The sequence below is a fragment of the Glycomyces niveus genome (assembly GCF_017592475.1).
GTDB classification, from domain to species: Bacteria; Actinomycetota; Actinomycetes; order Mycobacteriales; family Micromonosporaceae; genus Glycomyces; species Glycomyces niveus.
On record NZ_JAGFNP010000014.1, the window covers coordinates 114,748 to 168,564 of the forward strand.

At 69.5% G+C, this 53,817-nt stretch carries 49 protein-coding genes and 2 tRNA genes (1 of these 51 only partly in view); 25 read left to right on the top strand and 26 right to left on the bottom strand.

Going from position 1 to position 53,817, the window contains the following annotated elements:
* Positions 1 to 307 carry the 5' end (the start) of a copper chaperone PCu(A)C gene (locus J5V16_RS21120; RefSeq protein WP_208498961.1) on the bottom strand. Its footprint begins 410 nt before the window's first position, so 307 of the gene's 717 nt are visible here — the first part of the coding sequence; it begins with the start codon at positions 305 to 307; the stop codon falls past the left edge of the window.
* A gap of 428 nt (positions 308 to 735) precedes the next feature.
* On the opposite strand from J5V16_RS21120, the gene J5V16_RS21125 reads away from it, so the two are divergent.
* From J5V16_RS21125 to J5V16_RS21140, 4 genes are all read left to right on the top strand, one after another.
* Positions 736 to 1,233, top strand: a complete 498-nt coding sequence (locus J5V16_RS21125) for a CarD family transcriptional regulator (protein ID WP_205325932.1) — start codon at positions 736 to 738, stop codon at positions 1,231 to 1,233.
* Between the two features lie 106 nt (positions 1,234 to 1,339).
* Positions 1,340 to 1,798: a 2-C-methyl-D-erythritol 2,4-cyclodiphosphate synthase gene (gene ispF, locus J5V16_RS21130; protein ID WP_208499012.1), complete on the top strand. Its 459-nt coding sequence runs from the start codon at positions 1,340 to 1,342 to the stop codon at positions 1,796 to 1,798.
* A gap of 21 nt (positions 1,799 to 1,819) precedes the next feature.
* Entirely contained in the window at positions 1,820 to 2,689 is an 870-nt protein-coding gene (locus tag J5V16_RS21135) for a tetratricopeptide repeat protein (RefSeq protein ID WP_208498962.1), read from the top strand.
* A gap of 55 nt (positions 2,690 to 2,744) precedes the next feature.
* Positions 2,745 to 3,839: a fumarylacetoacetate hydrolase family protein gene (locus tag J5V16_RS21140; RefSeq protein ID WP_208498963.1), complete on the top strand. Its 1,095-nt coding sequence runs from the start codon at positions 2,745 to 2,747 to the stop codon at positions 3,837 to 3,839.
* Positions 3,840 to 3,911: 72 nt separating this feature from the next.
* Here the strand turns inward: J5V16_RS21140 and J5V16_RS21145 are convergent, their stop codons facing one another.
* Entirely contained in the window at positions 3,912 to 4,394 is a 483-nt protein-coding gene (locus J5V16_RS21145) for a RidA family protein (RefSeq protein ID WP_208498964.1), read from the bottom strand.
* Between the two features lie 2 nt (positions 4,395 to 4,396).
* A complete protein-coding gene (locus tag J5V16_RS21150) occupies positions 4,397 to 4,555 on the bottom strand; it encodes a hypothetical protein (RefSeq protein WP_208498965.1) in 159 nt (52 codons plus the stop codon).
* Between the two features lie 124 nt (positions 4,556 to 4,679).
* Between J5V16_RS21150 and J5V16_RS21155 the strand changes: the two genes are divergently transcribed.
* The 3 genes from J5V16_RS21155 to J5V16_RS21165 are packed head-to-tail and all read left to right on the top strand — an operon-like array spanning position 4,680 to position 7,370.
* Positions 4,680 to 5,270: an Rv0361 family membrane protein gene (locus tag J5V16_RS21155; protein WP_208498966.1), complete on the top strand. Its 591-nt coding sequence runs from the start codon at positions 4,680 to 4,682 to the stop codon at positions 5,268 to 5,270.
* 14 nt (positions 5,271 to 5,284) lie between these two features.
* Positions 5,285 to 6,253, top strand: coding sequence for an ArsA-related P-loop ATPase (locus J5V16_RS21160; protein WP_208498967.1), 969 nt, complete (start codon positions 5,285 to 5,287; stop codon positions 6,251 to 6,253).
* Positions 6,246 to 7,370 carry an ArsA family ATPase gene (locus J5V16_RS21165; RefSeq protein ID WP_208498968.1) on the top strand — a complete coding sequence of 375 codons (1,125 nt, stop codon included), beginning with the start codon at positions 6,246 to 6,248 and terminating at the stop codon, positions 7,368 to 7,370. Before J5V16_RS21160 ends, J5V16_RS21165 begins: the two co-directional genes overlap by 8 nt.
* A gap of 90 nt (positions 7,371 to 7,460) precedes the next feature.
* Here J5V16_RS21165 and J5V16_RS21170 read toward each other — a convergent pair whose 3' ends face one another.
* A complete protein-coding gene (locus tag J5V16_RS21170; RefSeq protein WP_208498969.1) occupies positions 7,461 to 7,787 on the bottom strand; it encodes a WhiB family transcriptional regulator in 327 nt (108 codons plus the stop codon).
* Between the two features lie 344 nt (positions 7,788 to 8,131).
* Here J5V16_RS21170 and J5V16_RS21175 point away from each other — a divergent pair, with 344 nt between their 5' ends.
* Entirely contained in the window at positions 8,132 to 10,591 is a 2,460-nt protein-coding gene (locus J5V16_RS21175) for a transglycosylase domain-containing protein (protein ID WP_208498970.1), read from the top strand.
* Between the two features lie 68 nt (positions 10,592 to 10,659).
* Here J5V16_RS21175 and J5V16_RS21180 read toward each other — a convergent pair whose 3' ends face one another.
* The 3 genes from J5V16_RS21180 to J5V16_RS21190 form a co-directional block, all read right to left on the bottom strand.
* Complete coding sequence (locus J5V16_RS21180; protein WP_307793037.1) at positions 10,660 to 11,511, bottom strand: ABC transporter ATP-binding protein; 852 nt, start codon at positions 11,509 to 11,511, stop codon at positions 10,660 to 10,662.
* Between the two features lie 53 nt (positions 11,512 to 11,564).
* The gene (locus tag J5V16_RS21185; RefSeq protein WP_307793038.1) at positions 11,565 to 12,503 is read right to left on the bottom strand and encodes an endonuclease/exonuclease/phosphatase family protein; all 939 of its coding nucleotides are present in this window, start codon (positions 12,501 to 12,503) and stop codon (positions 11,565 to 11,567) included.
* A 169-nt stretch (positions 12,504 to 12,672) separates the two neighbouring features.
* The gene (locus tag J5V16_RS21190) at positions 12,673 to 13,083 is read right to left on the bottom strand and encodes a RidA family protein (protein WP_208498972.1); all 411 of its coding nucleotides are present in this window, start codon (positions 13,081 to 13,083) and stop codon (positions 12,673 to 12,675) included.
* 81 nt (positions 13,084 to 13,164) lie between these two features.
* Between J5V16_RS21190 and J5V16_RS21195 the strand changes: the two genes are divergently transcribed.
* Entirely contained in the window at positions 13,165 to 13,542 is a 378-nt protein-coding gene (locus J5V16_RS21195) for a winged helix-turn-helix transcriptional regulator (protein WP_208498973.1), read from the top strand.
* 812 nt (positions 13,543 to 14,354) lie between these two features.
* Here J5V16_RS21195 and J5V16_RS21200 read toward each other — a convergent pair.
* A tRNA-Ser gene (locus tag J5V16_RS21200) sits at positions 14,355 to 14,445 on the bottom strand.
* A gap of 107 nt (positions 14,446 to 14,552) precedes the next feature.
* On the opposite strand from J5V16_RS21200, the gene deoD reads away from it, so the two are divergent.
* Positions 14,553 to 15,260 carry a purine-nucleoside phosphorylase gene (gene deoD, locus J5V16_RS21205; protein ID WP_208498974.1) on the top strand — a complete coding sequence of 236 codons (708 nt, stop codon included), beginning with the start codon at positions 14,553 to 14,555 and terminating at the stop codon, positions 15,258 to 15,260.
* Between the two features lie 41 nt (positions 15,261 to 15,301).
* Here the strand turns inward: deoD and J5V16_RS21210 are convergent, their stop codons facing one another.
* Positions 15,302 to 17,380 carry an acyltransferase family protein gene (locus J5V16_RS21210; RefSeq protein ID WP_208498975.1) on the bottom strand — a complete coding sequence of 693 codons (2,079 nt, stop codon included), beginning with the start codon at positions 17,378 to 17,380 and terminating at the stop codon, positions 15,302 to 15,304.
* A gap of 311 nt (positions 17,381 to 17,691) precedes the next feature.
* Between J5V16_RS21210 and J5V16_RS21215 the strand changes: the two genes are divergently transcribed.
* The 3 genes from J5V16_RS21215 (at position 17,692) to J5V16_RS21225 (ending at position 21,052) form a co-directional block, all read left to right on the top strand.
* Positions 17,692 to 19,212, top strand: coding sequence for an acyl-CoA carboxylase subunit beta (locus tag J5V16_RS21215; RefSeq protein ID WP_307793039.1), 1,521 nt, complete (start codon positions 17,692 to 17,694; stop codon positions 19,210 to 19,212).
* A gap of 10 nt (positions 19,213 to 19,222) precedes the next feature.
* Entirely contained in the window at positions 19,223 to 20,350 is a 1,128-nt protein-coding gene (locus J5V16_RS21220; RefSeq protein WP_208498976.1) for an acyl-CoA dehydrogenase family protein, read from the top strand.
* A gap of 210 nt (positions 20,351 to 20,560) precedes the next feature.
* On the top strand, positions 20,561 to 21,052 hold the full coding sequence (locus J5V16_RS21225; RefSeq protein WP_208498977.1) for a Rieske (2Fe-2S) protein: 492 nt from the start codon (positions 20,561 to 20,563) through the stop codon (positions 21,050 to 21,052).
* 56 nt (positions 21,053 to 21,108) lie between these two features.
* On the opposite strand, the gene J5V16_RS21230 is transcribed toward J5V16_RS21225, so the two are convergent.
* The 3 genes from J5V16_RS21230 to J5V16_RS21240 form a co-directional block, all read right to left on the bottom strand.
* Positions 21,109 to 21,498, bottom strand: coding sequence for a DUF3151 domain-containing protein (locus J5V16_RS21230; RefSeq protein WP_208498978.1), 390 nt, complete (start codon positions 21,496 to 21,498; stop codon positions 21,109 to 21,111).
* 44 nt (positions 21,499 to 21,542) lie between these two features.
* Entirely contained in the window at positions 21,543 to 22,991 is a 1,449-nt protein-coding gene (gene nhaA / locus J5V16_RS21235; protein WP_208498979.1) for a Na+/H+ antiporter NhaA, read from the bottom strand.
* Positions 22,992 to 23,544: 553 nt separating this feature from the next.
* Positions 23,545 to 23,967, bottom strand: a complete 423-nt coding sequence (locus J5V16_RS21240; protein WP_208498980.1) for a Fur family transcriptional regulator — start codon at positions 23,965 to 23,967, stop codon at positions 23,545 to 23,547.
* 176 nt (positions 23,968 to 24,143) lie between these two features.
* On the opposite strand from J5V16_RS21240, the gene J5V16_RS21245 reads away from it, so the two are divergent.
* Complete coding sequence (locus J5V16_RS21245) at positions 24,144 to 25,613, top strand: catalase (protein ID WP_208498981.1); 1,470 nt, start codon at positions 24,144 to 24,146, stop codon at positions 25,611 to 25,613.
* Between the two features lie 216 nt (positions 25,614 to 25,829).
* On the opposite strand, the gene J5V16_RS21250 is transcribed toward J5V16_RS21245, so the two are convergent.
* On the bottom strand, positions 25,830 to 26,429 hold the full coding sequence (locus J5V16_RS21250) for a helix-turn-helix domain-containing protein (protein WP_208498982.1): 600 nt from the start codon (positions 26,427 to 26,429) through the stop codon (positions 25,830 to 25,832).
* Positions 26,430 to 26,530: 101 nt separating this feature from the next.
* Here J5V16_RS21250 and J5V16_RS21255 point away from each other — a divergent pair, with 101 nt between their 5' ends.
* A complete protein-coding gene (locus tag J5V16_RS21255; RefSeq protein ID WP_408612508.1) occupies positions 26,531 to 27,304 on the top strand; it encodes a TSUP family transporter in 774 nt (257 codons plus the stop codon).
* Here J5V16_RS21255 and J5V16_RS21260 read toward each other — a convergent pair.
* A complete protein-coding gene (locus tag J5V16_RS21260) occupies positions 27,301 to 28,398 on the bottom strand; it encodes a calcium:proton antiporter (RefSeq protein WP_208498984.1) in 1,098 nt (365 codons plus the stop codon). The genes J5V16_RS21255 and J5V16_RS21260 overlap by 4 nt on opposite strands.
* 162 nt (positions 28,399 to 28,560) lie before the next feature.
* Here J5V16_RS21260 and J5V16_RS21265 point away from each other — a divergent pair, with 162 nt between their 5' ends.
* Positions 28,561 to 29,940, top strand: coding sequence for an aldehyde dehydrogenase family protein (locus J5V16_RS21265; protein WP_208498985.1), 1,380 nt, complete (start codon positions 28,561 to 28,563; stop codon positions 29,938 to 29,940).
* 6 nt (positions 29,941 to 29,946) lie between these two features.
* Here J5V16_RS21265 and J5V16_RS21270 read toward each other — a convergent pair whose 3' ends face one another.
* The 4 genes from J5V16_RS21270 to J5V16_RS21285 form a co-directional block, all read right to left on the bottom strand.
* Positions 29,947 to 30,414: a MarR family winged helix-turn-helix transcriptional regulator gene (locus J5V16_RS21270; RefSeq protein ID WP_208498986.1), complete on the bottom strand. Its 468-nt coding sequence runs from the start codon at positions 30,412 to 30,414 to the stop codon at positions 29,947 to 29,949.
* Positions 30,415 to 30,651: 237 nt separating this feature from the next.
* Complete coding sequence (locus tag J5V16_RS21275; RefSeq protein WP_208498987.1) at positions 30,652 to 32,676, bottom strand: serine/threonine protein kinase; 2,025 nt, start codon at positions 32,674 to 32,676, stop codon at positions 30,652 to 30,654.
* Positions 32,677 to 32,823: 147 nt separating this feature from the next.
* Positions 32,824 to 33,576 carry an SAM-dependent methyltransferase gene (locus J5V16_RS21280; protein WP_208498988.1) on the bottom strand — a complete coding sequence of 251 codons (753 nt, stop codon included), beginning with the start codon at positions 33,574 to 33,576 and terminating at the stop codon, positions 32,824 to 32,826.
* A gap of 440 nt (positions 33,577 to 34,016) precedes the next feature.
* Positions 34,017 to 34,093: transfer RNA gene (locus tag J5V16_RS21285), tRNA-Phe, on the bottom strand.
* Positions 34,094 to 34,329: 236 nt separating this feature from the next.
* Between J5V16_RS21285 and J5V16_RS21290 the strand changes: the two genes are divergently transcribed.
* Positions 34,330 to 35,577, top strand: coding sequence for a glycoside hydrolase family 27 protein (locus J5V16_RS21290; protein ID WP_208498989.1), 1,248 nt, complete (start codon positions 34,330 to 34,332; stop codon positions 35,575 to 35,577).
* Between the two features lie 451 nt (positions 35,578 to 36,028).
* Here J5V16_RS21290 and J5V16_RS21295 read toward each other — a convergent pair whose 3' ends face one another.
* The gene (locus J5V16_RS21295) at positions 36,029 to 36,430 is read right to left on the bottom strand and encodes a VOC family protein (RefSeq protein ID WP_208498990.1); all 402 of its coding nucleotides are present in this window, start codon (positions 36,428 to 36,430) and stop codon (positions 36,029 to 36,031) included.
* Positions 36,431 to 36,511: 81 nt separating this feature from the next.
* Here J5V16_RS21295 and J5V16_RS21300 point away from each other — a divergent pair, with 81 nt between their 5' ends.
* Positions 36,512 to 37,258 carry a TetR/AcrR family transcriptional regulator gene (locus J5V16_RS21300; RefSeq protein WP_208498991.1) on the top strand — a complete coding sequence of 249 codons (747 nt, stop codon included), beginning with the start codon at positions 36,512 to 36,514 and terminating at the stop codon, positions 37,256 to 37,258.
* Between the two features lie 61 nt (positions 37,259 to 37,319).
* On the opposite strand, the gene J5V16_RS21305 is transcribed toward J5V16_RS21300, so the two are convergent.
* On the bottom strand, positions 37,320 to 39,176 hold the full coding sequence (locus J5V16_RS21305) for a YhgE/Pip family protein (RefSeq protein WP_208498992.1): 1,857 nt from the start codon (positions 39,174 to 39,176) through the stop codon (positions 37,320 to 37,322).
* Complete coding sequence (locus J5V16_RS21310; RefSeq protein ID WP_208498993.1) at positions 39,173 to 40,168, bottom strand: ATP-binding cassette domain-containing protein; 996 nt, start codon at positions 40,166 to 40,168, stop codon at positions 39,173 to 39,175. Before J5V16_RS21310 ends, J5V16_RS21305 begins: the two co-directional genes overlap by 4 nt.
* Before the next feature lie 150 nt (positions 40,169 to 40,318).
* Between J5V16_RS21310 and J5V16_RS21315 the strand changes: the two genes are divergently transcribed.
* Positions 40,319 to 42,406: a S9 family peptidase gene (locus tag J5V16_RS21315; RefSeq protein WP_208498994.1), complete on the top strand. Its 2,088-nt coding sequence runs from the start codon at positions 40,319 to 40,321 to the stop codon at positions 42,404 to 42,406.
* Positions 42,407 to 42,596: 190 nt separating this feature from the next.
* Here J5V16_RS21315 and J5V16_RS21320 read toward each other — a convergent pair whose 3' ends face one another.
* Complete coding sequence (locus J5V16_RS21320; protein WP_208498995.1) at positions 42,597 to 42,800, bottom strand: hypothetical protein; 204 nt, start codon at positions 42,798 to 42,800, stop codon at positions 42,597 to 42,599.
* Between the two features lie 186 nt (positions 42,801 to 42,986).
* On the opposite strand from J5V16_RS21320, the gene fbaA reads away from it, so the two are divergent.
* Positions 42,987 to 44,009, top strand: a complete 1,023-nt coding sequence (gene fbaA, locus J5V16_RS21325; protein ID WP_208498996.1) for a class II fructose-bisphosphate aldolase — start codon at positions 42,987 to 42,989, stop codon at positions 44,007 to 44,009.
* A gap of 93 nt (positions 44,010 to 44,102) precedes the next feature.
* On the opposite strand, the gene J5V16_RS21330 is transcribed toward fbaA, so the two are convergent.
* The 4 genes from J5V16_RS21330 to J5V16_RS21345 form a co-directional block, all read right to left on the bottom strand.
* Positions 44,103 to 44,522 carry a type II toxin-antitoxin system VapC family toxin gene (locus tag J5V16_RS21330; RefSeq protein ID WP_208498997.1) on the bottom strand — a complete coding sequence of 140 codons (420 nt, stop codon included), beginning with the start codon at positions 44,520 to 44,522 and terminating at the stop codon, positions 44,103 to 44,105.
* A complete protein-coding gene (locus J5V16_RS21335; RefSeq protein ID WP_208498998.1) occupies positions 44,519 to 44,779 on the bottom strand; it encodes a FitA-like ribbon-helix-helix domain-containing protein in 261 nt (86 codons plus the stop codon). Before J5V16_RS21335 ends, J5V16_RS21330 begins: the two co-directional genes overlap by 4 nt.
* Positions 44,780 to 44,920: 141 nt before the next feature.
* Entirely contained in the window at positions 44,921 to 46,480 is a 1,560-nt protein-coding gene (locus J5V16_RS21340) for a glycoside hydrolase family 13 protein (RefSeq protein WP_208498999.1), read from the bottom strand.
* Between the two features lie 13 nt (positions 46,481 to 46,493).
* The gene (locus J5V16_RS21345; RefSeq protein ID WP_208499000.1) at positions 46,494 to 47,495 is read right to left on the bottom strand and encodes a LacI family DNA-binding transcriptional regulator; all 1,002 of its coding nucleotides are present in this window, start codon (positions 47,493 to 47,495) and stop codon (positions 46,494 to 46,496) included.
* Between the two features lie 153 nt (positions 47,496 to 47,648).
* On the opposite strand from J5V16_RS21345, the gene J5V16_RS21350 reads away from it, so the two are divergent.
* The 5 genes from J5V16_RS21350 to J5V16_RS21370 all read left to right on the top strand — a co-directional run bounded on the left by J5V16_RS21350 (position 47,649) and on the right by J5V16_RS21370 (position 53,298).
* On the top strand, positions 47,649 to 48,884 hold the full coding sequence (locus J5V16_RS21350; protein WP_208499001.1) for a sugar ABC transporter substrate-binding protein: 1,236 nt from the start codon (positions 47,649 to 47,651) through the stop codon (positions 48,882 to 48,884).
* Positions 48,885 to 48,926: 42 nt separating this feature from the next.
* Positions 48,927 to 50,474 (top strand): ABC transporter permease subunit, encoded by a 1,548-nt coding sequence (locus J5V16_RS21355; protein WP_208499002.1) that lies wholly within the window; start codon positions 48,927 to 48,929, stop codon positions 50,472 to 50,474.
* Entirely contained in the window at positions 50,471 to 51,400 is a 930-nt protein-coding gene (locus tag J5V16_RS21360) for a sugar ABC transporter permease (RefSeq protein ID WP_208499003.1), read from the top strand. Before J5V16_RS21355 ends, J5V16_RS21360 begins: the two co-directional genes overlap by 4 nt.
* A gap of 291 nt (positions 51,401 to 51,691) precedes the next feature.
* Positions 51,692 to 53,035, top strand: a complete 1,344-nt coding sequence (locus J5V16_RS21365; protein ID WP_208499004.1) for a hypothetical protein — start codon at positions 51,692 to 51,694, stop codon at positions 53,033 to 53,035.
* Positions 53,032 to 53,298, top strand: a complete 267-nt coding sequence (locus J5V16_RS21370) for a hypothetical protein (protein WP_208499005.1) — start codon at positions 53,032 to 53,034, stop codon at positions 53,296 to 53,298. The genes J5V16_RS21365 and J5V16_RS21370 overlap by 4 nt, the downstream gene beginning before the upstream one ends.
* Positions 53,299 to 53,817 lie beyond the last annotated feature (519 nt).

The window sequence follows — 53,817 nt, forward strand, 5'->3', positions numbered from 1 at the left end:
ACGTCACCGTGCCGGCGGTGGTCTCGATGCTCTCGAGGCTGATCTCGGTCTCGCCCTCGTTGCCGATCCACAGCCGCAGGGCCGCGTCGTCGCCGGCCGCGTAGCCCTCGGCGGAGGTGAACTCGACCTGGAGGTCGCGCAGCGCGATGTCGCCGTCGTCGATGTTGACCCCGGCGATCGCGCTCTGCTTGACCTCGGTCTGAGACCCCAGACTCGCGCCGCACGCGGACAGAGCGGTCGCAGCGGCCCCCGCGATAGCGATGGCGGCCGCGCGGCGAACCGTCGCCGTGCTGATTCCCCTGACCACTGCTGGTCCTCCCTGAGTTCCGACAGGCATGCTGACGACAGCGTAGACGACGAGCCCTCATCGTTTCCCTTGGCCGGGCGGCAGGCGAGCCCTGGATCTCACCCGGAGCTTCCCGTCCGCCTTTTTCCTTGCGCCGCAACGCAACTCACCTCGAAAACGATCATCGCGGCAGGTAGTCGCGACGCGAGATCGGACGCGGGGGCGCGGCCGGGCACCACTGAGGAGCCGCCCGGCGGGCCGCCGGGAGGGGCCGGACACGAAAGAGGGACGCAGGCCTCATTTGTCTCCTCTGCTCGCCGCCCGAGAGCCCAAGGTGCCGTAGAGTAATCAGTCACATACCAATTGACCAGGGAATTCGCGGCGATCCGCTGTCGGGGAAACCCCCGATCCCGTGTTAAGCTGGACACAGCGAAAGGGGTTTCGATCCTATGGGTTTTAGTGTCGGCGAGACCGTTGTCTACCCCCACCACGGGGCCGCACTCGTTGAAGCTGTAGAGACTCGCACCATCGGCGGTATCGAACAGGAATACCTCGTGCTGCGTGTCGAGCAGGGTGACCTCACGGTCAAGGTTCCAGCAAAGAACGTCGAGCTCGTCGGCGTCCGGGAAGTCGTCGGCGCCGAGGGCCTCGAAGAGGTCTTCGAGGTGCTGCGCGCCCCCCACACCGAGGAGCCCACCAACTGGTCGCGGCGTTACAAGGCCAATGTCGAGAAGCTCGCGTCCGGTTCTCCGCTGAAGATAGCAGAGGTCGTCCGCGACCTGTGGCGGCGCGACCGCGAGCGCGGACTCTCCGCCGGGGAGAAGCGCATGCTCTCCAAGGCCCGCGAGATCCTCACCGGCGAGATCGCCCTCGCCGAGGACTGCGTGAAGGACGAGGCCGACAACATCCTCGACAAGGTCCTGCTCTCGGAGGCCCCGGTCAAGTAGCCGGCCCCCGCAGCACCGCTTCAACGTGAGCAACGACAGCTTCGAGCACACCACGGACTCCCGCGACCGCGCCAGCGCGACCCCGAGTCCCCATACGCCCTTCGTCATCGGGCACGGCAGCGACGTGCACCGCTTCGACGAGGGCCAGCCATGCCGCCTCGCCTGCCTCTCCTGGCCCGGCGAGGCGGGTCTGGCCGGGCACTCCGACGGTGACGTGGCCGCACACGCGGCCTGCGACGCCTTGCTCTCCGCCGCCGGTCTCGGCGATCTCGGCGCGAACTTCGGCACTTCCCGTCCCGAATGGGCCGGCGCCTCCGGTGCCGCGCTCCTGGGCGAGTCCGCGCGCCGCGTGCGCGCCGCCGGATGGGCGATCGGGAACGTGTCCGTGCAGGTCATCGGCAACCGGCCCAAGATCGGCCCGCGCCGGGCCGAGGCCGAGTCCGCGATGGGCGAGGCGATCGGCGCGCCGGTGCGCCTCTCCGCGACCACCACTGACGGCCTGGGCTTCACCGGACGAGGCGAGGGTCTCGCCGCGACCGCGGTAGCGTTGCTGTACCAGCAGTGACCGCCGTTCGGAAGTTATCCCATGGACGCAGACCCCACCCGCCGCTCCGTCGCGGAGTACGTGCAGCGCGCCGAGATGCTGTACGAGCTCGGCCAAGTCGAGGACGCCCGCGCCGAAGTCGACGCCGCCCTGCGGGTCGACCCCCTCGACCCCGACGCGAACGCCATGGCCGCCGCCTGCGCGCTCGCCGTGCACGACCCCGACGAGGCCCTGACGTACGCGGGCGCGGCGCTCGCGCACAAGCCCGAGCATTCGCGGGCGATGATCACCCGCGGGTACGCGCTCGCCGACACCGGGCGGCGCGACGAAGCCCTGCAGGCCGCCGCGAGCATGCTCGACCTCGACCGGGCGTCGTGGCGGCACCACGTGCACTACGCGCTCATCACCCGCCGGGCGGGCGCGGCCCAGCCCGCGCTCGACGCCGCGTGGAACGCGGTGAACCTCGCTCCCGACCAGCCGCGCACGCATCTGGTGCTCGCGGCGATCGCCGAGAGCCTGGAGATGAACGACCTCGCGAAGCGGTCCCGGCAGGCCGCCGAGGACCTCGAGCCCGAACGCGCCGCCGAGACCGAACGCGCCGTGGGAGCCGACGAGCTCCTGCAGCGCCTCGACCCGGGCGGCCGCGTGCCCCCGGAGGCCCGCCGCATGCCGCGCAAATGGGTCGACGCCGACCCGGCCGACCCCGCGTGGCGCGGCAAGATCTACGGCCCCGGGCTCTTCCGCGGCGCGCTCGGCCGCTCCATCCTGCTCGGCCTCGCCGTCGTCTTCGCGGTCCCGGCCGTGCTCGGGTCTGAGATCGACGCCGGGGCGCGGCTGTTCTTCGCGGTCGTCGCGGTCGCGGCGTGGGTGGGATGGTTCACAGTTCTGCGTAGGCACCGCAACCCCGAGTGACCTTTCGCGCGGGGCGCTCGTTAGTCCTTCACCACGATCTTTGGAGGACGAGCTAGTGACGACCTGCTGGGTTCCCGGGGCCGACGAGAGCCCCTACAACATCCACAATCTCCCGTTCGGGGTCTTCTCGACCGCGGAGGAGACGCTGCCGCGGATCGGCGTGCGCATCGGCGACCAGATCCTCGACATGCACAAGGCCGTGCTCTCGGGCGACTGCCAGACCTGCGCGGCGTGCACCGCGCTGCGCGACCCCGCGCTCAACCGGCTCCTCTCGCTCGGCAAGTCCGCGTGGAAGCAGATCCGGACCCAGGCGCAGGAGGCGCTCACCGAGGCGAGCATCCAGGAGATCGCGAGCAACTGGCTGACCCCGCTCAGCGAGGCGGTGATGCACGCGCCGCTGCTGGTGACCGACTACGTCGACTTCACGATGCGCGCGCCCGAAGCCGCCCGCCTCCACCCGCGCGCCTCCAACGGCCGGGCCTCGACGATCATTCCCTCCGGAATGGACTTGGTGCGGCCCGCGGGGCACCGCCGGGGCGAGGACGGGCAGCCCGTGTTCGGGCCGACCCGGGCGCTCGACATCGAGGCCGAGGTCGGGTTCCTCGTCGGCGGGGAGACCGAGCTGGGGCGGCCGGTGTCGCCGGACGCGTTCGAGGACCACGTGTTCGGCGCGGTCCTGCTCAACGACTGGACCGCCCGCGACTTCGCGGAGCTCGAGACCGACGGGCTCGGCCCGTTCGCGTCGAAGTCGTTCGCGACCTCGATGAGCGCGTGGGTGACCCCGATCGAGGCGCTCAACGCCGCCCGCACCGCCGCGCCGGAGCCGCGCTCGGACATGGCGTCCTACCTGAAGGAGTCGGACCGGTACGGGTTCGACCTGCACTTGAACATCGAGGTGAACGGCGTGGCGGTCGCCGGGGCGGACTTCGCGGAGTCGTACTGGACGCCCGCGCAGCAGCTGGCGCAGCTCACCTCGGGCGGCGCGCTCCTGCGCGCGGGCCTGCTGTACGGCTCGGGCGAGGCCGTCACCGGCCGGTTCAACCTGGAGAACGGCGACACGGTGAAGGTCACCGCGACCGCGCCGGGCCCGCGCGGCACCACGATCGCGCTCGGCGAGGTCGAGGCCCGCGTCCTGCCGTCCATCACCTGACCGGCCCCGCGTTCGGCCCGGAACGCGAACCGGCCGGTACCGCGCGGTGCGGTACCGGCCGGGGAAGCCTGGTCAGACGAGGACGGTCTTGGCGCTCGGGGCGAGCTCCGCGATGAGCTCGACCTCGACGGGGGCGCCCAGCGGCAGTTCGGCCACGCCGACCGCGCTGCGCGCGTGCGTCCCGGCCTCGCCGAAGACCTCGCCGAGGAGTTCGGACGCGCCGTTGAGCACCTTCGGCTGGCCGGTGAACCCGGGGGCCGAGGCGACGAAGCCGACGACCTTCACGATCCGCACGACCTCGTCGAGCGGCGCGATCGACGCGACCGCGGCCAGCGCGTTCAAAGCGCAGATCCGGGCCAGGTCGTAGCCCTGCTCGGGGTCGATCTCGGCGCCGACCTTCCCGGCGGCGACGAGCGCGCCGTCGACCATCGGCAGCTGCCCCGAGGTGTACACGTAGTCCCCCGAGCGCACGGCGGGCCGGTAGGCGGCGAGCGGCGGCACGACCGTCGGCAGCGTCAGCCCCAGGCGCGCGAGCGCCTTGTCCACATCGGTCACCGCTACTGCTCCTTCTTGCGCTTGAAGTACGCCACGAGCTGCTCCGAGTTCTGTCCGGGCACGACGGCGACCAGTTCCCAGCCCTCGTCGCCGAAGTTGTCGAGGATCATCTTCGTGTTGTGGATCAGCAGCGGCGCGGTGAGGTACTCCCATTTCTCCATGCGCCCACAGTACGGCGTCTTGATCCGGCGGCGTCGCACCGCTACGCTCAGAGTGCGTCGCCTCCCCCGAAGTCCTTACGGTGCGCCGTCTCGGGCCGCACCAGTCGAACCAGGGAGTGTTCCCGTGTCGTCTGACACCAGTGCGCCGTCCTCCGAAACCGCGCCCCATGACGATCAGTCCGGCAGTGCCGCCGAGCGGTCCGGTGCCGCGGCGCCGCCTGAGATCCCCGAGCAGCGGGCCGCCAGGGCCGGGCACGGCCGGCACGCGCCGCCGCGCGACAAGTCCGGCCGGTGGTGGCCGTGGCTCATCGCGGCCGCCGTCGCGGCGTTCTGCGTCGCGCTCGTCCTCGGCGCGATGCGCCTGTTCGTGGACGTCGGCGACGTCACCGACTCGCCCGAGCACACCGTGGACGCGTTCCTGGAGGCGCTGCTGCACGAGCGCGACGCCGAGGCGGCCGCCGCGTGGCTGTGCGCGGACAAGGCCGACCGGGACCTGAGCGAGGCGGTCGCGGCCCTGTCCTTCACGGACCGGCCGGGCGAGTTCGCGTGGGACGGCGTCGCCGAGACCGGCCGGTCGGTCGGGGCGGCCACGGTCGAGGCGGAGATCCGCGTCGGCGAGGCCGGGGCGATCGCAGAGCCCGCGACATGGGTGTTCTCGCTCGTCGCCGAAGAGGGCGAGCCGCAATGGCTCATATGCGGGATCACCGCGGCCTGACTAGACTCCGATGAATGACTGCCTCAGCGCTCCCGGTGCCGCGACTGCACATCGTGACCGGGAAGGGCGGCACGGGGAAGACCTCGGTCGCGGCCGCGCTGGCGCTGGCCCTGGCCGGCGCCGGGCGGCGGGTGCTCCTGGTGGAGGTCGAAGGGCGGCAGGGGATCGCGCCGCTGTTCGACGCGCCGTCGCTGGGTTACGAGGAGCGGCATCTGGCCGCGGGCCTGGACGGCGGGGAGGTGTTCGGGCAGTCGGTGGACGCCGACGAGGCGCTGCTGGACTACCTGACGATGTTCTACCGGCTGGGTTCGGCGGGGAAGGCGCTGCAGAAGTTCGGGGCGATCGACTTCGCGACGACGATCGCGCCGGGCCTGCGGGACATCCTGCTCACGGGCAAGCTCAAGGAGGCGGTGTCGCGCACCGAGTCGGGCCGGATGGCCTATGACGCGGTGGTGCTGGACGCGCCGCCGACGGGCCGGGTGGTGAAGTTCCTGAACGTGACGGTGGAGAGCGGGCGGCTGGCGAAGACCGGGCCGATCGGGAAGCACTCGCGGTCGGTGGCGCGGATGCTGCACTCGTCGCTGACGGCGGTGCACGTGGTGACGACGCCGGCGGCGATGCCGGTGCAGGAGAGCGTGGACGCGTACCGGGAGCTCATGGCCGCGGACCTCCCGGTGGGGCACCTGGTGCTGAATAAGGTCGCGGGCGCGAAGGCCGTGGAGGTCGACCCGGAGGCGATCGCGGCCGGGCTCGCTCGCGCGGGCGTTGGCCCCGACGCCGCGCTCGTGGCGGGCCTGGTGGAGGAGTACGCGGCGGCGAAGGCGGAGATCGAGGCGGTGGACGGGTACCGGGACCGGCTCGAGCGGTTGGGCCGCCCGGTGGAGGAGCTGCCGCTGCTGCCCGAGGGGGTGGACCTGTCGGGGCTGTACCAGCTCGCGCGGGTGCTGCGTCCGGGCGTGTCGGGGGAGCGGCGCCATGGCTGAGGTGCGGGGACTGTTCGTGGACGCGCTGCTCAAAGACGCGGGCAAGCATGTGATCGTGTGCTGCGGTTCGGGCGGGGTCGGCAAGACGACGACGGCGGCGGCGCTGGCGCTGCGGGCGGCGGAGGTGCACGGGCGGCGCACGGTGGTGCTGACGATCGATCCGGCCCGGCGGCTGGCGCAGTCGCTGGGGATGGAGGCGCTCGACAACGTCCCGAGGCGGGTCGAGGGGGTGCGCGGCGGGTCGCTGGACGCGATGATGCTCGACATGAAGCGCACGTTCGACGAGGTCGTGGCGTCGCATACGACGCCGGAGCGGGCGGCGGAGATCTTCGCGAACCCGTTCTACCAGGCGGTGTCGTCGACGTTCTCGGGCACGCAGGAGTACATGGCGATGGAGAAGCTCGGGCAGCTGCGCGCCACGGGCGAGTGGGACCTCATCGTGCTGGACACGCCGCCGTCGCGGTCGGCGCTGGACTTCCTGGACGCGCCGGCGCGGCTCGCGCGGCTGCTCGACGGCCGGGTGATCCGGCTGCTGTCGGCGTCGACGCCTGGCGCGCGGCGGTCGATGCTGTCGCTCATGGGCGCGAGCGCGGCGGTGTTCACGCGCGTGTTCAACAAGGTTCTCGGCGGGCACCTGCTGACGGACGTCGCCGAGTTCACGGCGAGCCTGGAGGACACGTTCGGGGGCTTCCGCAAGCGCGCGGAGGCGACGTTCGCGGCTTTGCAGGACGACCAGACGTCGTTCCTGGTGATCGCGGCGCCGGAGCCGGCGGCGGTGGGCGAGGCGGTGTACTTCACGCGGCGGCTCACGGAGGAGCGGATGCCGCTCGACGGGATGGTCCTGAACCGGTTGACGCCGGTGGCGGCGGAGCTGACGGCGGAGCGGGCGCTGGGTGCGGCTGCGGCCCTTGAGGAGTCGGACGCGGACGACCCGGTCGCGGCGGTGCTGCGGACGCACGCGGACCTGGCGCGGCGGCGGGCGGCCGAGGAGCGGGTGGCGGCCCGGTACGCGGCGGCGTGCCCGGGGGTGCCGCAGCGGTGGGTGCCGTCGCTGGGGGTCGAGGTCGTGGACCTGGACGATCTGCGCGCGTTCGGCGAGGCGGCCGCGGGCGCCTGAGCGCGGCGGTGCCCCGGAACAGCAGTCGCGCCCGGACGGTGGTGCCGTCCAGGCGCGGTGCTCATGCCTTTCGGTGAGAGGCTTCGCCGGTCAGAAGTTGACGTCGACCGGTATCCGGCGCCGGCTGCCCTTGCGGGCGCTGCGCTGCTCCTCCTCGAGTGCGACCTCGAAGACCGCCCGCCAGGAGCGGACGTCCGCGTGCCTGCGCAGCAGTGCCCTCCGCTCCCGCTCGGTCATGCCTCCCCAGACGCCGAACTCGATGCGGTTATCGAGCGCGTCGGCGAGGCATTCGAGCCGTACCGGACAGCCGCGGCACACTTTCTTCGCGTTGTTCTGCTCTGCTCCTTGCACGAACAGGGCGTCAGGATCACCTTCCTGACATAGCGCCCTGGTCGTCCAGTCGATCAGCAGTCCCATCCGCATGACCTCCCCGTGAGATCTTTCCCCTTCATACCCCCCGACGACTACATTCGAGTGACCTCTCGATCACGCAATGTGGCCGTCAGAACGGACCTTACACCTCTCGTAAGGGTTTGACTACTCTCCGAGACGAAAATCGGACTCCGTGGGACGGCTTCACCCCTACGGTTCATTACGCGATGGCAGTTCGCGATAATAACGATTCCGATACGAGCGCATCTCTCCTTTCGGATTGCGGCGTATCAATTGCGGGCATACATGTCGCCTCGCATGCGGGCCACCCCATCCACATACGGATGCTGCCGTGCCGCACTTCCCGACGTTCGTTCTAATCTGAGGCGGTGGAGACCTTGAAACGCGACCGGAGTCCCCTGAGGGACGGCATCGCGCTGCTGATCTGCGGTGTGCTCGCCGGTGTGCTCGCGGCCGCGGCCGCCTTCCCCCTCGTCGGACTGGGCGGCCTCGTTGCCGAGAACAGCGTCGACTCGTTCGAGTCGCTGCCGACGGAACTCACCAAACCCACGCTGCCGCAGACGACCTATGTGTACGCCTCCGATGGCGAGACGCTGATCACCTCCTTCTACGAGGAGAACCGGCGCGAGGTCTCCCTCGACGAGGTCTCCCCGGTCATGATCGACGCGCTCCTGGCGGCCGAGGACTCGAAGTTCTACGAGCACAACGGGGTCGACTGGGCCGGGATCATCCGGGCCGCCGTGGCGAACCAGGGCGGCGACTCCCAGGGGGCGTCGACCCTCACCATGCAGTTCGTACGCAATACCCTGATCTACTCGGCTTCAACCATCGACGAAGTGATCGCCGCATCCGAGGACACGTACGAGCGCAAGCTCCGAGAAGCCCGGTACGCCATGGGGATCGAAGAGACAATGTCCAAAGAGGAGATCCTCGAGGGCTACCTGAACGTGATCTACCTCGGCAACCAGGCCTACGGGGTCCACGCCGGCTCCTACACGTACTTCAACAAGCCGCCGAACGAGCTCACCGCGGCCGAGGCCGCGACGCTCGCGTCGCTGCCGAAGTTCCCCTCCTACGCCGACGGCCTCCTCGACGGCGAGGGCGACGACACCCAGATCGTCGACCGCCGCAACTGGATCCTCGACCGCATGGTCGGCCTGGGCACCCTCACCCAGGCCGAAGCCGACGAGGCCAAGGCCCAGCCGCTCGGCCTGAACCCGCGCCCAGTCCGCAGCGAATGCGTCGACGTCGCCACCCCCAACTGGGGCTTCTTCTGCGACTACTTCAAGGAGTGGTGGGGGAACCAGGAGGCCTTCGGCGAGACCGAGCGCGACCGCCTGAGCCTGCTCAAGCGCGGCGGCTTCAAGATCGTCACCAGTCTCGACGCCGAACTGCAGAACAAGGCCACCGAGGAGCTCGCCGACGAGGTCGGCGTCGACATCCCCGAAGCGCTCGGCTCGGTCACGATCACGCCCGGCACCGGGCACGTGCGGGCCATGGCCGTCAACCGCGAATACAGCCTCGACCAGACCGAGAACGGTCCGCGCAGCGACGGCGACGACTCCAAGCCCTCGAACTACCCGGCCACGACCATCCCGCTGCTCAGCGGCAGCGAAGAGGTCAACGGCTATCCGGGCGGCTCGACGTTCAAGATGTTCACCATGCTTGCGGCCCTTGACAAGGGCTATCCCCTGGAGACCCGCATCCCCTCGCCGGGCAGGTACGCCTCCCAGTACCTCATGAGCGGGTCCTCGCTCAGCGAGTCCGAGTCGGACTGCCAGCCGTTCACGCGCGACGGCGAGCAGTGGGCGCACTGGTGCCCCACGAACGACGGCGACTGGTCCTCGGCGCCGCTGAACATGTGGGGCATGTTCGGCCGCTCCTCCAACACCGCGTTCGTGCGGCTCCAAGAGATGGTCAGCGTCAGCGCCGCCTACGAGGCGGCCGTCGCCTCCGGCGTCGACTTCTACAACTCGCCGCTGAACAAAGCGTACGAGGACGGCACCATGGACGAGTCCCAGGGCACCTTCACCCTCGGCCTCCACTCGACGACGCCGCTCGAGATGGCCGAGTCGTACGCCACGGTCGCCGCCGGAGGCGTCCACTGCGAGCCGCTCCCGGTCATGAAGGTGATCGGCTCGGACGGGAAGGAACTGCCCGACGCCGCTGCGCCGCAATGCAACCAGGCGTTCCCCGAGGAGGTCGCGTACGCGGCCGTCAGCGCCGGCCGCTGCGTCGTGGGCCAGAACGCCGACGGCACCCAGTGCTCGGGCACCGGCACCGCCGCCAGGTACACCGGCGACTTCGGGCGGCCGCTGTTCGGCAAGACCGGCACGGCCGACTCGAACCGGTCCTACTGGTTCATCGGCTCGACCCCGAACGCCACCACCGCGACGTTCGTCGGCGACCCCGACGCGACGCACCGCAGCAACGTGGCGACCTCCTCCTTGAAGGACTCGGTGAAGTCCGCCGGCGTCGCCATCCTCAAGGACGCCGTGAGCGGCCTCGACGAGGCGAACTTCCCCAAGCCCACCAACGACATGGTCAACGGCAAGAACCTCGTCTCCATCCCGTCGATCGACTGCATGGACCCCGACGACGCCCGCTCGCGCGTCGCCGGCGCCGGGTTCGAAGCCTCGATCGCCAGCGGCCAGTACGACTCCGACTGCAAAGAGGGCGAAGCGTTCTCGACCACGCCGACCGGTTCGGCCCCGAAGGGCGCGCCGGTGTACATCCTCGTCTCGAACGGCTCCGACTACAAGGAAGAGGAGAAGCCCGGCGAGGGCGAGTCGCCCGGTCCCGGCGAGACGCCGCCCGGCCGTGACTGAGCCGTAAGCGAACTGCGGGCCCGCGCCTTCCGGCGCGGGCCCGCAGTCCTTTTGGGAGGAAGGAAGGCTCAGGTGGCCTTGGGCATCACGAGGGTGCCCGCGGCCGCGGCGGAGACGGCGTGGTCGTCGTGGAGGTGGTTGCCCTCACGCAGTTGGCCGTCGCGGATGGTGACGGCGCGCAACGCGCGCTCGGCCACCTCGTGGTCGTGCGTGATGATGAGGATCGTCAGCCCCTCGTCGTGCAGCTCGTCCAATGTGGCCATGATGGAGTCGGCGGTCTTGGAGTCGAGGTTGCCGGTGGGCTCATCGCACAGCAGCAGGCTGGGCCCGGCCGCGAGGGCGCGGGCGATGGCAACGCGCTGGCGCTCGCCGCCCGAGAGGGTGGTGGGGAGCGCGTCGAGGCGGTGGGAGAGGCCGACGAGCTCGAGCTTCTCGCGAGCGATCTGGCGCCGCTTGCGCTTCGGGATCCCTTGGTAGACCAGGGACATGGCGACGTTCTCGGTCGCGGTGCGGTGGGCCATGAGGTGGAAGGACTGGAAGATGAACCCGATCTTCTCGGCGCGCAGCTGGGTGCGGTGCGCCTCCTTCATGGTGGAGGTGTCGCGGCCGTCGAGCCGGTAGGTGCCGGCGGTGGGGGCGTCGAGGAGGCCGAGCAGGTTCAGGAGGGTGGACTTGCCCGAGCCGGAGGGGCCGACGATGGCGACGTACTCGCCTTCGTCGATGCGCAGGTCGACGGGTTTGAGGGCCTCGACGGGCGGCGGGCCGGGGTAGGTCATGCCGACGCCCTCGAGCTCGATGAGGGCCTTGCCCGCAGCGGCGGGGTCGTTGACGCGCGCGAAGACCGCGGTGTCGTCGGCGGGGCCGCCCGCGGCGCCGCCGCTGACGGTCGGCAGGATCATGGTCGCGTCGTCTTCGGTCACGTCTCCAAGACGCCCGGACGCCCGCGGGTGGTTGCACGCGGGCGCCCCGGTTCCTACGAGAACGCGAAGTCGGCCATGACGGGGCGGTGGTCGGAAGCGGTCGCGTCCATGACGTCCGAGCCGGTGGCCTCGAGGCCGCGGTACAGGACCTGGTCGATCCGCGCCATCGGGGTGTCGGCGGGCCAGGTGAACCCGAAGCCCTTCCCGGCGTCGGCCTGCGCCGAGTGGAGCTGGTAGGTGATGGGCGCGAGGGCGCGGTCCTGCGAGGTGCCGTTGAGGTCCCCGGCGAGGACGACCCGCTCGAGCTGCTCGTCGGCGATGGCCTCGCCGAGGAGGAGCGCGGTCTCGTTGCGCTGCGCGGAGGTGAACCCCTCGGTGTTGACGCGGACCGAGAGCAGGTGCGCGACATAGAAGGCGACGGGCTCGCCGTCGATCTCGATCGCGGCGCGGAAGGCCCGGGCCCAGCCGAGGTCGAGGTCGACTTCGTTGGAGTCGAGGACGGGGTGGGCGGACCAGAGGGCGACGGTGCCGTAGGAGACCGAGTACTCGTACCGCTCGTCGAGGACCTCGCTCCAGGCGTGCCGCTGCTCCTCGGTGAGCTCGACGAGGACGAGGACGTCCGGTTCGGCGGCGAGGAGGGACGCGGCCGTGCCCGCGGTGTCGGCGTTCTCGGCGTTGACATTGTGGGCGACGACGCGGAAGTCGCCCTCGCCGACGTGCTTGTCGGGGATGAGCGCGGCGTACATCTGGAACCAGACGAGGCCGGGCAGGAGCGCGCACACGATCGCGAGGGGCCGGCGGCGGATCGCGGCGAGGATGACGAAGACGGGGACGGCGAGGCCGAACCAGGGCAGGAACGTCTCGATGAGGCTGCCGAGGTTGAACCAGCGGTTGGGGATGAACCGGTGGAGGAGCAGGACCGCGGCGAGGAGCAGCGAGAGGACGATGAGGGTCCCGCTGAAGAGCTTTCCGGCCGTCGAGGATCGGCTCACCTGCCCGCCTTTCTGTGAGCGGCGCGGTCGCGCCGGGCGCGCCGCCGGCGGGCGGCGCGGTTCCGACAGGTTAGCCGCCCGTGCCCAGAAACGGCGAATGCCGGGCCTGTGAAGACAAGCCCGGCATTCCCGACGTTGGCGGTGGCGGTGGGATTTGAACCCACCGCGGTCAATCGAGGGTTGCGAAGGCCTCGACTTCGACGAGCACATCGGGTTCGAACAGGTAGTCGACGCCGATGAGCGACACCGGCGGCAGCGGCTGCGGGAGGCCGAGCTCGCCGGCGACGCGGTGGATGCCGGCCATGAAGTCGTCGATCTTCTCCGGGCTCCAATCGGTGACGAAGAACCGGAGGCGGACGACATCGGCGAAGCCGGCGCCGGCCCCCGCGAGGCCGCGGGCGGTGTTGCGCAGGGCCTGCGCGACCTGGCCGGTGAGGTCGCCGGGTGCGACGGGATTGGCCTCGGCGTCGCGCGCGATCTGACCGGCCACATGCACCTGGCGGGTACCGGTGCCGATCGCGACGTGGTGGTAAGGAACGGGCTGCATCATGCCCTCGGGGGTCAGCAGCTGCACTGCCATGGGAGGTCCCTTCGTTGAGTCGACGGTAAGTACCCCAGATATACCTGGTTTACGAAGGGAACTTCAACTATACTAGGTGTCATGACCGAAACCGCCCACCCCGCGTCCGATGCCCCCCAGCTCACCGCGGAACATCGCGAGCTGCTCGACCAGGTGCTCGACAAGTGGTCGCTGCAGGTGCTCGATCGGTTGTGCGGCAAGCCTTCGCGCTTCAACGAACTGCGTCGGGCGATCCCGGTCGTGACCCAGAAGTCGCTCACGGCCACCCTGCGGCGCCTCGAGCGCAACGGCATGGTCGAGAGGGTGGTCGTGAACACACGACCCGTCACCGTCGAATACCGCATCACCCCACTCGGCAACACGCTTCAGGAACTCGTCGACGCGCTCCTGTACTGGACCACCGAGAACATGCCCGCCGTCCATCGCGCCCGCTCCCAGTTCGACGACCAGGCGCAGTGAGACGCTCGGTCACGAACGACAGGGTGAGATGAAGCCCGCTCGTCTTCTATAAATCACATGATATGAACTAAATATATGATCGAGTGTCCTTTGTCTGCTATGAACAGATTCGTTTCAAGCAACCTCTGTACTGACACTGATTTCCTTCCGGACGACAGAATTGGAGGTATCCAATGACGGAGGGACTTCGGAATCAGCGGTGGCGAAGGGTCATTCCACTGCTCGCCTCAACAGCGACCGTGGGCATTCTCGCCGCCTGGATGATGTCGTACCCAAATGGCGCCCAATCCCAGACCGCTCCGGTCGGACTGGGGACAGCCGCCTGACGCCCCGACAACCGACGCCCCGACCACGGATGTCCCGACAACCCGAGTCGGAAGGGACACGCAGCCCGGCGCCATCGTCCACCACTCTCGCAGGACAACGAGGTGAAAGATCCCCAGCACGCTGCCCACCGGCGCCGCGCAGTTCTGGGTCGCCAACAACGGCGGGGAAAGCAGCAAGTTCGAGCTCATGATCCAGTAGTCCTCAGCGCTGCCCAAGACGACGACCGGTTCGCCGGCTCATGTGGCTCTTTCCGGCAGCGGGCCGGCCGATCCCACCGATCGACCGGCCCTTCAATGTCCCGCCCAAATCCTGGCGACGAGCGGGAGCGATCACTCCGAGAAGCCGGAAAGCCCCCGTGGGGAACGCGTGGGGAACGGTGGGGAATTCCATCTTGAGCAGCCCGGATGTATCCGGAGCCCCAGGTCAACGGGCAAAGAAAAATCCCAGTTCATCGGCCCTCTCGGGCGTCTGAACTGGGATTACGTTGGCGGTGGCGGTGGGATTTGAACCCACGGTGCGGGGTTACCGCACACTCGCTTTCGAGGCGAGCTCCTTCGGCCGCTCGGACACGCCACCGCGGAGAACACTACCGGACCGCGACCTCGTCCGTGAGACCGGGTTCGGCGATCCAGCTCACAGCCGGTCTCCGCAAATTCATGGGATGTTTATGAGAAGCTGGCGTCATGACTGCACACATCTCCGCCAAGCCGGGCGACATCGCCGAGAGCGTCCTCCTGCCCGGGGACCCGCTGCGCGCGAAGTGGATCGCCGAGCACTTCCTCACCGACGCGACCTGCTACACCGAGGTCCGGAACATGTTCGGCTACACCGGCACCTACAAGGGCAAGCGCGTGTCCGTGCAGGGCACCGGGATGGGCCAGCCGTCGGCGTCGATCTACACGCACGAGCTGCTGGACGTCTACGGCGTCACGACCGTGGTGCGCGTCGGCTCGGCGGGCGCGATCCACGACGACATCGAACTGCGCGACGTCGTCGCCGGGATCGGCGCCTCCACCAACTCCTCCATGAACCGCATCCGCTTCAACGGCATCGTCGACTACGCCCCCGTCGCCGACTTCGGGCTCCTGCGCGGCGCCGTCGACGCCGCCGCCGCGCGCGGCATCAACCTGCACGTCGGCCAGTTGTACTCCTCGGACACGTTCTACACCGACGCCCCCGACGTCGAGGCGAAGCTCGCCGACTACGGCATCCTCGCCATCGAGATGGAAGCCGCCGCGATCTACACGCTCGCCGCGAAGTTCAAGGCGCGCGCGCTGGCGCTGTGCACCATCTCCGACCACATCCTCAAGGGCACGGAGCTGCCCGCGGCCGACCGGCAGGAGTCGTTCTCCGAGATGGTCGAGATCGCGCTGGACGCCGTCACCGCGTAAGGCTTTCGCAAGGCCCGGCTCGCGCGAGCCGGGCCTTCCGGCTATCCGGCGGCGGGCTCGGCGAGGGCGGCGGCGAGTTCGGCTTCGAGGTAGGGGCCGAGGGTCGCGGCGTACGTGTTGGTGAGGTGGGCGTCGTCGCGGTAGACGAGGACGTTGCCGACGACGGGAGGGCAGGTGTCGGGCTCGCAGATGTAGTCGGTGAGGTCCGCTTTCCGGACGCCCGCGGGGACCTCCAGTGCCTCGAACGCGCCCTCGTCGTAGTAGGAGGCGCGGTCGACGGTGCATTCGCTCCCGTTGGGGCCGTTGAGGTCCACGCACAGCGGGATGTCGAAGCGGGGGCTCGGGGTGTCGCGCAGGGCGACCACGGCGGCACCGGTCGCGAGCAGCTGCTCGTACCGGTCGGTGTAGTCGGGGAAGGTCTCGTAGGCCTCGTAGCCGACGCGGGAGCCGTAGGTGAGGACCAGGTCGGGGGCGAGGCGGCCGATCTCGGCGACGACGGCGTCGTTCCAGGCGGCGCAGGAGCGGTACCGCTCCTCGCCGAGGGCTTCCTGGCCGGTCTCGATGATGCACGCGTTCTTGGTGTACGCGATGACGTGCCAGTCCCGGGACTCAGCGGCGGCGAGGACCGCGGGGAGCCACTGCCAGATCTTGGAGCCGCCGTACATGACCACCGTGGCCTCGGCGTCGGCTTCATCTTTCCCGAAATCGCACCGGATCGGCTCGTAGCCTTCCATGGTCTGGTTGCAGCGGCCGGAGAGCGCCGGGTCGTAGTCCCGGGCGGCGTCCAGTGTGGAGGGCGTGAAGTCGGCTTCGGGGACGTCGAGGTCCGCGGCGAGGGCGGCCGCGCCCGGGTAGAGGGAGGTGTCGGCGGCGGCCGCGGCGAGGCGGTCGCGCTCGTACGCGATGTACCCGGTGAGGGCCCCGTAGGAGGCGAGGACGAGCGCGAGGGCGGCCGCGCCGAGCGCGAACGCGCCGCGCACCGTCCGCTGGCCGAGACCCGTTGCGGGGAGCCGCAGTTCGAGCGCCCAGCGGGTCGCCCACGCGAGCGCGGTCGATACGGCGAGGAGGCCGAGTCCGCCGAGGAGCGTGGCGGTGTCGCGGCCGGTGGCGGTGAGGTAGCAGACCAGGACCGGCCAGTGCCAGAGGTAGAGCGTGTAGGAGAGGTCGCCGAGCCACTGCACGGGCCGCGTGTTCAGCAGCCGCCCGGCGCCGCCGCCGGGGCTGAGCGAGGCGGCGACGACGACCGCGCACGCGCCGCCGACGGGCCAGAGGGCGGCGAGGCCGGGGAACTGGGTGCTCTCGAGCACGAACCCGGCGCCGAGGAGGACGGCGACGCCCGCCCAGCCGAGGAGGGCCGCCGTCCACTGCGGGCCCGGCGTGTCGCGTCCGGCGAACCGCTCGCGCAGGCGCGGGAGGGCGACGGCGAGGAGGCCGCCGGCCGCGAACTGCCACAGGCGGGCGCGCAGGTCGAAGTACGCGAACGCCTGGTTCTCGGCGGTCTCCCACAGCGCGAACGCGAACGAGGCCGCGAAGACGAGCGCGAGCGCGCCGGCGAGGACGCGGGCGCGGCTCCAGCGGGCGCGGGCGGCGAGCCAGGCACTGGCGGCGATGAGGAGCGGCCAGAGGACGTAGAACTGGGCCTGGACGCCCATGGACCAGTAGTGCTGGACGATGCTCGCGCCGTTGTTGGAGGAGAGGTAGTCGACGGAGTGGAGCGCGAGGTTCCAGTTGCCGTAGTAGAGGGCGGAGGCGAGGATGTCGCCGAGCTGCTGGTGCCAGGTGGCGCGCGGCAGCCAGAGGGCGGTCATGAGGACGGCGGCTGCGGCGACGACGAGCGCGGGCGGGAAGATGCGGCGCACGATGCGGGCCGCGAACGCGAGCGGGCGGACCGAGCCGGTGCGCTCGACGGAGCGGAGGAGGCTCGCGGTGATGAAGAAACCCGAGAGCAGCAGGAACACGTCGACGCCGCCGGAGACGCGGTCGAACCAGACGTGGTAGACCGCGATCACGACGATGGCGAGGCCGCGGAGGCCGTCGATCTCGCGCAGGCGCGGCGGCTTCGCGGCGGCGGGTGCGGGAGCGGTGGTCGGGGCGGCGCTGGTGCTCGCGGGGCTGCTCATCGAACTCCGGGGTGGCGGCGCGCTGGGGGCACGCGTGTCGGTGGTCCCCCGAGCGTAGCCGCGGCAGGCGAAGGGGGCGTGCGGGAGGCGGGTGCGGGCCTGCGCGCTGCCGGCGGGATGCGGGTCCGGCGGTTCGCGGCGATTCCGTGGCAAAACGGGCGTTCGCGGGCGCCCCCGAATCGATGATGCACCAGGGGTGAGACAACTGAATGAGTAGTGCGGCGAATGCGTTGACAGGCGGGGATCGGCGGGACACAATATGCTTGCCTTAACGATCGTTAAGGGAACGACACCGGCAAGGAGGCCGTGCCGTGGAATTCGGGGACTACCCGGCGGAACGCGAGCGGATCGAGCGCGGCGGCGCCGAGAAGTACCACCAGGCCGCAGCCGCGGCCGGCAAGTACCACGCCCGCGAACGCATCAGGCGCCTGTGCGACCCCGACTCCTTCCGCGAGGACAGCCTCTGGGCCAACCCCGACCCCACCCTGCCCGCCGACGGCGTCGTCGTCGGCACCGCCACCGTCCAAGGCCGGCCGATCCGCCTCGTCGCCAACGACTCCACCGTCAAGGCCGGCTCCTGGGGCGCCCGCACCGTCGAGAAGATCATCCGCACCGTCGAAGCCGCCCAGCTCGAGCAGCACCCGATCGTCTACCTCGTCGACTCCGCCGGCGCCCGCATCACCGACCAGGTGCAGCTCTTCCCCGGCCGCCGCGGCGCCGGGCGCATCTTCCACGAGCAGGTCCGCGCCTCCGGCCGCATCCCCCAGGCCTGCGCCCTCTTCGGCCCCAGCGCCGCCGGCGGCGCCTACATCCCCGCGTTCTGCGACATCGTCGCCATGGTCGACGGCAACGCCTCCATGTACCTCGGCAGCCCCCGCATGGTCGAGATGGTCACCGGCGAGAAGACCACCCTCGAGGACATGGGCGGCGCCCGCGTCCACTGCGAGCAGTCCGGCGTCGGCCACTTCCTGTGCCGCAACGAAGACGAAGCGATCGCCTCCGTCCGCCGCTGGCTCTCCTACCTGCCCTCGAACTGGACCCAGCCCGCGCCCGTGCGCGCCGCCCGCCCCCCGCTCCCCGTCGACCTCGCCGCGACCGTCCCCGCGAGCGAATCCGCGCCGTTCGACATGCACGCCTTCGTCGACGGCCTCGTCGACCAGGGCTCCGTCCTCGAAGTGCAGGCCCGCTGGGCCGGCGAGCTCATCACCGCGTTCGCCCGCCTCGACGGCCGGCCCGTCGGCATCGTCGCCAACAACTCCGCCGTACGCGGCGGCGTCCTCTTCTCCGACTCCGCCGACAAGGCCACCCGCTTCGTCGCCACCTGCGACGCCTTCAACGTCCCCCTGCTCTTCCTCGCCGACGTCCCCGGCTTCATGGTCGGCTCCGCCGTCGAACACGGCGGCATCATCCGCCACGGCGCCAAGATGATCGCCGCCGTCGCCGAAGCCACCGTCCCCAAACTCTGCGTCGTCGTCCGCAAGGCCTACGGCGCCGGCCTCTACGCCATGGCCGGACCCGCCTTCGGCTCCGACGCATGTCTCGCCCTCCCCACCGCGCGCATCGCCGTCATGGGCGCCGAAGCCGCCGTCAACGCCGTGTACGCCAACAAGATCGCCGCCATCGACGACCCCGAAGCACGCGAGCGCTTCGTCGCCGACAAACGCGCCGAATACGAAGCCGACGTCGACCTCCGCCGACTCGCCGGCGAACTCGTCGTCGACGACATCATCGAACCCGCCCACCTCCGCGACGACCTCATCGCCCGATACCGCCGGCTCACCCACAAGGAACGCCGGTTTTCCGACCGCAGGCACCCGATCACACCGGTGTAGGAGCACAGCCATGAAACTCGACCTCGAGCAGACCGAATTCGCCGCCGCCGTCCGCGAATTCGCCCAGGACAAGATCAAGCCCGTCATCGGCGACTTCTACGAGCGCGGCGAATTCCCCGCCGACCTCGTCCGCGAACTGGGCAAACTCGGCGTCCTCGGCGTCACCCTCCCCGAGGAGCACGGCGGCGCCGGCGCCGGCCTGTTCATGCTCGGCCTCGCCCTCGAGGAGATCGCCCGCGTCGACGCCTCCGTCGCCGTCACCGTCGAAGCGTCCGTCACCCTCGGAGCCGAAGGCATCGCCCGCTACGGCACGCCCGCGCAGCAGGCCAAATGGCTCCCGCGCCTCGCCGCCGGCCAAGGCCTCGTCGCCTTCGCGCTCACCGAGCCCGGCGGCGGCACCGACGCCGGCCACACCGACACCAAAGCCCGCCTCGAGAACGGCGAATGGGTCATCGACGGCGCCAAGTGCTTCATCACCAACGCCGGCACCGAGATGACCGACCTCATCATCGCCACCGCCCAGACCGGGCCCGGCGAAGTCTCCTGCATCGCCGTCGAACCCGGCACCCCCGGGCTCGAGATCGGCCCCGAGTACTCCAAGGTCGGCTGGCGCGCCTCCGACACCCGGCCCGTCTACTTCGACGGCTGCCGCGTCCCCGAGGCCAACCTCGTCGGCCAGCGCGGCCGCGGCTTCGTCCAGTTCCTCGAACTGCTCGACGCCGGACGCGTCGCCCTCGCCGCCCTCGCGACCGGCTCCGCGCAGGGCTGCCTCGACGAGGCCCTCGTCCACGCCAAGGAGCGGGAGGCGTTCGGGCGGCCGATCGCCGAGAACCAGGCCATCGCGTTCATGCTCGCCGACATGCGGCTGCGCGCCCACACCTCGCGCCTGGCGTGGCAGGACGCGGCGGTGAAGGCCGACGCGGGCGAGCCGTTCGGCACCGACGCGGCGCTGGCGAAGCTGCACGCGTCGCAGGCGGCGGTGGAGAACGCGCGGGACGCGACGCAGATCTTCGGCGGGTACGGGTTCATGAACGAGACGCCGGTGGCGCGGGCGTGGCGCGACTGCAAGGTGCTGGAGATCGGGGAGGGCACGAACGAGGTGCAGCGCATGCTGATCGCGCGGTCGCTGGGGCTGTAGCGGCGCCGGGGTGCGGCGCGGGTCTGGGAGCTTCCTGAGAACTTGATGAAGCTTCAACTAAAACTCTTGATATCGGCCCGCAAGGCGTGACAAGCTCGCCATTCCGGCGCTAGCGTTGCGGCCTGCAGGCGCCGCAACGGCACCGCCGCGGCCCGCAGGCACACCGCGGTCGATCAAGGGCGCCGCACCCACAGCGCAAGGAGTTCGACAATGACCGAAACCAAGGCCGGAACCGACCTCGCCAAGCAGGTGCTCGCCAAAGGCCTCGCCTCCCGGCGCGGCGTCATGTGCGGCCTCGCGGGGCTCGGAGCGGCGGGCGCCCTCGCCGCCTGCGGCACCGCCGAATCCCCCAACACCGAGTCCCCCGACACCTCCACCACCAGCGCCGCGGACGGTGGCACCACCGGCGAGACCGGCGGCGGCACCGGCATCGCCGCGACCGCCGACGTCCCCGTGGGCGGCGGCATCGTCGTCGACGAGACCGTCATCGTGCAGCCGACCGCCGACGAGTTCCTCGCCTTCTCCGCCGTCTGCCCCCACCAGGGCGCCATCGTCGACGCCCCCGACGCCGACGGCAACATCATCTGCCCCCGCCACCAGTCGACCTGGACCCTCGAAGGCACGCTCGAGCAAGGCCCCGCCGAGACGAACCTGTCCGCAGTGGAGATCACCGTCGAAGACGGACAGATCGCCCTCGCCTAGCAGCGCACACGAAAACGGCCGGGAAGCGGAATGCTTCCCGGCCGCTTTCGCATTCGCTACGTCAGTGCGTCCGCCGCCGCCGGGTCCGAGTCGCGCAGGAACTGGGCGCAACGCGCGGCCTCGTCCGCCTCCCCGATCGCCGCCGCCGCACGCGACAGCTGATGCAGCGACTTCAGGAAGCCGCGGTTCGGCTTGTGGTCCCACGGGATCGGGCCGTGGCCCTTCCAGCCGCTGCGACGCAGCTGGTCCAGGCCGCGGTGGTACCCGGTGCGGGCGAACGCGTAAGCGGTGACGTCGTCGCCCGACTCCAGGGCGTTCTTCGCCAGGCGCGCCCACGCGGCGCAGAACCACGGGAACCGCCGCACCGTGTCCTCGGGCGAATGCTCGTCGAGGAACTTCCTGGCCTCGGTGTCCTCGGGCAGCTTCGTCGCCGGAGGCTGGGACATGAGATTCTGCGGAGCCAATGCGGCGTCCCTCCAAAAGTCGGATCTCACTCTAGGGTCGAGTCGCTGTGAAACGTGCAGTCGGCCAAGCCTAACCCTGCGTTCGCCGCGCCCTCCACAGCCCGCTCGCCCTCGGACTCCTCCGGCTGCGGGCCCCTCGGAGCGGTCAAGTGGACGGCGAGCGCGCCCAGCAGCGCGGCGATGAACGACGCGCACAGCACCCCGATCTTGCCCTCGTCGGTGAGCAGCTGCGCGTCCCCGCCCCGGAACGCCAGCTCCGTGATGAACAGCGCCACCGTGAACCCGATGCCCGCGACCATCGCGATCGCGGCCAGCAGCGGCCACGTCGTGCCCGTCGGCAACCGCCCCCAACCCAACTTCACCACGACCCACGTCACCGCCGTGATCCCCACGAGCTTCCCCACCACGAGACCGACGACGATCCCGAGCGTCACCGTCGACGTCAGCGCCGTCGCGAACAGGTCCCCCGACAACGCCACCCCCGCGTTCGCGAGCGCGAACAGCGGCAGCACCACGAACGACGAGAACCGGTGGTTGCGCGCCTGGATCCGCTCGGTCGGCGGCACCGCGTCCCGCGCGAACTTCACCAACCGCTCCGTCTCCTCCGCCGTCAGCCCGTCCTTCGCCATCTCCTGCGCCTCCGCATGCGCCACATGCGGATCCAGCAGCGGCTTGGCCGAGATGATCAACCCCATGACCACGCCCGCGATCGTCGCGTGCACCCCCGACTCCAGCATCGCCACCCACAACGCCACACCGATGACCAGGTAGACCGGGCCCGACCAGACGTTCAGCAACCGCAGCACGATCGCGAACGCGCTCAGCGCCCCGGCGACGGCGAGCCAGGCCATCGACAAGTCGTCGGTGTAGAACACCGCGATGACCGCGATCGCACCGAGATCGTCCACGATCGCGAGCGTGAGCAGGAAGATCCTTGCCGCCGAAGGGATCCGCGACCCGAACAAAGCGAGCACACCGACCGCGAACGCGATGTCCGTCGCCATCGGAATGCCCCAGCCCGCCGCGCCCTCGCCCCCGGCGTTGAACGCGGTGTAGATGAGCGCCGGCGCGACCATGCCCCCGACCGCGGCCGCGATCGGCGGCACCGCGTTCCGCGGACTCGACAGCTCCCCCGAGACGATCTCGCTCTTGATCTCCACGCCCACCACGAAGAAGAAGATCGCCATGAGACCGTCGTTGATCCAGTCCTGCAGCGTGTGGTGGAGCTCGAACTCGCCGAACCGGAAGGCGATCTCGACGCCCCACACCGCTTCGTACGAGGCGGCCCACGGCGAGTTCGCCCACAGCATCGCCACGACGGCGCACACGACGAGGACGACACCCGCCGCCGGCTCGATCTTGAGGAACTCGGCGGCGGGACGGCCGACATAGCGGGCCAAGGGCCGTCGCGAGTAGAGGAACGCCGGCTCCGAACGCCAGATCGGCGACTTCCAGGGCTCCTTCGACTCGTTCATGCGGGAAGCCTAACGACGCATCAGACGCGGTGCCACATGGTCATCACTAATCGCGGACGGGCGTCGCAGCCTCGGTCTCCGGCTCCCACACCTGCAGCCCCTCGAGCCCGGGCACCGACTCGCGCGTGAACACCGGGTCGAGGCCGGCCTTGCGCTGGCGGTCGTAGTCGCGCAGGACCTTGACGGTGACGCCGGCATGAACTCCAAAGCGGCACCATGTTGAAGGTCAACCACCACGGACTTCGGTCCGGGGTTTGCCACTCGTGCCCGCCGCTGGCCGCGGCGTATCGGCGACATCAGGCGTATTGACAAAAGCCCACGTCGTGCGTGCGCGGTCATGGACGTTGACCGCGGCTACCCGGTCGGCGGCTCCAGCGAGTCCGCAACGCCGGCAGGTGAAAGATGCTTGGGGCGTTGGCGGCCCGGTGACCGTATCGGAGCATATCAGGACAAGGCAAGCCAAAGGGACGGTCAAGACCGTTTCGTCACCGAAGCGCGACTGGAGCGCGACAGTCGGGCGGCCCTGCGGGCCGCGTGAGGGTGCTTGCGCCCCTTAGGACTGCGCCGCTTGGCATTCGGGGCACAGGCCCCGGTAGGTGATGGAGGCGCGGGTGACGGCGAAGCCGTGGCGCTCGTCGCCGGGGAGCCAGTCCACCGGGTCGGCCATGGCGTGCACATCCTTCATGAGGCCGCAGCCCTCGCAGATGAGGTGGTGGTGCTCGTGGTCGGCGTTGGGGTCGTACCGCTTGGAGCGGCCGTCGAGGGTGAGTTCGAGGACCTCGCCGAGGGCGACCATCTCGTTGAGAGTGTTGTAGACCGTGGCGCGGGAGAGCTCGGGCATGCGCTCGACGGCGCGCTCGAGGATCTCATCGGCGGTGAAGTGCACGTGGGAGCCCTCGAGGGTCTCGGCGATGACGCGTCGCTGAGGCGTGATGCGCCAGTTGTGGCGCCGGAGTCGGGTAACGAGGTCGCTCATGCTGTTCTCTCACGGTCGGGGCATTGAATACCACTCTAGCAGGCGAAACACTGTGGCACTACTTACCTCGGACTGGATCCTTCTTTAGACATAGTCTAAGCTAGGATTGCGTCCATAACAAGGATTCCAGGCGGCGGCGCCGCGGGAACCCGCGAACCTGTAGAGAGGGCCTAGCCATGAGCGAGCAGTTCGACAACACTGCCGGGCCGCTGACCACCGAGTCCGGCGCGCCGATCTCCAACAACAACCAGAGCGAGGCCGCCGGCGTCGGCGGGCCCCTGCTCATCCAGGACCAGGTGCTCCTCGAGAAACTCGCGCACTTCAACCGCGAGCGCATCCCTGAGCGCGTCGTCCACGCCCGCGGCGCCGGCGCCTACGGCACCTTCACCGTGACCGCGGACGTCACCAAGTACACGAAGGCGAAGTTCCTCTCCCAGGTGGGCAAGGAGACCGAGACCTTCCTTCGCTTCTCCACCGTGGCCGACTCCCTCGGCGGCGCCGACGCCCGCCGCGACCCGCGCGGCTGGGCCCTGAAGTTCTACACCGAAGAGGGCAACTACGACCTCGTCGGCAACAACACCCCGGTGTTCTTCATCCGCGACGCCATCAAGTTCCCCGACTTCATCCACACCCAGAAGCGCGACCCGTACACCGGTTCGCAGGAGGCGGACAACGTCTGGGACTTCTGGAGCCTCTCGCCCGAGTCCACCCACCAGGTCACGTGGCTCTTCGGCGACCGCGGCATCCCCGCGTCCTACCGCCACATGGACGGCTTCGGCTCGCACACCTTCCAGTGGGTGAACGAGGCCGGCGAGCAGTTCTGGGTCAAATACCACTTCAAGACCGACCAGGGCATCAAGAACCTCACCCAGGACGAGGCCAACAAGCTCGCCGGCGAGGACCCCGACTCCCACCAGCGCGACCTGCGCGAGTCGATCGAGCGCGGCGACTTCCCGTCCTGGACCGTGCAGGTGCAGATCATGCCCGCCGCCGAGGCCGCGAACTACCGATACAACCCGTTCGACCTCACCAAGGTGTGGCTCAACGAGGACTACCCGCGCATCACCATCGGCAAGCTCGAGCTCAACCGCAACCCGCAGAACATCTTCGCCGAGGTCGAGCAGTCGATCTTCTCCCCCGCGCACTTCGTGCCGGGCATCGGCCCCTCGCCCGACAAGATGCTGCAGGGCCGCCTCTTCGCGTACGGCGACGCGCACCGCTACCGCGTCGGCATCAACGCCGACCACCTGCCGGTGAACCGCCCGCACGCCACCGAGGCGCGCAACGGCAACCGCGACGGCCTCGGCTACGACGGCCGCCACGGCGGGCAGAAGAACTACGAGCCGAACTCGTTCGGCGGCCCGTACGAGACCGGCCAGCCCCTGTGGGCGCCGCTCCAGCTCAACGGCGCGACCGGCGAGTGGGAGACCCCCAAGCACGCCGAGGACGACGACTACGTGCAGGCCGGCAAGCTCTTCCGCCTCATGAGCGAGGACGAGCAGGACCGCCTCATCGCCAACCTCTCCGGGTTCATCGCCAAGGTCAGCCGCGACGACATCATCGAGCGCGCCATCGCGAACTTCGCGAAGGCCGACGAGACCTACGGCAAGCGCCTCGCCGCCGCGGTGGCGGAGCTGCGCAAGTAAAGACGCCGAAGGCCGCGGGCCCACAGAAAGAAGCCGCCGGGCCCGCGGCCGTTCGACACCGACTCGCTCCGGCAGCCCCCTGTCGGAACGCCGAAGCGGGTCCGACCGCCCGGCCGGGGCCTTGGGAAGGGCACCCCGGCCGGGCGTTCCGCGTCCCGGCCAGGGACGCGAAGCGGCCCGGCGGTCCACACCGCCGGGCCCGTCCGCTTCGCGCGGCTAGTCCTCCAGGACGCGCCCGCACTCGCCGCATTCCGGCGGCTTCTGGCGGGGCACCTCGATGAACTCCTCGGCCACGATCCACAGCTTCCACTCGCCGTCGCGCTCGCGGTTCACCGTGATCGAGGTGATGTCGTCCCGGCTCGGACGCTCCAGCCCCCACATGATGTCCAAGGGCGCCTTGTGCTTCGCGAGCTTCACCTCCCGGCCCTTCAGGTAGTAGCCGGCCCGCGAGTACACCAGCTGCGTCTGCTCCCCGTGCTCCTTCGGCACCGGCTCGCGGCAGCGCCCGTTGAGGAACGAGTGGTACTCGGTGTGGAGCTGCCGGGCGATCTGCTGCAGCGGCACCGACGAATAGACCTTGACCCATCGGTTCGAAGGCTGGTTCTTCCACTTCGTGAGCCGCGCCGAGATCTCCGCGTACGAGATCTTCTCCCCCTTCGCGCGCCACTCGCTCTGGAACACCGCCAGCGACCAGTTGTACACGGCCCGAACCGCTTCCAGCGTCTCCTCGAGGTTCCGCCGCTGCTGCTCATCGGGGTCGAACGTATACTCGTAGCCGCGTTTCACCAAGTGGGTCATAGGCTTCGTCAAGTCCATGACCTGTTGATATCAGACGATTACGCACCGACACGTGTTCCTCACCTCATCGGCGTGTCTGCCAGCCGCGCGGCAAGTAACTTGGCGTGGTGCCCTTCGACATCGATCCCGGCCTGTTCGCCCTGCTCATCGCCGCGGCGATCTTCGCCGGATGGATCGACGCCGTCGTCGGCGGCGGCGGCCTCGTCCAACTCCCCGTGCTCCTCGTGGCCTTTCCCACAGCTCCCACCGCGCTCATGCTGGGCACGAACAAGATGGCCTCCGTCTTCGGCACCACCACCTCCGCGATCGCCTACGCCCGCAAGATCAAGCTCGAGCACCGGCTCCTCTGGCCCACCGTCGGCCTCGCCCTCCTCGGCTCCGGCGCCGGCGCGCTCGCCGCCCTCTCGGTCTCCTCGGACGCGTTGAAGCCCATCATCATCGCCGTGCTCCTCGCCGTCCTCGTCCTCGTCGTCGCCAAACCCCAGCTCGGCCTCGAACCCCGCCCCGAACTGCGCACCCGCTGGCGCGGCGCCGCCGTCATGGTCGTCTGCGGCGTCCTCATCGCCTTCTACGACGGGATCATCGGCCCCGGCACCGGCATCTTCCTCGCCGTCGCGTTCACGACCATCTTCGGCATGGACTTCCTCGCCGCCGCCGCCCACACCAAGGTCGTCAACGTCACCACCAACCTCGGCGCGCTCGTCGTCTTCGCCCTCCAGGACAACATCTGGTGGCTCCTCGGCGCCGTCATGGGCCTCGGCACCATGCTCGGCGCCTGGTTCGGCGCCCACACCGCGATGTCCAAAGGCAGCAAGTTCGTGCGCCTCGTCCTCGTCGTCGTCGTCCTCGGCCTGCTCGCCCGCCTCAGCTGGGACGTGTGGTCGACCCGCTAAGGGTTGATCGCCAGGAACAGGTACGCCGCGAGCAGGACCAGGTGCACGCCGCCCTGCAGGCGCGTGGCCCGGCCCGGCACCACGGTCAGGACGCTCACGACCACCGTGAGGCCGAGCAGCACGATCTCAGTCGAGCTCAACCCCAGCAAGAGCGGCCCCTCCATGAAGAACGACGCCACCGCGATCACCGGGATCGTCAAACCGATCGAGGCCATCGCCGAGCCGTAGCCGAGATTGATGCTCGTCTGGATGCGCTCGCGCGACGCCGCGCGGATCGCCGCGATCGACTCCGGCAGCAGCACCAGCAGCGCGATCGCCACACCCACCGACGAGGCCGGGAACCCCGCCGCGAGCACCCCCGCCTTGATCGCGGGCGACTCCGCCTTCGCCAGGCCCACGACGCCGACGAGCGCGACCATGAGCATCGCCAGGCTCAGCAGCGCCGTCCTCCCGCTCGGCGGGTCGGCATGCTCCTCCTCCTCGACCACGCCGTCCGCGGTGACCGGCAAGAAGAAGTCGCGATGGCGCACCGTCTGGTTGAACACGAAGAGGCCGTACAGGATCAGCGACGCCATCGCGGCGAACACCAGCTGCGAGGTCGAATACTCCGGGCCCGGCTCGCTCGTCGTGAACGACGGCAGCACCAGACCGAGCGTCGCGAGCGTCGCCACCGTCGCCAGCGCCGCGCCCGAACCCTCCGGATTGAACAGCGTCACCCCGTACTTCAAGGCCCCCACGAGCAAAGCGATGCCGACGATGCCGTTCGTCGTGATCATGACCGCCGCGAACACCGTGTCGCGCGCCAGCGTCGAGGACTCCTCGCCCCCGGCCGCCATCACCGTGACGATGAGCGCCACCTCGATGACCGTGACCGCCACCGCGAGCACCAGCGACCCGTACGGCTCACCCACCCGGTGCGCCACGACCTCCGCGTGATGCACCGCCGCGAGCACCGTCGCCACCAGCGCGACCGCCGCGACCGTCACCCAGAACGCCCCCAGGTGCCGCCCCCACACCGCGGCCAGGACCGCCATCCCCAGGATCGGCGCCAACACGGTCCAGGAGAGCAGCGGATTCCTCTTCACAGCGGCCATGCGCGCATGCTTTCACAGACGCGACCGCACGTCAGTGAGGTTCACGGATCGGATGGAACCGCCCACAAACCGTTGTTCGTCCCCATTGTCCCTGGCACCATGGGAGGGTCAGGCCCACATCCGGCCCGTCCGCAGCGAGCCGAACCCCGCTAGGCTCATGGCATGACCGGCAACGACATCCGCTCCACGGTGGCGCGCCTGCGCGCCCACTACGCCACCGGCCGCACCAAGCCCCTGCCGTGGCGCCTCGAGCAGCTCAAAGGCCTCGACCGGATGGTGCGCGAAGCCGGAGACGAACTCGCCGACGCCCTCCGCGCCGACCTCGGCAAAGCCGCGCCCGAATCCTTCCTCGCCGAAATCGACTTCGTCGCCGCCGAAGTCCGCGCCCTCCGCAAGCACCTCCGCACCTGGTTCCGGCCCAAGCGCGTCTACACGCCCCCGCACCTCCAGCCCGCCAAGGCCTACGTCCTGCGCGAACCCCTCGGCGTCGTCACCGTCATCGGGCCCTTCAACTACCCCGTGCAGCTCCTCCTCGCCCCCCTCGCCGGCGCCCTCGCATGCGGCAACGCCGTCGTCGTGAAACCGAGCGAAGCCGCGAACACCACCGCCGCCGTCCTCGAACGGCTCATCGGCGAATACCTCGACCCCGACGCCGTCGCCGTCATCCAAGGCGGCCCCAAAGCGACCGAACTGCTGCTCGCCGAACGCGTCGACCACATCTTCTTCACCGGCTCCGCCCGCGTCGGCACGATCGTCGCCAAAGCCGCCGCCGAACACCTCACGCCCGTCACCCTCGAACTCGGCGGCAAGAGCCCCGCCATCGTCGAACCCGGCGCCGACCTCGCCACCGCGGCCCGGCGCATCGCCTGGGGCAAGTTCATGAACGCCGGGCAGACCTGCATCGCCCCCGACTACGTCCTCGCCGTCGACGGCACCGGCCCCGAACTCGAGAAGCACCTGGCCGAAGCCGTGCGCGAGATGTACGGGCACGCGCCCGCCGACAGCCCCGACTTCGGGCGGATCATCGACACCCGCTCGTTCGACCGGCTCGCGCGCTTCCTCGACGAAGGCCGGCTCGTGTGCGGCGGCGGGCACAACCGCGACGAGAAGTACATCGCCCCCACCGTCCTCGCCGACATCACCCCCGACGACGCCGTCATGGCCGAAGAGGTGTTCGGGCCGATCCTGCCGATCCTCACCGTCGACACCCTCGACGACGCGATCGCCTTCGTCAACCGGGGCGAGAAGCCCCTCGCCCTGTACGCGTTCACGAACTCGGACCTCACGCGGCGGAAGCTCTTGACCCGCACCGCATCCGGCGCGGTCGGCTTCAACGTCCCCATGGCGCACATCGACGTCCCGGGCCTGCCGTTCGGCGGCGTCGGCCACTCCGGGCTCGGCGCCTACCACGGCAAAGCCTCGATCGAGACGTTCAGCCACGCGAAGTCGGTGCTGGACAAGCCGCTCGCACCCGACACGATGAAGGTCGTCTACCCGCCGTTCACGGCCATCAAAGAGCAGGTGCTGCGCCGCCTGCGCTAGCGCCCCTCAGCCGTCGGCGAGGTGCGCGTTGACCCTGGCGAGCAGCCGGAACAGCATCGCGCGCTCGTCCTCATCGAGCGGCGCCATGATGTGCTCGTTGACGCCCTCGAGGACCGCGTCGAGCTCCGCGAGCCGCTCACGCCCCGCCTCGGTCACGGTGATGACGTTGCGGCGCTTGTCCTCCGGGTCGGGCGCGCGCTGCACGAACCCCGCCGCGGCGAGCTCGTTGAGGACCGCGACGAGATCGCTGCGGTAGACGCGGGTGCGGTCGGAGAGCTGCGCCTGGCTCGCCGGGCCGGTCTCGGCCAGCGAGGCCAGCACCACGAAATGGTCCTTGTGCGCGCCGACCCCGGCGAGGGCCGCGCTCGCCACCTTCCGCATCTGCCCCGCCGTCATCCCGGTCAGGCGCGAGAGCTGGCGCTTGACGCGTTCGGGGCTGTCGTGGTCGAAGCGCAGGTCGGCGTCGGATTCCATGCGCCCAGCCTACCCCAGCGGCGTTAGCGCCACTAACGATCCGTCGACGGATACGAGAAGAGCCCTGGCCGGCGGTGAACGCCGACCAGGGCCCATACCCCTCGAAGACAAGCTTGCAATGATCATACCAACTCACTTGCGCGCGCTAGCGTCGGACCGGGAGGCCCGGGTCACGCACGCCCGCAAGCAGAACAACGCGACGATCACCGCAAATGAATCCACTAGGGATTCGATCGGCTAGAGGTAACGCCAGCAGACGGTGTACGCGTGGTCGGGGAAGTCGGTGCTGTACCAGGTGCTCCAGCCGTCGTCCCCGCACCAGTCCAAGTTCTCGTACTCGTCGACCCGGCCCGTCACGTACGTGTTCGCCGCATCGCAGTCCGCGAAGTAGAACAGCGCGGTCCCTGCCTCCGGATCGCCCGTCATCGACATGCAGTCGTCCTGCGTCGCATACCCCATGTCGTCGGGGTAGATCATCTTCAGGCACAGCACCACGTCCAGATAGGTCTGCGAGGTGGTGAACGTGTAGTTCTGGTTGTAGTACACCGATTCGGAGCACGACGCCGGGTCGTTCACGCCCTCCAGTCGCTCGAGGACCTCGAACGCGCCCTCCTGGCACTCGATCGGGTACCACTCGGACACGCTGTCGTTCGGGCCGAACACGCACTCGCCGACTTCGGCGTGGTACGCCTCACCGTTGGGGTGCAGGTAGCTCAGGCAGATCACCAGGTTCGCGTCCGAGAAGGAGACGCTTGTGGTCATGTCGTCGACGGCGTCGCACGAGCCCAGATCGGTCGTGTCGTGGTAGACGTCGACGACCTCGAAGCTGCCGTCCTCGCAATTGGACGGCTCCAGGTCGGCGGTCGTCGCGTCCCCGTAGTCCCAGAAGCAGTCGCCGACCACCGCGTCCGCGATCGGATCCGTCTCGGTCTCAACGGGATCGGTCTCCTCGCCGCCCAGGCCGGAGTCGTCCCCCGTCTCCGTCGCCGCCGACGTCGCGTCGTCGCTCTGCGCGATCTCGGGTTCCTTGTCGTCGTCCCCGCCGAGGTTCGGGAGGAGCACGACCAGCGCGATGGCCACGACCGCCGCCACCGCGAGCACCGCGTACAGGACCGTGCGGTCGGGCTTCGGCCCCTGCGGCGGCAGCCCTCCCGGAGGCAGCACCGGCCCACCGGGCGGCAGCGGCGCATGACCCGGAGCCGCCGGCGAATACCCTTGCGGCGCCGACGGATACGACGCGGGAGGCGCGGGCGAATACGAGACCGTCGAAGGCTCCGAGAGCCCCGGCTGCGACGGCGCCCGCGCCAGAACGATGCCGGGGCCGAACATCACCACCGTCCGGTTGGGGCGCACCATGGTGTCCCACCCGTGGCGGCGGGCGAGCTCGGCGACCTCGGCGCGCTGTGCCCGCTCGATCGCGGCCACCGCGGGCGGCCACGGCGCGGCCAGCGGCTCGCCGATGCGCAGCACCAGCTCAGCGGCGCTGACGCGCTCCTCCGGCTGCCGCCGCATGCACGGCTCCACGAGATACCGCAGGGCCTCGGGCAGCCGCTCCAAGCCCGGATCGCCGTTCACGACCCGGTTCATGACCTCGTACAGCGCCTCGGCGTCGAACGGATTCGCGCCCGTGCTCGCCGTGATCACCGTGGTGCCCAAGGAGAACAGGTCCGACGCGGGGCCGATCGCCTGACGCGTCACCTGCTCCGGGGACATGAACGCCGGCGCGCCGATGAGCGCGCCCGTCTGCGTGATCGACGCCTCGCCCCCGGCCTCCTCGGTCACCCTGGCGATCCCGAAATCGATGAGGCGGATGCCGTCGTCCGTCAGGATCACATTGGAGGGCTTCAGATCCCGGTGCACCACCCCGAACGAGTGGATCTCCGCCAGCGCGGCGGCGAGACCATGCATGAGCCGCCGGGTCGAGGCCTCGTCCAAGGGGCCGTTGGCGTGCAGCGCCTCGGCCAGCGTCGGGCCGTGGAAGAACTCGGAGGCGAGCCAGGGCTCCGGGGCGTGCTCGTCGGACGCGAGCACCGCGGCGGTCCACTTGCTCGCGGCCACCTCCCGCGAGGTGATGACCTCGCGGCGGAACCGGTACCGGAACTGCGGGTCATGGAGCAGATGAGGGCGCATGACCTTGAGCGCCACCAGCTGTCCGTCCCCGGCGGCGGCCAGCAGGACGCGGCCCATGCCTCCCTCGCCGAGTTCGGCGAGGACCCGGTAGGGCCCGATCTCCCGCGGCTGGTCATCGCGGAGTGGCTTCATGGCGACGGCTCCTGAATTCGGCGGTTCCCAATGATGCGCAACGCTAGAACCCCCCGTCACAACTCTGTCATGACCGGCCGGAACCTATATCCCCAATTCGAGCCAGGTGGGAAGCCCTATCAAGGCCGACACCTCATCGCCTGCGGCTCACCCGAACCTGCGGAGCACCACGGTGAGCTCGTTCCGGTTGTGCCGCAACTGCCGGGCGAACTCGATGTCGTATTCGGCGCCGAGGATCGCGAACGCCTCGTCGACCTGCTCCAGCACATGATGCGTGCCCGTCTTGAGCGTCGTGACCGCGACGCCGAAGGGCTTGAGGAGGCGCGCGGAGTCGACCATGAGACGGCTGGAGCGGTCGGGGCTCATCTTCATGTCGTTCACGATGAGGTCGAACCGGTCGGTGCTGTCGCGCAGGAAGTTCCCGGCGGTGGTGCGCTCATGGCGGACCCCCGGGAGCGCGAGCACCCGCGGATCAAGATCGCCGGGGTCGACCGCCGTGGTCGCGTAACCCCGGGTGGCGAGGATCCGGGTCCACCCGCCGGGCGCGGCCCCGTAGTCGAGGGCGGTGCCCTTGGGCTCGATCCCCTCGTCGATCGGGTAGACCTTGAACAGCTCCTCGAGCTTGAACTCGGCCCGCGACACCTGCTCGGGCGTCTTCGAGAGCCGGACCTCCCCGCCGGGCCACGAAGAAAGGCTGTCAGCCGCGCGGTTGACGCCGACGATCGCGGTCTTGGGCGTGAAGCAGATGGAGACCACGAGCGGACTCCCCGTCCTGCCGACCTGGTACCCGCGGTCGGTGAGCACCTGGGCGGCCCGCTCCCAGGCGTCATGCTGGCTGAACTTGTACGCCGTCTTCCCGCTGAGCCAGATCTGCAGCGAGACCTCGGCCCCGCTCGCCATCTCCCTGATAGCCGAATCCACAAAATCAACCACTGACTCAAGCCCAGAAGCGGCATGGTCGTATTCGGCGACGACATTCGTCAAATGCCGAGGAAACACCAACGGCACCCGCAAGGCAAGCGCGGCGAGATCCCGAGCGGTCGAGCGCTCCGTCTCGACCAAGGCGCACTCTTCCCCGACTCGACGAACGTCAACGGCATCCTCAACATGCCGGAGCAGCTCCTCCTTGGCGACCGGCCAGGAGTCGGCGGCCATGGAGAGCAGGGTCTTGTGCGTTGCCATGCCGGTTCCCTCGGAGTTCAGCGGACGCCCGCCGCGTCTCGGGGGACATTCGCGACCAGTGTATTCATCACGGACGCCGGCTCCCCGCGATGCCCGCGAGTCGGCCGCCACCAGCAAAAAATCCCCGCCGCCGTCATGGCGGGCGAGGATGAGATGCGTGGTGGCCAGGGCCGGGATCGAACCGGCGACCTATCGCTTTTCAGGCGATCGCTCGTACCAACTGAGCTACCTGGCCAGGAGGTGCGTCGCGCGCACCGCCGTGAACACTGTACAGCACCGCCGGTCACCCGGCCCAAGCGGTATTGCCGCCAACCCGACGCCCGCCCCGGCACGCCCGCGCCGCCTTAATCCTCCCCGTTTCCCCTGCGTACACCTATCGATCCCAAGGGCCGCAACCCCTTCCGGAGCCGTGATCACCCCCGTCGGTGCACGCGGGTAGCGTAATGGGACCCGACCCCCGAGGAGGTTTCTGTGACCCGACTCGCTGCCACGCCACCCATGGGCTGGAATTCATGGGACGTGTTCGGAACCTCGGTGACCGAAGCCGAGACCCGCGCCAACGCCGCCTTCATCGCCGAGCACATGGCCGGCCACGGCTGGGAATACGTGGTCGTCGACATCCAGTGGTACGACCCCGCCGCCCGCGCCGGCGGCTACAACCTCGGCACCCGCCTCACCCTCGACGAGTACGGCCTACCCCAGCCCGCCCCGAACCGCTTCCCGTCGGCCGCCGACGGCGCCGGCTTCAAACCCCTCGCCGACTACATCCACTCCCTCGGCCTCAAATTCGGCGTCCACGTCCTTCGCGGCGTCCCCCGCCAGGCGGTCGCCGCCGACACCCCCATCAAAGGCAGCGAATACTCGGCCGCCCAGATCCCCGACCGCGAGCGGATCTCCACCTGGATCGACGACAACTGGGGCATCGACCACTCCCACCCCGGCGGCCAGGCCTACTACGACGCCCTGGTCCGCCAGTTCGCCGACTGGGGCGTCGACTACATCAAGGCCGACGACATGATCGCCCCCTACTGGGAGGACGAGGTCGAGGCCTTCTGGCACGCGGTCGACCGCGCCGACCGCGACATCGTGCTCAGCCTCTCCCCCGGAATGAGCCTCTCCACCAGCCACGCCCAGCACCTCCAGGAGCACTCCCACCTGTGGCGCATCTCCGCCGACCTCTGGGACCGCTGGCGCGACATCGACGCCCAATTCGACCGCCTCCGCGACTGGGCCCCCTACGCCGGCCCCGGCCACTGGCCCGATGCCGACATGCTCCCCCTGGGCCGCATGGGCCTCCGAGCCGAAGTCGGCGAACCCCGCCAAAGCCTCCTGACCCCCGACGAGCAGCGCACGCTGCTCACCCTCTGGTGCATCGCCCGCTCCCCCCTTATGGTCGGCGCCGACCTGCCCACCTCGAGCACTGAAACGATCGAACTGCTGACCAACCCCGAGGTTCTCGCAGCCCAACGCCACCCCGCCGGCGCCCGCGAAGTCTGGCGCGAAGACCGCCACCTCGCCTGGGCCTCAACCGACGGCGCCTTCGCCGCCGTCTTCAACCGGAGCACCGAAGCGGCCGAGCTGCAACTCCCGTGGGAAACCCTCGGCCTGTCCCAGCCGACGCAAGTGCGCGACTGCTGGAGCCGCTCCGACATCGTCCCCGGCGACCATCTCCGTGCGAAGCTCCAGCCGCACAGCGCGGCCCTGTTCCGCCTGTCCTGACCTGTCGGCGGCTCGTTCTCGATTCGTATTGGCGGGCGGCCGGGCTGGTGTGTCCGGCCGCCCGCTGGTGTTCCTCCACGTGGAGGTGTGCAGTCCGTGCGGGGACCGCGCGCGGGTGGCTTCCCGCGCGCGGTCTCGGTATGGCGACGTTCGCGAATCCCCTTGTCTCGCCGCCATCCCGCAGGGCCAGATGGCTTTTTTGTCTCAAGGCTGACACGTCGCGTAGTTGGGCGGCAACAGAAAGTTTCAGGCTGTGGATAACTTCCTGCGGGAGTGATGCAGCGCGCGCCGTCGCCTTGCGGGGCTTCGCGGTTGCGTGGCTGGTGGTGGTGTCAATGTGGGCGGTGCGGTGTTCGTGGCGCATGCATCAACGGTGTCACGCCTTGCTTCTGACCCGCAACCGTGAGTTTCCCTCTGTGGATAACTCTGTGGATCGTTGCGGCGCAGCAGGTCAGGAGGCCGTGGCTGCGTCGGGTTCGGTCATCCACTGGACCAGTTGGATGATCACGCCGTTCGGGTCCGCGGTCTGGAAGTAGCGCTCGCCCCACTCCTCGGTTTCGATCGGCGTGGTGATGGCGACGCCTTCGGCTTGGACGCGTTCGTATTCGGCGTCGATGTCGTCGACCACGAAGACCAGGAGGAGGCCGTCGGCGTGGCCCTTGGCGCTTTCGGGCTTGAAGGTGGCCAGGCCGGTCTTCAGGTAGATGACATTGAAGCCGGCGTCCGGGCGGGAGAGCGAGACGAAGCCTTCCGCGGCCATGTCCTCCGTGAAGCCGTAGTGGGCCTTGAGGAATTCGGCCGAGGCGGTCGGGTCGGCGACGTTGAGCGAGACGGCGGATGAGGTGATGCGCATGTGCGGCTCCTTTTCTTCGTACGGTGTATATTGTACAGAGTACGATGTACAGCGTACAAGTTTGTCGGCTAGAATTCTTCCGTGACTGCCGCCACTGAGACCCCGAAGCCGAACCTGCTCGAACTGCTCTGGAGGGCCGCCCCCGAATCCGGGCGCGGGCCGCGGAAGAAGCTGACCGTCGATGAGGTCGTCGCGGCCGCGATCAGGCTGGCCGATGCCGAAGGGCTGGAAGCGGTCACCGTGCGCCGCCTCGCCCAGGAGCTCGGGAAGGCCCCCATGACCCTCTACACCTATGTGCCGGGCAAGAGCGAGCTCGTAGCGCTGATGCTCGATGCACTCTTCGCGGGCATGGAGCGGGCACCGATAGCGGGATCGTGGCGGGAGCGGCTCACCGCCGTCGCGCAGGAGAACTACGCGCTCTACCGGGCCCACCCGTGGGCCTCGGCCGCCGCGCCGAGCCGGCCGCCGCTCGGGCCCGGGCAGTGCGCCAAATACGAGCACGAGCTGCAGGCCCTCGAAGGCCTGGGCCTCAGCGACGTCGAGATGGACGACGCGCTGGCGTACCTGCTCGCGTTCGTGCGCACCGCCGCGCAGGACGCCGCCCAAGCCGACGCCGAGCGCGCGGCCAGCGGTATGGACGACCAGGAGTGGTGGGAGGCCAACGGCCCCCTCCTCGCGAAGGTCCTCGACCCCGCGCGCTTCCCGGCCGCCGTCCGCGTCGGCCAGGCCGCCGGCGAGGTGCACGACGCCGCCTACAACGCCGAGCATGCCTTCGAGTTCGGGTTGGCCAGGACGCTTGACGGGCTCGCCGCACTCATCGAGCGTTAGGACGGACGCGAACGGCCCGGTCGCCGCAGCGGCCGGGCCGTTTTCCGTTCAGGCAGGCAGCTCAGACCTGGAGCGGCTCGTTCAGGCGGTCCGGCCTCCAGCGGCGGCGCGACGCCACCACCAGCGACGAGAGCGCCAGCGAGCCGACCAGATAGGCCGCCAGGACCAGGAGCGTCCGGACGACGTGCGAGGTCTCGCCGCCGCTGATCGTCACCCGCAGCGCGTCCACCACATAGCTCATCGGCAGCAGCGGATGCAGCACCTGGAAGAACTTCGGCGTCGTCTCCACCGGGTACAGGCCGCCCGCGCTCGTCAACTGCAGCATCAGCAGCACGACCAGCAGCAGGCTCCCCGCCGTGCCGAATGCGAGCTTGAACAGGTGCGCCATCGCCGTGAAGGTCAGGATGACGAGGATCGACAGGCCGACCGTGTCCAGCGCGTCCTTCGGATTGAGGCCCAGCCCGAGCTCCACCGCGAGGTAGAGGACGAGCGCCGACAGGGTGCCGAGGAACGCGCCCGGCAGCCAGCCGCCGATCGCGATCGGGACCGAGTGCAGCGGCCCGGCCAGCGCGCGGCTGTTCACGGTCCGGAGGACGAGGTAGCCCATGAGGCCGAAGACCCAGAGTGCGATGGCGATGAAGAAGGGTGCGAGGCCGCGGCCGTAAGTGTCGGCGGGGTGGAGGTTGGTTTCGGCGATGGTGACGGGGCTGCCGTAGGCCTCGGCGTTGTCGGCGTCGTCGGCGGGGTTGGTGCTGGGGACGGATTGGGCGGCGGTGGTGAGGGAGGTCTGGAGGGTGTCGGCGCCGGTTTTGAGTTGGGTGAGGCCGTCGGCGAGGTCGCCGGCGCCGTTTTGGGCGGTGGCGGCGGCGTCGGCGACTTGGTCGGCGCCGGTGGCGACGTCGGCGGCGCCGGTCTGGAGCTGGGTGAGGTCGTCGGAGGCTTGGTCGAGGGTGTCGGTGGTGGTGGATTGGACGGTGGTGTTGGCGTTCTGGATGTCGTCGTTGGCGGTGTCGGCGTCGTCGATGTAGGTCTGGAGTCGGGCGCAGGCGTCGGCGTCGGCGGTGTCGTCGGTGCAGAGGGTGGTGTAGACGGTGGTGAGGTCGTCGTTGGCGCGTTCGGCGAGGTCGGCGGCGGAGGCGGCGCCGGTTTGGATCTGGGTCCAGTTGTCGGCGAGGGTTTGGACGACGGGTTGGGCGACGCCGACGGCTTGGTCGACGCCGTCGCTGACTTGTTCGGCGCCGTCGGCGACTTGTTGTGCGCCGGTGGTGAGTTCGCTGAGGCCGTTTTCGAGGTCGGTGGCGCCGGTTTGGGCGGTGGCGATGCCGTCGGAGAGTTGGCCGGCGGCGTCGGCGGCTTGGGTGAGGCCTTGGTTGAGTTCGGTGAGGTCGCCGAAGATGGTGGTGGCGAAGGTGACGTAGACGGCGGTGTTGATCTGGTTGCGGAGTTCGGATTCGACGGTGGAGGCCATGATGCCGGCGACGTAGCCGTTGGCGTCGTTGAGGTCGAATTCGACGGTGGCTTGTTCGGGGTCGGTGCCGGAGAGGCTGGCGAGGCGGGTGGAGAAGTCGGCGGGGACGGTGATGACCATGTAGTAGTCGCCGTCGCGGAGGCCTTGGGCGGCTTGGGTGGCGGTGACGAACTGCCAGTCGAAGATGCGGTCTTCTTTGAGTTGGTCGACGAGTTGGTCGCCGCCGTTGATGGCGGTGGTCTGGCCGTTGGTGTCGACGGTGGCGCCTTGGTCTTCGTTGACGACGGCGACGGGCATGTGTTCGAGTTTGCCGTAGGGGTCCCAGGCGAACCAGAGGTAGAGGCCGCCGTAGACGAGGGGGATGAGGATGATGGCGATGAGGGCGGCGGTGCGGATGGGGTGGCCGCGGAAGCGTCGGAGTTCGGCGGCGGCGAGTTTGAACGGGCTCAACGGGTTGCTCCTTTTCGGTGGCCGCCGTTGCGGTCGTGGTGCGGGTGCGCGGTGGGTGCGGGTTGGGCGCGGAGGTCGACGATGGTGTCGGCGGGCGGGTCGGAGCGGGTGCAGGCGGCGATGACGAGTTGGCCGGCGTCGGCGACGGTGCGGAGGGCGTCGAAGACGCGTTCGGAGCCGGCTCGGTCGAGGCCGGTGTCGGCGTCGTCGACGGCGATGGCGGGGGTGCGGCTGGCGGCGGCGCAGGCGATGGCGAAGTGGATCTGGTCGATGCGGGGGAGGAAGCCGAAGGTGTCGCCGGTGTCGATGGTGAGGGCGAGGCGGTCGAGCCAGGCGTTGATGTTGGCGCGGGTGGCGGCGCCTTTGGAGACGGTGGTGGTCTCTTTGATGCAGGTGGCGACGGTGGCGTAGGGGTCGAAGCGGATGGGTGGTCCGGCTTGGGCGATGGTGAAGTGGCGGCGGATGTGGCGGGGTCGGGTCTGGCCGTCGACTTCGAGTGCGCCGCTTTGGAAGGGGAAGCGGCCGGTGAGGGCGAGGAGGAGTGAGGAGCGGCCGTCGCCGCCGTCGCCGCAGAGGGCGACGACTTGGCCGAGTCCGGCGGTGAGGGTGATGTCGGTGAAGACGGGGCCTTGGCGTCCGGCGGCGGTGAGGCTTTGGGCGTGGAGGAAGGGGGTGCCGTTGATGTGGGAGTGGACGACGGGGGCGCCTATGACGGCGGTTTCGGTTGTGGCGGTGGCGGGTTGGAGGCGGGTGGCGTCGTCGGCGGTGGCTGTGGGTTCGGCGGCGGGTTCGGTGGTGTCGTCGTCGGGGTGGGGTGGTTCGGTGTGGGCCGGGGCGGGTGGTGTCGCTGCGGTGGTCTCGGGCGTGGGGTCGGGGTTCGGCGCCGGTTGGGTTTCGGCGGCGGTCTCGGGTGCGCCGGGGCGGGTTTCGCCGCCGGGTGTGCGGGGTGCCGGGCCGTCGTTCGGCTCCCTCTGGTCGCTCCTGTCGCTCATGGTCACTATCCTCACAGGCGGGTGCGCCCGGTTTCGGGCGATTTCGCGGGTTGTTGACCCAAAGAATGTTACTCATGAGTAACTTATGTGCGGAGGCAGGCGGTCGTGCTGTGACCGGCGCGTCCCGCCCGCGGCCCTTACAGTTGAGGCATGTCGGAAACGCAAGCAGCGAAACCAGCGGCCCCCCGCCGCGACCACCCGCGCACTCACCACGGCGACACCGTGAACGACCCGTACGCCTGGCTCAAGGATCCCGAGGATCCGGCCACCGTCGACTACCTCAAGGCCGAGAACGTCTACACCGAATCGCGCACCGAGCACCTCGCGGCGCTGCGCAAGAGCATCTTCGGCGAGATCAAGTCCCGCACCCAGGAGACCGACCTCTCGGTCCCGGTCCGCAAGCGCGGCTGGTGGTACTACGGCCGCACCGAGGAGGGCAAGCAGTACGGCATCCAGTGCCGCCTCAAGGCCGACGGCGACACGCCGCCCGAGATCGAGGCCGGGACGGCCATCGAGGGCGAGGAGATCCTCGTCGACGGCAACGAGCTCGCCGAGGGCCACGACTTCTTCTCCCTGGGCACCTGCGACGTCTCCCCCGACGGGAACCTCCTGGCGTACGCCGTGAACTACTCGGGCGACGAGCGGTTCACCTTGCGGTTCAAGGACCTGCGCACCGGCGAGGACTTCCCCGACGACATCCCGAACGTGTTCTACGGCGGCTCCTGGTCGCTCGACGGCTCCGTCTTCTTCTACACCAAAGTGGACGACGCATGGCGGCCGTACCAGGTGTGGCGGCACGTCCTCGGCGAGCACGAAGACAAGGACGTGCTCGTCCACCAGGAGGACGACGAGCGGTTCTGGACCGGCATCGACCTGACCCGCTCCGAGCGGTACCTCTTCATCGTCTCCGGCTCCAAGATCACCACCGAGGTCCGCTACCTCGACGCGGCCGACCCGACCGGCGAGTTCCAGGTGTTCGGCAACGGCCGCGTCCAGGGCGTCGAGCTCTCCGTCGACCACCAGGGCGACCGGTTCTGGGTGCTCCACAACAAGGACGCCGAGAACTTCACGCTCGGCTGGACTCCCGTCGACGACACCACCCAGTTCAACGAGGTCATCGCCCACGACGAGGCGGTGCGGCTCGAATCCGCCGACGCGTTCGCCGACCACGTCGTGGTCTCCATGCGCCGCGCCGGGCTCTCGCAGGTGGCCATCCTCGGCGGCGACGGGCAGTTGACCGAGATCGCGTTCGACGAGCCGATCTACGCGGTCGGGCTCGGCGAGAACCCCGACTACGAGTCGCGGCAGATCCGCCTCGGCTACACGTCCCTCGTCACGCCCTCCTCGGTGTACGACTACGACATCGACGCCGCCGAACTGCACCTGCGCAAGCAGACCCCGGTCCTCGGCGACTTCGACCCCGCCGACTACGTGCAGTACCGCGAATGGGCGACCGCCGCCGACGGCACCAAGGTCCCGATCTCGATCGTCGCCAAGCAGGGCGTCACCGCCGACGGCACCGCGCCGTGCCTGCTGTACGGGTACGGCTCCTACGAGCACTCCATCGACCCGTACTTCTCCATCGCGCGGCTGAGCCTGCTCGACCGCGGCGTCGTCTTCGCCATCGCCCACATCCGCGGCGGCGGCGAGATGGGCCGCCAGTGGTACGAGCAGGGCAAGCTCCTCCACAAGCGGAACACCTTCACCGATTTCGTGGACTGCGCCGAGCACCTGGTCGACGTCGGCTGGGCCGCCCCCGACCGGATCGTCGCCCGCGGCGGCTCCGCCGGCGGCCTCCTCATGGGCGCCGTCGCCAACCTCGCCCCGCAGCGGTTCGCCGGCATCCTCGCCGACGTCCCGTTCGTCGACGCGCTCAACACCATCCTCGACCCGACGATGCCGCTCACCGTCATCGAATGGGAGGAGTGGGGCAACCCGCTCGAGTCGGCGGAAGTGTACGAGTACATGAAGTCGTACTCGCCGTACGAGAACGTCACCGGCGTCCGCTACCCGTCGATCCTGGCCGTCACCAGCCTCAACGACACCCGGGTCGGCTTCCACGAGCCCGCGAAGTGGATCGCGAAGCTCCGCCACGAGAGCCCCGACTCCGACGTCCTCCTGAAGACCGAGATGGAAGCCGGGCACGGCGGCCGCTCCGGCCGGTACGACGCCTGGGAGGAAGAGGCGTTCAACCTCGCCTGGGTGCTTGACAAGCTGGGCGCAGCCCAGATTGCCTGAGGCAGAGTAGCTGGGCGCAGCCCAGATTGCCTGAGGCAGAGTAGCTGGGCGCAGCCCAGATTGCCTGAGGCAGAGCAACTGGGCCAAGCCCAGATTGCCTGAGGCAGCGCAGCTCGCGCAGGCGTAGGCGAGCGCGCGTGAGCGTGCAGCGGTGAGGCCCGGTCCCGATGTTCGGGGCCGGGCCTCTCGGCTATTCGGGGCGCTCGTCCTCCTCCGCCGGGACCTCGCGCCGCTGCTCGGCCGCGTCGGCCGGATCGACCTCGTCGGGAACCGCCCCCTGGGGCTCCTCGACCGCCGCCTCCGGATCGTCCTCGGCCGGAGGCTCGGCCGAATCCGCCAGGTCGAACTCGGACAACTCGTCGGACTCGCCCGCCCATTCCTGGTGATAGTTCATATAACCCACGGTAGACGCGCGGTCCCCCGCCCGACCAGTGAACCACCAGGTAGTCTCAGTTATGCCGTCACACGGCTGTGGGCAATACTTCATCTCGACGCAATAGTTCGAGGCCATCAGACAGCGGCGTCTGAGCACCGCCCCCGGTCGGGGAGCCATCAACGACTTGTCTAAGGAGCAGGCAGCATGCCTATCGCAACACCCGAGGAATACAACGAGATGCTCGACCGGGCGAAGGCTGGCTCCTTCGCCTACCCGGCCATCAACGTCACCTCGACCCAGACGCTCAACGCCGCCCTGGCCGCGTTCGCCGAAGCCGAGTCCGACGGCATCGTCCAGGTCTCCACCGGCGGCGCCGAATACCTGTCCGGCCCCACCATCAAGGACAAGGTCACCGGCGCCGTCGCGCTCGCCGCGGCCGCCCACGAGATCGCCAAGAACTACCCGGTCAAGGTCGCCCTCCACACCGACCACTGCCCGAAGAACCACCTCGACTCGTTCGTGCGCCCCCTCCTCGCCGTCAGCGAAGAGCGCGTCGCCCGCGGCGAGCTCCCCCTCTTCCAGTCCCACATGTGGGACGGCTCCGCCGTGCCCATGGCCGAGAACCTGGAGATCGCCCAGGAGCTCCTGGCCCGCACCGCCAAGGCCAACATCATCCTCGAGATCGAGATCGGCGTCGTCGGCGGCGAAGAGGACGGCGTCGAAGCCGAGATCAACGAGAAGCTCTACACGACCGTCGAAGACGGCCTCGCCACCGTCGAAGCGCTCGGCGCCGGCGAGAAGGGCCGCTACATGACTGCCCTGACCTTCGGCAACGTCCACGGCGTCTACAAGCCCGGCAACGTGCACCTGCGCCCCGAGATCCTCAAGGAGATCCAGGACGCCGTCGGCGCCAAGGTCGGCAAGGACAAGCCGTTCGACCTCGTCTTCCACGGCGGCTCCGGCTCCACCGCGCAGGAGATCTCCGACGCGGTCGACCACGGCGTCATCAAGATGAACATCGACACCGACGCCCAGTACGCCTTCACGCGTCCCGTCGTCGACCACATCTTCAAGAACTACGACGGCGTCCTCAAGGTCGAAGGCGAAGTCGGCAACAAGAAGGCCTACGACCCGCGCGCCTACGGCAAGCTCGCCGAAGCCGGCATGGCCGCCCGCATCGTCGAAGCCTGCCAGCAGCTCCGCTCCGCAGGGAACAAGATCAAGTAACGCCGCAAGCGAAACGAGGGGCCCGGGCACGAACGCCCGGGCCCCTCGTCGTGCAGCGGTCCCGGCCGCACGCGGCCGGGTCCGCTCAGATCCTCAGAAATCCCACGGGTTCAGCAAGGTGACTCCGGTGTTCTCGAAGTCCTTGGTGTTCCGGGTCGCGAGGAGGGCCCCGCGGGACAGGCAGATCGCTGCGATCATCGCGTCCTCGGTCTCGATCGGCCGCCCCGCCCTCTCGCGGGCGGCGGCCAGCCTGCCGTACTCGTCCGCGGCGGCCAGGTCGAACTCCTCGACCCGGCCACCGAAGAACTCGGTGACGAGCTGGTCCACGGCCTGCTCGAGTTCCACGCGCCGACGACCCTGCGGCAGGCGCGCGGTCCCGTACCGCATCTCGGCGACCGTGACCGAAGTCGTGGCGACCTCGCTCCGCGGGGTCGCGTCGAACCAGCGCCGCAGCGCGGCATCGGGATTCGAGCGGAAACGCTCGGACAGGACGTTCGTGTCGAGGATGATCATCCGAAGTCCGCCCCACGGGCCGGCACACCGGTCCTCGGCGGGATCTCGAGCTCGTCGAAGCCGCCACGGTCGTCGACATGCTCGCGGAACCAGGCGCCCGCGGAGTCGTCGCCCTTCAGCGCCACGCGCTGCGCCTCAGCGAGGATCTCGCGCGCCTCGGCCTCCATGGACCGGTCGTGCTGCACCGCGCGGATCTTGAGCCACTTGTACAGCTCAGGGTCGATGCCGCGGATGGACATCGCTTTCGTCTCTGCCATCAAAACCACCACCTGTTTCTAAAAATGCTAGCACCGAATCTCGTGGAAGACCCACCGAAGATTCGTCTTGTTCCTTCACGCTCGTCCGGGGCGCGGAGAAGGGCCCGGACGCGATTGCGTCCGGGCCCTTCGATGTCCTTGCTACTTCTTGAACCAGACCGTCGAGCCCGCCGGGAGGGCGCCGTCCACGAGCGGGGCGCTCGCGAGGAGGACCTCGGTGCCGTAGGAGGCGACCGGGACCGGGGCGTCGGAGAAGTTGACGACGCAGGTCAGGGCGCCGTTGTCGAACGCGAAGGCGTCGTCGCCGGGGTCGGCGAGCCAGGTCAGGCCCGTGACGCCGCCGCGCAAGTTCTTGCGGAGGTTGATCGCCGCGCGGTAGAACTCGAGCGTCGAACCGGCGACGCCGTCCTCGGCCTCGACCGAGAGCGCCGACCACTCGGCGGGCTGGGGCAGCCACGAGCCGCCCGAGCCGAACCCGAGCGAAGCGCCCTCGCGGGTCCACGGCAGCGGGACGCGGCAGCCGTCGCGGCCGATCTGCTCGCCGTTCGTGCGGAAGAACGTCGGGTCCTCGCGGACCTCCGCGGGCAGGTCGAGGACCTCGTTCAGGCCCAGCTCCTCGCCCTGGTAGACGTACACCACGCCCGGCAGCGACAGGAGCAGCTGGGTCGCGGCCTTCGCGCGGGCCAGGCCCTCCGCGCCGCCGCCGTAGCGGGTGACGTGGCGCTGCACGTCGTGGTTCGACAGCACCCACGTGCACGGCGCGCCCACGCCGGCGTTGTTCGCGATCTCCGCGTCGATCGCCTTGCGGAAGTCCGCGGCCTTGAACGGGGCCAGGACCAGGTCGAAGTTGAACGCCTGGTGCAGCTCGTCGGGCCGCAGGTAGAGGGCGCGGCGCTCGGCCGAGTCCGTCCACGCCTCCGCCACGAAGATCCGGTCGCCCTCGTACTCCTCGATGATGGGCCGCCAGGTGCGGTAGATGTCGTGCACGCCGTCCTGGTCGAAGAACGGCGCGAGCGTCGTCCCGATCATCTCGATCGTCCCGTCGCCGCCCGTGTCGGGCAGGCCCTCGGCCTTCACCATGCCGTGCGCGACGTCGATGCGGAAGCCGTCCACGCCCCGGTCGAGCCAGAACCGCAGGATCGACTGGAACTCCGCGTGGACCTCCGGGTTCTCCCAGTTCAAGTCCGGCTGGGTCGAGTCGAACAGGTGCAGGTACCACTGCTTCCCGTCCTCGGTCTTCGTCCACGCCGGGCCGCCGAAGATCGACTGCCAGTTGTTCGGCGGCGTGTCCGGGCGCCCGGGGTCGACGTCGCGGAACCAGTACCGGGCCCGCTCCGGCGAGCCCGGGCCCGCGGCGAGGGCCGCCTTGAACCACTCGTGCTCGGACGAGGTGTGGTTGGGGACGAGGTCCGCGATGAGGCGGATGCCGTGCTCGTGCGCGGTGGCGAGCATCCGGTCGAAGTCGTCGAGATCGCCGAAGCGCGGATCGATCATTCGGTAGTCCGACACGTCGTAGCCCGCGTCGTTCTGGGGGGACGCGAAGAACGGCGACAGCCAGATGGCGTCCACACCGAGCTCGGCGAGGTAGGGGATGCGGGAGCGGATGCCCTCGAGGTCGCCCATGCCGTCGCCGTTCGCGTCGGCGAAGGAGCGCGGGTAGACCTGGTAGATCACCGCGTCGCGCCACCAGTGTTCACTCATGGGGGCAAGCCTTTCAGTCGTTTGCAGGCGCCGCACCGGTGGAACCGCGTACGACGAGCTCAGGTCGGAACAGGTATTCCGAGGACGGGGTGGGCTGCCCGGCGATCTCGTCGAGCAGGGCCCGGGCGGCAGCGGTCGCGATGTCGCGCACCGGCTGCCGGACGGTCGTGAGCGGGGGGTTGGTGTGCGCGATGAGCGGCGAGTCGTCGTAGCCGACCACCGAGAAGTCCTGCGGGACGTTGAGGCCGCGCTCCTCGGCGGCCCGGATCGCGCCCAGCGCCATCATGTCCGAGCCGCAGACGACCGCGGTGGCGCCGCGGTCGATGAGGCGGGACGCGGCGGCGTGGCCGCCCTGCTCGCCGAAGAGGGTGAGCTCGATGAGCTCGGGGCCGACGTGCTGCATCGCGGCGCGGTAGCCGGAGATCTTGCGGCGCACCGGCCAGTACCGGTCGGGGCCCGAGACGAGGCCGATGCGCTGGTGGCCGAGCCCGGCGAGGTGCTCGACGGCGATGCGGGCGGCCACGTTGTCGTCGCAGGAGAAGGAAGCCGCTTCGACCCCCTCGGGGTGACCGGTAACGAAGGCCACCGGGAGGCGCTTGTCCTTGAGCTCCTGGTAGCGCTCGGTGCTCGCGGTCGTGTCCGCGTGCAGGCCCGACACGAAGATGATGCCGGCGACGGCCCGCTCGCGGAGCATCTCGACGAACTCGTCCTCGGAGACGCCGCCGGGGGTCTGCGTGCACAGGACCGGGGTGTAGCCCGATCCGGCGAGCACATTGGAGATCGTCTGCGCGTAGAGCGGGAAGATCGGGTTCTCCAGTTCGGGCACGACCAGGCCGATGAGGCCGATGGCGTGCTTGCGCAAGGCCGGGGGGCGTTCGTATCCGAGCACGTCGAGGGCAGTGAGGACGGACTGTCGGGTCTGCTGACCGACCCCGGGTTTGTCGTTGAGGACCCGGGACACCGTTGCCTCACTGACCCCGGCCTGCCGGGCGATGTCAGAGAGTCGAAGCCGCATGATGACAGCGTAGCCTATCTGAAATTTGACAACAGTTTGGTTGCAAGGGTTTCCTGTTTCTGAAACATCTTGCTAATGTTCGAGGAAGTTCGGGGCGCGAGCCCCCGGTCACCGGCCCCCGCCCCGGGGCCCCTCAACGAGGAGAGAACAGACATGCGCAGAAGGACCCTGGGAATCACCGCCGTCTCCGCCGCCGCCCTCGGCGCGGCAGCGGCCTGCGGTTCGGACGACGGCGACTCGGCGGGCGGCGAGACCCCCGAGTTCTCCGGCGAGCTCGTGATCTGGGCCGACGAGACCCGCACCCCGGTCCTCAAGGAGTTCGTCAAGAACTTCGAGCAGGAAGTCGGCGTCAAGGTCACCGTCGAAGAGCACGTGGAGACCCTCCGCGAGGACTACCTCACCGCCACCGAGCAGGGCCAGGGCCCCGACATCGTCGTGGGCGCGCACGACTGGGCCGGCCAGTACGCCGGCGCCGGCGCCGTCGCCCCCGTCACCCTCACCGCCGACCAGCAGGCCGCGCTCAACGAGACCGCGATCAAGGCCTTCACCGTCGACGGCAACGTCTACGGCGTCCCCTACGCGCTCGAGAACCTCGGCCTCATCCGCAACACCGACCTCGCCCCCGAGGCCCCCGCCACCTTCGAAGACCTCGTCGCCGCCGGCCAGGCCGCGGGCACCGACGAAGTCCTCATGATGGAGGTCAGCGTCAACGGCAACGCCTACAACGCCTACCCGCTGTTCTCCTCCATGGGCGGCTACCTCTTCAAGGACGACGGCACCGGCACCCTCGACCCCACCGACGTCGGCGTCGACTCCCCCGGCGGCATCGCCGCGTTCGAGAAGTTCGCCGAACTCGGCGCCGCGGGCGTCCTCAAGACCACCTACGACGCCACCAACTGCACGCCGTTCTTCGTCGAAGGCAAGACCGCGTTCCTCATCTCCGGCCCGTGGGCCCTCACCGACGTACAGGGCGCCGGCCTCAACTACGAGGTCACCGCCATCCCCGGCTTCGAAGGCCAGGGCCCCGCCGCGCCGTTCCTCGGCGTCCAGGGCTTCTACGTCTCCTCCAAGGCCAAGAACGCCGTCTTCGCACAGGAATTCGTCTCCAACTACGTGCTCACCGAGGACCTGCAGCTCAAGCTCGCCGAAGCCGGCGGCCGCCAGCCCGCGCTCACCGACGCCGCCGAGGCCTACACCACCGACAACGCCGACGCCCAGGGCTTCGCCGCCGCCGGCGAGAACGCCGTCCCCATGCCGAACATCTCCGCGATGGACTCCGTCTGGGAGCCCTTCGGCCGCGCCCAGGCCGACGCCATCGACGGCGCCTCCTCCGGCGCCGACGCCGCCAAGACCGCCGCGCAGACCATCCGCGACGCCGTCGGCGCCTAACCGACCCGGCACACCTCCCACGAGCGAAGGATCGAACGCACGGTGCTCGAACAACGTTCCCGGACGGCCGGCTCCGCCACCGCCGCGGGCCTGATCATCAAGATCGCGGTACTCGCGGTGGTCGCCGCGCTGGCCGTCTGGGCGGCGTTGCCGCTCATCGCCGCCGAGGCCTGGTGGGGCCTCGCGCTGGAGGCCGCCGTCGTGGCCGTCCTCTACTACGTCTACCTCCAGCGCCGGGCCATCCAGCTCAAATACCTGGTGCCCGGCACGCTCCTGCTCATCGCCTTCCAGATCCTCCCGGTCATCCTCACCATCGGCACCTCCTTCTCCAACTACGGCGACGGGCACCGGGTCGACAAGGAGCAGGCCGTCGAGGCGATCATCGCCGCGGGCGTCCAGCAGACCCCCGGCGGCGCCACCTACCTCTTCGCCGTCGGCGAATCCTCCACCGGCGAACTCACCCTCCTCCTCACCGACCAGCGGGACGGGTCCACCTGGGCCGGCACCGAAGCGGGCCTCACCGAGCTCGACGACGCCACCGTCGACGCCTCCGGGCGCGTCACCGCCGCCCCCGGCTACACCGTGTGGGACCTCGCCGAACTCAACGAGCGCCAGGCCGAACTCGCCGAACTCGCCGTCCCCACCGGCGACGACTCCGGCATCAAAGTCCAAGGCCTGTCCGCGTTCGAAGGCACCTCCACCCGCTCCTACGACGAAGCCTGCGACTGCATCGCCGACGCCGCCACCGGCACCGTCTGGTACGCCGACAACGAGGAAGGCTCCTTCCTCACCGAGGACGGCGAACCCGCCCTCGTCGGCTGGCGCGTCGACATCGGCGCCGACAACTACCTCGACGTCCTCACCGACCCCGACATCCGCGGCCCGTTCCTCGGCATCTTCACCTGGAACATCCTCTTCGCCGCCGGATCGGTCCTGCTCACCTTCGCGATCGGCCTCGGCACCGCCATGGCCCTCAACAAGCCCAGCATGAGGGGCACGAAGGTGTACCGGACGCTGATGATCCTCCCGTACGCCATGCCGTCCTTCGCCATGCTGCTGGTCTGGGCCCAGATGTTCAACCGCGACTTCGGGCTCGTCAACGACCTGTTCAACCTCAGCGTCAACTGGTACGGCGGCACCTGGTCGGCCCGCGCCATGGTCCTCATCGCCAACACCTGGCTCGGCTGGCCCTACATGTTCCTCATCTGCCTCGGCGCGCTCCAGGCCCTGCCCTCGGACTCGCTCGAAGCCGCGAGAATCGACGGCGCGACAGGTGTGACGGCCTTCCGCAAGATCACCCTGCCGCTGCTGCTCATCGCCCTCACGCCGCTGCTGATCTCCTCGTTCGCGTTCAACTTCAACAACTTCAACGCGATCGAACTGCTCTCCGGCGGCAGCCCCTTCCGCGCCGGCGACGCCGTCGGCGGCACCGACCTCCTCATTACGTACGCGTTCCGCCAGGCCTTCGGCGCCACCACCGCCGACTACGGCTTCGCCAGCGCCATCAGCGTGTTCATCTTCCTCATCGTCGCCACCATGTCGGCGGTCATGTTCCGCTTCACCCGCAACCAGGAGGACGTGTACTCATGACGGTGTCCCAAGTGCGTGAAAAGCCCGAGGTGAAGGGCGCGTCCCCGTTGCCGCGCAGGGGAAAGAGCCCGTTCGTGAAGTGGGTGGGCGAGTTCGGGTGGCGCCACCTGGTGGCGGTCGCGGTGCTCGTGTTCGGGCTCGTGCCGATCGTGTACGTGGTCTCGGCGGCGTTCAACCCGAACGGGACGCTCTCCTCGACGAGCCTGCTGCCGACGTCGTTCGGGTTCGGGAACTTCGAGAAGCTGTTCACCGACCCGAACGTGCCGTTCGGGCGGTGGTTCCTCAACTCGCTGGTGATCGCGGTCCCGGCGGCGTTCATCTCGATCTTCATCTCGTCGCTGGCGGCGTACGCGTTCAGCCGGTTCCGGTTCCGGGGGCGGCGGCCGATGCTGCTGTTCTTGCTGCTGATCCAGATGTTCCCGGCGTTCCTCTCCGTGGTGGCGCTGTATCTGATCTTCGGGTCGATCGGCGAGTTCTATCCGGTGGCGGGCCTGAACACGAAGCTGGGGCTCATGCTGGTGTACATGGGTGGGGCGCTGGGTGTCTCGACGTGGCTGATGAAGGGGTTCTTCGACACGATTCCGAAGGAGCTCGACGAGGCCGCGACGATCGACGGGGCGACGCACGCGCAGATCTTCTTCGGCATGATCCTGCCGCTGGCGGCGCCGATCATCGCGATCTCGGGGATCCTGGCGTTCGTGGGGACGATGAACGACTTCATCCTGGCGTCGCTGTTCCTCACGGACCGGCCGGAGATGACACTCGCGGTGGGGTTGAAGACGCTCACGGCGGACAACTCTCCCGCGTCCTACTTCGGGATCTTCGCTGCGGGCACGCTGCTCACGTCGGTGCTGACGGTGGCGGTGTTCATGAGCCTGCAGCGGTACATCGTGTCCGGTCTGACCGGCGGGGCAGTGAAGGGTTAAGACGCAAGACCACTGCTCGACACGAGAAATCCTGTCCCCCAGGGCAGGTGCACAAAGGGCCCGGATCAGGGGGAGCCTCCCTCCCCTCGATCCGGGCCTTTTGGCGTGGCGTCTAGACGCTTTTGCACGGGGGTGTGTCGCTGACTGGGAAAGGTCGGACGCGTGTGTCAATGTGAAAGAACCGCCCAGTGGGCGGTTCTCAGCACAACTGAATACGGACCGGTGGGTCGCCAACAAGATTGGTAGTCACGGAGGCGACCCACCTTCCCAACCAAGGAAGGAAGCCCTCCTATGGTCTCTGTCAGCGTACGCCGAAATCCGGGTGAGCCGGTAGGTAGAAACGCGCGGGCCTCGTATCCGCATCCGGAGAACCCCGGCCTGCTCGAGCAGGTGGACGGGTTCTACGACTGGGCGGGCCGTCGCCTGTTCCTCGCCGACGGGTCACCCGATCCGATGACGCCGGGCGCGTACCGGTACCAGACTCGCCCTGACCTGTGCGACCTGATCGCGCATGCCTCCGACCCGGCCTCGCCGCACTACGAGCCGCCGCACCTGCGGCACCGGCCCGGCGACACGTGGGAGATCGGCGGCAAGCCCCACGACCCGGGCGACCCCGGCCCCTTCGGTTCCGACGGTTGGCGACCGGACCCCCGTACCGGCCGCCACCGCCGCGACGAACTCCCCGACCCCATCCCGCCGTGGGAGCAAGGACCGGCCGCCCGAGAGGCGGAGCCCGCGCCGAGTCCCGAACGCACGCAGGAGGAGGCACCGCTCGTCGAACCTGGTCGGCCGCCGGCGCGCCTCGTCGAGTCCGGGAGTCGCAGCGCCGACCGGGGCGGCTCCGACCGGCCGCCGCCGGGGGGCAGGCGGGGCCGCCCGGTTCCCTCCGACTCTGACGATCCCGAACCGTCCGAGGAGGATTCGCCGCGTTCGCGGTTCTGGTCCGACGACGAGCGCCCGGGGGGCAGGGCTCGCTCCCGCAACTCCGTCGACCCCGGCTGGATCAGCGGCTCCTGCGACACTCCGGTCGATGACGACTCCGAATCCGAAGACCCGCCGCCGCACCGGTTCTCGAAACTCCGCGAAGACGCGTGGGACCGGTTCATGATCAAGTCCGCCCCGCTCGCCGCAGCCCATTGGTCCGACCGCCGCACCCTGGGAGACCAGCACCGCTGGCTGGCCGCTGTGCTGCTGCGAGCATTCCTCTGGCTGGCCGCAGTGTTCAAGGGCCGCAGCGCAAGCGCGCCGGCGTGCCCGGCCGGACCGGCGCTGCCGCGCCAGGCTGGGCAGCGATCGAACGGCCAAACGCCCCCGCGCGGGCCGGTTCCGGCCGGTGCGCCGCAGCCCGATGCCTTCCCGGGCGGGCCGGTGCCTGATGCGGGGGGTGAGTGCGTGCCGGACCCGTTCGCGCAGCTCGCCGCCGCCGTCAACGGCGCCCGGGCAGGTCGTGCCGCGATCGCCGCTCGGAAGCAGGCCAGTCGCGGCGATCTCGCCGCTGAGATCCGTTCGGCCGCAAAGCACTGGCGCGCCGAAGTCCGCCAGAGCCGGTCTAAGCCCTCCCCGGTCCCCTACATGGCCCGTTGGGAGCGGGCGTTCGATGCGCACCGCGCGTTCGGGGAGGTGGCGGTCGGATGAACCGGGTCCAGTTCAGGGCCACCGCCTGGGTCGATAGCCGCCTGCTGCGGTTCGAGCCCGTGCTCAGGCAGCCGCGCCTGCGCGTGATCATCACCGGAGCCGAGCCCGAAGCCCTCGGCTCGGTCATCCGGCTCGACACCGCCCGACCCGGCCTGCGCGTCTCGGCCCCGCTCCAACTCGAGTGGACCGATTCGCACCGTGAAGCAATCATCGGCCACGCCCAACGCACCTGGGCCGAGATCACCCGCGAATGCGACGGCTGACCTCCCGCTAGGTCCATCAACCCAACCCGTCTGCGGCTGGGACCGTAATTCGATCTGCAGCGATCCGATCACGGTCCCGGCCGCGACGATTGAGAGCGTCTGATGTCGTCTTGTCGTGGTGGTGCGTTGGCGGCCTTTCGGTCTCGGATGACTTGCACTTCAACCAGTCAGCGACCACGGGGACCTTTCCGATTCCGGACGGACTTCGGCGCTCTCTGGCGGCACTGGGTCGCGGATCAATCCGGCATCGACAACCAGGCGAGATCAGGGTCCGGGTCGGCCTGCGGCTGCCCGGCCCGAATGAGGTTGAGGTTCAAGCTCGCAGCGACGACAGGGTGAGTGCGAACGTGGGCTGATGTGCGGCCCCCCGGCCCATTTCGGTCAGGGTTCAAGCGGGCGGCGACAACGAGGTCCCATTGCCTTTGGGCGCGACCTCGGCTGCCCGCCTGGAATGGGTTGCGGTTCAGGCGGGCAGCGACGGGAGGGTGTGAGGCGGGCTCGGTTTCCGGCTTTGGGCAT

Coding starts and splice junctions, on each gene's coding strand:
- J5V16_RS21345 (WP_208499000.1), bottom strand. CDS start 47,495: ATGCGGCTTCGACTCTCTGACATCGCCCGGCAGGCCGGGGTCAGTGAG.
- J5V16_RS21250 (WP_208498982.1), bottom strand. CDS start 26,429: ATGGACTTGACGAAGCCTATGACCCACTTGGTGAAACGCGGCTACGAG.
- J5V16_RS21280 (WP_208498988.1), bottom strand. CDS start 33,576: ATGGCGAGCGGGGCCGAGGTCTCGCTGCAGATCTGGCTCAGCGGGAAG.
- J5V16_RS21265 (WP_208498985.1), top strand. CDS start 28,561: ATGACCGGCAACGACATCCGCTCCACGGTGGCGCGCCTGCGCGCCCAC.
- J5V16_RS21370 (WP_208499005.1), top strand. CDS start 53,032: ATGAACCGGGTCCAGTTCAGGGCCACCGCCTGGGTCGATAGCCGCCTG.
- J5V16_RS21150 (WP_208498965.1), bottom strand. CDS start 4,555: ATGGAGAAATGGGAGTACCTCACCGCGCCGCTGCTGATCCACAACACG.
- J5V16_RS21365 (WP_208499004.1), top strand. CDS start 51,692: ATGGTCTCTGTCAGCGTACGCCGAAATCCGGGTGAGCCGGTAGGTAGA.
- J5V16_RS21335 (WP_208498998.1), bottom strand. CDS start 44,779: ATGGCAGAGACGAAAGCGATGTCCATCCGCGGCATCGACCCTGAGCTG.
- J5V16_RS21270 (WP_208498986.1), bottom strand. CDS start 30,414: ATGGAATCCGACGCCGACCTGCGCTTCGACCACGACAGCCCCGAACGC.
- J5V16_RS21275 (WP_208498987.1), bottom strand. CDS start 32,676: ATGAAGCCACTCCGCGATGACCAGCCGCGGGAGATCGGGCCCTACCGG.
- J5V16_RS21315 (WP_208498994.1), top strand. CDS start 40,319: ATGTCGGAAACGCAAGCAGCGAAACCAGCGGCCCCCCGCCGCGACCAC.
- J5V16_RS21340 (WP_208498999.1), bottom strand. CDS start 46,480: ATGAGTGAACACTGGTGGCGCGACGCGGTGATCTACCAGGTCTACCCG.
- J5V16_RS21195 (WP_208498973.1), top strand. CDS start 13,165: ATGACCGAAACCGCCCACCCCGCGTCCGATGCCCCCCAGCTCACCGCG.
- J5V16_RS21330 (WP_208498997.1), bottom strand. CDS start 44,522: ATGATCATCCTCGACACGAACGTCCTGTCCGAGCGTTTCCGCTCGAAT.
- J5V16_RS21350 (WP_208499001.1), top strand. CDS start 47,649: ATGCGCAGAAGGACCCTGGGAATCACCGCCGTCTCCGCCGCCGCCCTC.
- J5V16_RS21225 (WP_208498977.1), top strand. CDS start 20,561: ATGACCGAAACCAAGGCCGGAACCGACCTCGCCAAGCAGGTGCTCGCC.
- J5V16_RS21210 (WP_208498975.1), bottom strand. CDS start 17,380: ATGAGCAGCCCCGCGAGCACCAGCGCCGCCCCGACCACCGCTCCCGCA.
- J5V16_RS21240 (WP_208498980.1), bottom strand. CDS start 23,967: ATGAGCGACCTCGTTACCCGACTCCGGCGCCACAACTGGCGCATCACG.
- J5V16_RS21165 (WP_208498968.1), top strand. CDS start 6,246: ATGGCTGAGGTGCGGGGACTGTTCGTGGACGCGCTGCTCAAAGACGCG.
- J5V16_RS21170 (WP_208498969.1), bottom strand. CDS start 7,787: ATGGGACTGCTGATCGACTGGACGACCAGGGCGCTATGTCAGGAAGGT.
- J5V16_RS21160 (WP_208498967.1), top strand. CDS start 5,285: ATGACTGCCTCAGCGCTCCCGGTGCCGCGACTGCACATCGTGACCGGG.
- J5V16_RS21295 (WP_208498990.1), bottom strand. CDS start 36,430: ATGCGCATCACCTCATCCGCCGTCTCGCTCAACGTCGCCGACCCGACC.
- fbaA (WP_208498996.1), top strand. CDS start 42,987: ATGCCTATCGCAACACCCGAGGAATACAACGAGATGCTCGACCGGGCG.
- J5V16_RS21230 (WP_208498978.1), bottom strand. CDS start 21,498: ATGTCCCAGCCTCCGGCGACGAAGCTGCCCGAGGACACCGAGGCCAGG.
- J5V16_RS21135 (WP_208498962.1), top strand. CDS start 1,820: ATGGACGCAGACCCCACCCGCCGCTCCGTCGCGGAGTACGTGCAGCGC.
- J5V16_RS21125 (WP_205325932.1), top strand. CDS start 736: ATGGGTTTTAGTGTCGGCGAGACCGTTGTCTACCCCCACCACGGGGCC.
- J5V16_RS21260 (WP_208498984.1), bottom strand. CDS start 28,398: ATGGCCGCTGTGAAGAGGAATCCGCTGCTCTCCTGGACCGTGTTGGCG.
- deoD (WP_208498974.1), top strand. CDS start 14,553: ATGACTGCACACATCTCCGCCAAGCCGGGCGACATCGCCGAGAGCGTC.
- J5V16_RS21360 (WP_208499003.1), top strand. CDS start 50,471: ATGACGGTGTCCCAAGTGCGTGAAAAGCCCGAGGTGAAGGGCGCGTCC.
- J5V16_RS21310 (WP_208498993.1), bottom strand. CDS start 40,168: ATGAGCGACAGGAGCGACCAGAGGGAGCCGAACGACGGCCCGGCACCC.
- J5V16_RS21245 (WP_208498981.1), top strand. CDS start 24,144: ATGAGCGAGCAGTTCGACAACACTGCCGGGCCGCTGACCACCGAGTCC.
- J5V16_RS21320 (WP_208498995.1), bottom strand. CDS start 42,800: ATGAACTATCACCAGGAATGGGCGGGCGAGTCCGACGAGTTGTCCGAG.
- J5V16_RS21190 (WP_208498972.1), bottom strand. CDS start 13,083: ATGGCAGTGCAGCTGCTGACCCCCGAGGGCATGATGCAGCCCGTTCCT.
- J5V16_RS21220 (WP_208498976.1), top strand. CDS start 19,223: ATGAAACTCGACCTCGAGCAGACCGAATTCGCCGCCGCCGTCCGCGAA.
- nhaA (WP_208498979.1), bottom strand. CDS start 22,991: ATGAACGAGTCGAAGGAGCCCTGGAAGTCGCCGATCTGGCGTTCGGAG.